The sequence below is a fragment of the Variovorax sp. AC103 genome, from assembly GCF_979254005.1.
In genome coordinates, this window is the sequence record NZ_CEEDFC010000037.1 from 1 (window position 1) to 40569 (window position 40569).

36 protein-coding genes and 4 pseudogenes are annotated in these 40569 nt (G+C 61.5%); 25 read left to right on the plus strand and 15 right to left on the minus strand.

Going from position 1 to position 40569, the window contains the following annotated elements:
* Positions 1-98: 98 nt before the first annotated feature.
* Positions 99-1601, minus strand: coding sequence for an ATP-binding protein (locus AC0IYU_RS33105; RefSeq protein WP_472126138.1), 1503 nt, complete (start codon positions 1599-1601; stop codon positions 99-101).
* A gap of 343 nt (positions 1602-1944) precedes the next feature.
* Here AC0IYU_RS33105 and AC0IYU_RS33110 point away from each other — a divergent pair, with 343 nt between their 5' ends.
* The 3 genes from AC0IYU_RS33110 (at position 1945) to AC0IYU_RS33120 (ending at position 3964) form a co-directional block, all read left to right on the plus strand.
* Positions 1945-2385, plus strand: a complete 441-nt coding sequence (locus tag AC0IYU_RS33110) for a VOC family protein (protein ID WP_472126142.1) — start codon at positions 1945-1947, stop codon at positions 2383-2385.
* A gap of 186 nt (positions 2386-2571) precedes the next feature.
* Positions 2572-3477, plus strand: a complete 906-nt coding sequence (locus tag AC0IYU_RS33115; protein ID WP_472126145.1) for a LysR family transcriptional regulator — start codon at positions 2572-2574, stop codon at positions 3475-3477.
* 157 nt (positions 3478-3634) lie between these two features.
* On the plus strand, positions 3635-3964 hold the full coding sequence (locus AC0IYU_RS33120; RefSeq protein WP_472126148.1) for a YciI family protein: 330 nt from the start codon (positions 3635-3637) through the stop codon (positions 3962-3964).
* Positions 3965-4385: 421 nt separating this feature from the next.
* On the opposite strand, the gene AC0IYU_RS33125 is transcribed toward AC0IYU_RS33120, so the two are convergent.
* Both AC0IYU_RS33125 and AC0IYU_RS33130 read right to left on the minus strand, forming a co-directional pair.
* The gene (locus AC0IYU_RS33125; protein WP_472126151.1) at positions 4386-4907 is read right to left on the minus strand and encodes a DUF1993 domain-containing protein; all 522 of its coding nucleotides are present in this window, start codon (positions 4905-4907) and stop codon (positions 4386-4388) included.
* Positions 4908-4998: 91 nt separating this feature from the next.
* Complete coding sequence (locus AC0IYU_RS33130; RefSeq protein WP_472126154.1) at positions 4999-5748, minus strand: SDR family NAD(P)-dependent oxidoreductase; 750 nt, start codon at positions 5746-5748, stop codon at positions 4999-5001.
* Positions 5749-6039: 291 nt separating this feature from the next.
* Here AC0IYU_RS33130 and AC0IYU_RS33135 point away from each other — a divergent pair.
* The 3 genes and pseudogenes from AC0IYU_RS33135 to AC0IYU_RS33145 all read left to right on the plus strand — a co-directional run.
* Positions 6040-6672: pseudogene (locus tag AC0IYU_RS33135) on the plus strand (transposase); the annotation flags it as partial.
* A gap of 356 nt (positions 6673-7028) precedes the next feature.
* Positions 7029-7262: a hypothetical protein gene (locus AC0IYU_RS33140; RefSeq protein ID WP_472126157.1), complete on the plus strand. Its 234-nt coding sequence runs from the start codon at positions 7029-7031 to the stop codon at positions 7260-7262.
* Entirely contained in the window at positions 7249-9321 is a 2073-nt protein-coding gene (locus AC0IYU_RS33145) for a recombinase family protein (protein ID WP_472126160.1), read from the plus strand. Before AC0IYU_RS33140 ends, AC0IYU_RS33145 begins: the two co-directional genes overlap by 14 nt.
* 24 nt (positions 9322-9345) lie before the next feature.
* Here AC0IYU_RS33145 and tnpC read toward each other — a convergent pair.
* From tnpC to AC0IYU_RS33160, 3 genes and pseudogenes are all read right to left on the minus strand, one after another.
* A pseudogene (gene tnpC / locus AC0IYU_RS33150) lies at positions 9346-10712 on the minus strand (IS66 family transposase); the annotation flags it as partial.
* A gap of 74 nt (positions 10713-10786) precedes the next feature.
* On the minus strand, positions 10787-11122 hold the full coding sequence (gene tnpB / locus AC0IYU_RS33155) for an IS66 family insertion sequence element accessory protein TnpB (RefSeq protein WP_307605230.1): 336 nt from the start codon (positions 11120-11122) through the stop codon (positions 10787-10789).
* Positions 11119-11499: a transposase gene (locus AC0IYU_RS33160; RefSeq protein WP_307605228.1), complete on the minus strand. Its 381-nt coding sequence runs from the start codon at positions 11497-11499 to the stop codon at positions 11119-11121. Before AC0IYU_RS33160 ends, tnpB begins: the two co-directional genes overlap by 4 nt.
* A gap of 59 nt (positions 11500-11558) precedes the next feature.
* Here AC0IYU_RS33160 and AC0IYU_RS33165 point away from each other — a divergent pair.
* Positions 11559-12512: pseudogene (locus tag AC0IYU_RS33165) on the plus strand (IS30 family transposase); the annotation flags it as partial.
* 133 nt (positions 12513-12645) lie between these two features.
* Here AC0IYU_RS33165 and AC0IYU_RS33170 read toward each other — a convergent pair.
* Complete coding sequence (locus AC0IYU_RS33170; protein WP_472126163.1) at positions 12646-13587, minus strand: LysR substrate-binding domain-containing protein; 942 nt, start codon at positions 13585-13587, stop codon at positions 12646-12648.
* Between the two features lie 130 nt (positions 13588-13717).
* On the opposite strand from AC0IYU_RS33170, the gene AC0IYU_RS33175 reads away from it, so the two are divergent.
* Both AC0IYU_RS33175 and AC0IYU_RS33180 read left to right on the plus strand, forming a co-directional pair.
* On the plus strand, positions 13718-14482 hold the full coding sequence (locus AC0IYU_RS33175) for an SDR family oxidoreductase (RefSeq protein ID WP_472126165.1): 765 nt from the start codon (positions 13718-13720) through the stop codon (positions 14480-14482).
* Between the two features lie 39 nt (positions 14483-14521).
* On the plus strand, positions 14522-14902 hold the full coding sequence (locus AC0IYU_RS33180) for a nuclear transport factor 2 family protein (RefSeq protein ID WP_472126168.1): 381 nt from the start codon (positions 14522-14524) through the stop codon (positions 14900-14902).
* Positions 14903-14942: 40 nt separating this feature from the next.
* On the opposite strand, the gene AC0IYU_RS33185 is transcribed toward AC0IYU_RS33180, so the two are convergent.
* On the minus strand, positions 14943-15971 hold the full coding sequence (locus AC0IYU_RS33185; RefSeq protein ID WP_472126171.1) for an SDR family oxidoreductase: 1029 nt from the start codon (positions 15969-15971) through the stop codon (positions 14943-14945).
* A 54-nt stretch (positions 15972-16025) separates the two neighbouring features.
* Between AC0IYU_RS33185 and AC0IYU_RS33190 the strand changes: the two genes are divergently transcribed.
* The gene (locus AC0IYU_RS33190) at positions 16026-16499 is read left to right on the plus strand and encodes a winged helix-turn-helix transcriptional regulator (protein ID WP_472126174.1); all 474 of its coding nucleotides are present in this window, start codon (positions 16026-16028) and stop codon (positions 16497-16499) included.
* A gap of 231 nt (positions 16500-16730) precedes the next feature.
* Here the strand turns inward: AC0IYU_RS33190 and AC0IYU_RS33195 are convergent, their stop codons facing one another.
* The gene (locus AC0IYU_RS33195) at positions 16731-18143 is read right to left on the minus strand and encodes a short-chain fatty acyl-CoA regulator family protein (protein WP_086928896.1); all 1413 of its coding nucleotides are present in this window, start codon (positions 18141-18143) and stop codon (positions 16731-16733) included.
* A gap of 120 nt (positions 18144-18263) precedes the next feature.
* Here AC0IYU_RS33195 and AC0IYU_RS33200 point away from each other — a divergent pair, with 120 nt between their 5' ends.
* The 5 genes from AC0IYU_RS33200 to AC0IYU_RS33220 are packed head-to-tail and all read left to right on the plus strand — an operon-like array spanning position 18264 to position 24559.
* On the plus strand, positions 18264-18659 hold the full coding sequence (locus AC0IYU_RS33200; RefSeq protein ID WP_086914300.1) for an acyl-CoA thioesterase: 396 nt from the start codon (positions 18264-18266) through the stop codon (positions 18657-18659).
* Positions 18656-19819, plus strand: coding sequence for a bifunctional 2-methylcitrate synthase/citrate synthase (gene prpC, locus AC0IYU_RS33205; RefSeq protein ID WP_472126177.1), 1164 nt, complete (start codon positions 18656-18658; stop codon positions 19817-19819). The genes AC0IYU_RS33200 and prpC overlap by 4 nt, the downstream gene beginning before the upstream one ends.
* A gap of 20 nt (positions 19820-19839) precedes the next feature.
* Positions 19840-22467 (plus strand): Fe/S-dependent 2-methylisocitrate dehydratase AcnD, encoded by a 2628-nt coding sequence (gene acnD / locus AC0IYU_RS33210; RefSeq protein WP_086914306.1) that lies wholly within the window; start codon positions 19840-19842, stop codon positions 22465-22467.
* Positions 22468-22490: 23 nt separating this feature from the next.
* Complete coding sequence (gene prpF, locus AC0IYU_RS33215) at positions 22491-23684, plus strand: 2-methylaconitate cis-trans isomerase PrpF (RefSeq protein ID WP_472126180.1); 1194 nt, start codon at positions 22491-22493, stop codon at positions 23682-23684.
* Between the two features lie 14 nt (positions 23685-23698).
* On the plus strand, positions 23699-24559 hold the full coding sequence (locus tag AC0IYU_RS33220; protein ID WP_086914297.1) for an isocitrate lyase/PEP mutase family protein: 861 nt from the start codon (positions 23699-23701) through the stop codon (positions 24557-24559).
* 40 nt (positions 24560-24599) lie between these two features.
* Here AC0IYU_RS33220 and AC0IYU_RS33225 read toward each other — a convergent pair whose 3' ends face one another.
* On the minus strand, positions 24600-25517 hold the full coding sequence (locus AC0IYU_RS33225) for a LysR family transcriptional regulator (RefSeq protein ID WP_086914296.1): 918 nt from the start codon (positions 25515-25517) through the stop codon (positions 24600-24602).
* A gap of 123 nt (positions 25518-25640) precedes the next feature.
* On the opposite strand from AC0IYU_RS33225, the gene msuE reads away from it, so the two are divergent.
* From msuE to AC0IYU_RS33240, 3 genes are read left to right on the plus strand one after another with little or no spacing between them, the layout of a single operon-like run.
* Entirely contained in the window at positions 25641-26222 is a 582-nt protein-coding gene (gene msuE / locus AC0IYU_RS33230; RefSeq protein ID WP_472126218.1) for an FMN reductase, read from the plus strand.
* Between the two features lie 44 nt (positions 26223-26266).
* Positions 26267-27250 (plus strand): DUF1852 domain-containing protein, encoded by a 984-nt coding sequence (locus AC0IYU_RS33235; RefSeq protein WP_472126183.1) that lies wholly within the window; start codon positions 26267-26269, stop codon positions 27248-27250.
* 28 nt (positions 27251-27278) lie between these two features.
* A complete protein-coding gene (locus AC0IYU_RS33240) occupies positions 27279-28391 on the plus strand; it encodes a methionine synthase (protein WP_236749287.1) in 1113 nt (370 codons plus the stop codon).
* A 104-nt stretch (positions 28392-28495) separates the two neighbouring features.
* Here the strand turns inward: AC0IYU_RS33240 and AC0IYU_RS33245 are convergent.
* Positions 28496-29794: pseudogene (locus AC0IYU_RS33245) on the minus strand (Y-family DNA polymerase).
* A gap of 32 nt (positions 29795-29826) precedes the next feature.
* A complete protein-coding gene (locus tag AC0IYU_RS33250; protein WP_472126186.1) occupies positions 29827-30267 on the minus strand; it encodes a LexA family protein in 441 nt (146 codons plus the stop codon).
* A 302-nt stretch (positions 30268-30569) separates the two neighbouring features.
* Here AC0IYU_RS33250 and AC0IYU_RS33255 point away from each other — a divergent pair, with 302 nt between their 5' ends.
* Positions 30570-30794, plus strand: a complete 225-nt coding sequence (locus tag AC0IYU_RS33255) for a hypothetical protein (protein WP_472126189.1) — start codon at positions 30570-30572, stop codon at positions 30792-30794.
* A gap of 77 nt (positions 30795-30871) precedes the next feature.
* Here AC0IYU_RS33255 and AC0IYU_RS33260 read toward each other — a convergent pair whose 3' ends face one another.
* From AC0IYU_RS33260 to AC0IYU_RS33270, 3 genes are all read right to left on the minus strand, one after another.
* Entirely contained in the window at positions 30872-31075 is a 204-nt protein-coding gene (locus AC0IYU_RS33260; protein WP_472126192.1) for an antitoxin VbhA family protein, read from the minus strand.
* 334 nt (positions 31076-31409) lie between these two features.
* A complete protein-coding gene (locus AC0IYU_RS33265) occupies positions 31410-32153 on the minus strand; it encodes an SDR family NAD(P)-dependent oxidoreductase (protein ID WP_472126195.1) in 744 nt (247 codons plus the stop codon).
* 2 nt (positions 32154-32155) lie between these two features.
* Entirely contained in the window at positions 32156-33013 is an 858-nt protein-coding gene (locus tag AC0IYU_RS33270; protein ID WP_472126198.1) for an SDR family NAD(P)-dependent oxidoreductase, read from the minus strand.
* Between the two features lie 218 nt (positions 33014-33231).
* Here AC0IYU_RS33270 and AC0IYU_RS33275 point away from each other — a divergent pair, with 218 nt between their 5' ends.
* The 6 genes from AC0IYU_RS33275 (at position 33232) to AC0IYU_RS33300 (ending at position 40060) form a co-directional block, all read left to right on the plus strand.
* The gene (locus AC0IYU_RS33275) at positions 33232-34149 is read left to right on the plus strand and encodes a LysR substrate-binding domain-containing protein (protein ID WP_472126200.1); all 918 of its coding nucleotides are present in this window, start codon (positions 33232-33234) and stop codon (positions 34147-34149) included.
* 63 nt (positions 34150-34212) lie between these two features.
* On the plus strand, positions 34213-35037 hold the full coding sequence (locus tag AC0IYU_RS33280) for a pirin family protein (protein WP_472126203.1): 825 nt from the start codon (positions 34213-34215) through the stop codon (positions 35035-35037).
* A 183-nt stretch (positions 35038-35220) separates the two neighbouring features.
* Positions 35221-36885 (plus strand): GMC family oxidoreductase, encoded by a 1665-nt coding sequence (locus tag AC0IYU_RS33285; protein WP_472126206.1) that lies wholly within the window; start codon positions 35221-35223, stop codon positions 36883-36885.
* Entirely contained in the window at positions 36882-37343 is a 462-nt protein-coding gene (locus AC0IYU_RS33290) for a (2Fe-2S)-binding protein (protein WP_472126209.1), read from the plus strand. The genes AC0IYU_RS33285 and AC0IYU_RS33290 overlap by 4 nt, the downstream gene beginning before the upstream one ends.
* Positions 37340-39589, plus strand: coding sequence for a xanthine dehydrogenase family protein molybdopterin-binding subunit (locus tag AC0IYU_RS33295; protein ID WP_472126212.1), 2250 nt, complete (start codon positions 37340-37342; stop codon positions 39587-39589). Before AC0IYU_RS33290 ends, AC0IYU_RS33295 begins: the two co-directional genes overlap by 4 nt.
* Positions 39590-39631: 42 nt before the next feature.
* The gene (locus AC0IYU_RS33300) at positions 39632-40060 is read left to right on the plus strand and encodes a DoxX family protein (RefSeq protein ID WP_472126215.1); all 429 of its coding nucleotides are present in this window, start codon (positions 39632-39634) and stop codon (positions 40058-40060) included.
* Positions 40061-40569 lie beyond the last annotated feature (509 nt).

Below are 40569 nucleotides of genomic sequence, written 5' to 3' on the forward strand. Positions count from 1 at the left end.
CACCTCGCTTGAACAGGTGACCTGATTTTATTTTTGAGAAGGCGTGGGGGGAAGTGTTTTCACACAGCCTCGGCCAGTACCAGCCATTCGCCCCTCCCTCAAAAGAGGCTCGCGTAGTCGTTCAGGTCCTTGGCCAAATAGCCCTTGCCCACGAAATGCGCGCGGTCCCCCTGGGTAAAAGTCGGAGAGAACAGAACCATTTCCTTGGTCCAACCCTGCAGATGCCGGTGGTCTTTGGCAGCCAAAAAGCCCTCGACGTGCCTCTTGAACCCAGCAAGAGACTCGTTGGTGTGCGCGTCGGCCGAACGCTTGCACGACCCGAACCGTACGCGTTTGTTTGGTTCATCTAGCGCCACTACATCGATTTCCACGTTGCGAGTTGCATCCTTAGGACGGTTCCAGTAGCCCAGCTGCACACTGGACAGGTCAAAGTCGCCCTTGCCCTTACGCGAGCACTCCTGATGCAGTTTCCGGATGAGCTTCTCGAAGGCGAAGCCTTCCACACTCATCAACCGCGGTCGCGCCAACTCAAGCGTCTTTTCTAGTGGCTTCAAGCGCGCCGCCTCCCGCGCCGGCTTAGCTACCGCCAGCCAGGCCTGCAGAAAATTGTCGGCAATGTAGTAGCGGGCGTTGCGGCTCTTGCCATCCGAGAACACCGGATTGAGCTTGGAAATCATTTCGTAGTTTGAGACGAGCTTGACCAGATACGCGCTGATTTGGGTTTTCTCTTCCGGCGCACCAACCCCTGCCAGCAACTCACCGTTACCGCAGCCGGCGTGCTCGGCCAGAAAGGTAAGCATCGAAAGGTACCGCCCCCGGAGCTCGCGCAGGAACCAGGTGTCGGCTTCCTCAGATAGCGGGCTCGAGCTCCGTAAGAACAATCTTGTCAGCAGTTCGTCGGCGAAATTCTCCGGCCCGACCTGGTAGAGGTCTTGCTCGAAGGCATCGTGATAGAACTTTGGCACTCCCTCGAAGAACGTCCATAGGGTGAGCCACTGCGAGGGCGCCAGCACATTCTGGCTCCGGAAAACGTCCAGCAGGTCCTCGAAGTCCCAGTGGTCCAGCTTGATGCGCTGGGTCAGCCGGCCGTAGAGCGGCGCCCCCTTGTCTTCGAGAAGCTCGTTCATGTCGGCGTGCAGCGAGCCTAGAACGAACAAGCCGCCTTGCTTGATGTTGGAGCCGCGCAGCTTGTCGACCTCGGCTTGCAAGAAGGAGTTGAAGCTCTTCAACACCGCCCGGGTGAAGTACTGGAACTCGTCGATGACAACGACCAGACCCGCGCGGCATAGTTCGCTAATGGCCCGCGCCATGGAAGGAAAGTTCACCACCGTTGCGCTCAAGCTTTGCGCCAGGCTGTGCTCACAGTCCGCGAGCGAGCGCCGGAAAGCAGTCGCCACATCTCGCTCATCCGAGTCAGGGACCTGCATGTAGATGAGGCGCTCGGACAGAGAGGCATCGCCTTTGGCTAGCTGTGACAGCAAGGACGTCTTGCCAATCCGGCGGCGCCCTTCGATGCGGCAAAAGAACCAGCGCCCTGCATGCACAATGCGGTTCAACTCTGATAGCGGCTCGGTCCGGCCGTAAAACTGCCACTCAGCCATGAGATTCCTGTAAGGTAATTTTGATTATCTTACACGATTTTTACCCCTAAGTCATTGATTTAATGCCCGTTTTCCGTTCGCGCCGACATCGAAAAGCACGGGGCGTCAACTTAGCGCGCGAACGTTGGGCTGGTGCCCCGACCTTCCTCGCCCCCCCTGAGGGCCCGGTGCAGCCTGATGGCCCAGTCTGGCCCTCCGGTCAGCTCGGCGGCAGTGGCAGGATGCGGCGGCCACAAGCGGAAGTACATAGCGCCGGCCCAATTCTTCGGCTAAGGGGCCATTCGTAAAGCGGTCGGGGCACCACGGCGCCGCGTACAACTAGTTAGACCTCAAGGAGACATTGATGACCGTCAAGCGCATGGACAACATCGGCATCGTGGTGGACGACATCGATGCAGCCGTCGAGTTCTTCATTGAACTTGGTCTTGAACTCGAGGGACGCGCCCCGGTTGAAGGAGACTGGGCAGATGGTGTCACTGGATTGCGCGGCATGCGCGTCGAGATTGCCATGATGCGTACGCCGGACGGTCATAGCCGGCTTGAGCTGTCACGCTTCAGTGCACCGACTGTGGTGGCAGACCATCGCAGCGCCCCAGTGAATGCTCTCGGCTACCTCCGTGTCATGTTAACCGTGGAGGACATCGACGATACGCTCGCCCGGCTCAGTGGCCGTGGCGCCGAGCTCGTCGGCGAAGTTGCTCAGTATCAGAACATGTATCGGCTCTGCTATATCCGGGGACCCGAAGGCATTCTCATTGGGCTCGCCCAGCAACTCGGGCAGTAGACCTTCCGAAAGAATCCCTTAGGACATGAGCGTTGAGAACTGAGGAACTGACGTGCAGCCCCTTGCTGGAGCGGACCGCGACGGTGAGTTTGTGAGCCGTATGGACCAACCGAGCAGCGGCCAGAATCGCGTAAAACGCACTCACACGCACTGTTAGTAAGCAAACCTCAAGAGGTACCAAGAGCAATGGATCGAATTGACGTCATGCGCCTGTTCATCCGAGTGGCGGAGACCGGCAATTTTTCCAAGGTTGCGCGGTCTACCGGCGTCACACAGCCGACGGTGAGCAAAATCGTCGCTGGACTCGAAGCCAAGCTCGGTGCGCAGTTGCTGCGCCGCACCTCGCGAGGCTTGACCCTAACGGACGCCGGCCAGAGGTTCTATGAGTCAGCACTCGACATCGTTGAACGCGTCGACGAACTTGAAAGCGGCGTCAGCACAGGCGACGCCTCGCCAAGTGGGATCGTCAGGATCGCGATTTCCCCTGCCTTTGGTCGAATGGAGATCGTGCCCCACTTGGGCGCATTCTTCGAGCGTTACCCCGAAGTCCGTCTCGATTTCAACGTTTCGCAGAGATATGTAAATCTGGTGGAAGAGGGTTTGGACTTGGCAATACGAGTCGGTCCGCTGACGGATTCAACGATGATGGCCCGCCGAATCGGCGGCATGGACTACCTGACCGTCGCAGCCCCCGGCTACCTCGCCCAGGCCGGAACTCCGACCCGCGTGGAAGAACTTGAGCAACATAAATGCATCGCGTTCATGGCTCGAGACGCACCCAGACCGTGGGAGTTCAAGGACGCTGGCGGACCGATGAAGTTTTCTCCTCAGGGGGCCATCAGCAGCAATGACGCCGAGTACGTGCGCGCTGCAGTCCTTGCTGGCCTCGGCATCGGGCACAACGCGGGTTGGCTGTACGTGCGCGACGTGGCTGCCGGACGCCTGGTGCCACTGCTGACCGAATACGCCCCGGAACCGTTCCCGATCCATGCTGTTTGGCCTGGCAGCCGTCGCCTTGCTGGCAAAACCCGCGCGGTGGTGGACTACTTGGCCGAACTGTTCGCTGAGAACCCAGTGTTGAAGGTGCGGTAGCACCGTCCCTCATGCTGCCCATCGCGGCACGGCATAGGTTGTATGCCTCTGCCCCATCTTCCCCGACTGCGCTTCAGTCTCTATCTTCCATACCCAGGCAGTGCGAGAACAACGTCCTTCATCTGCCAGGCTTTGACACCAACGCATGGAGTAAAAAATGATTGACGAAAACGGCCCTCACTATTTTGTTGCCTTTCAGTCCCCCGGCCCGAAATGGGTGAAAGGGATGAAGTACAACGAGCAACCCGAGTTCATGGACCACGTGGGCTACATGTTGAAGATGCAGGAGAAGGGCATGACCGTTCTAAGTGGCCCTTTCATGGAAAAGGCCGGAGGCCTCAACGGTGTGCTCGCGGACGGCGGCATGACCATCTTCAAGGCCGCGGATCTTGAAGAGGCCACGACGATCGGTACCGATGATCCAACGGTGAAGTCCGGCATGCTGAATGTGGAAGTGAAGATGATGTGGGTACCTTTCCACACCTGACGCTGCCCTCCGCCGCTCCACCGTAGCGGCATGACATGAAAGTTGCGCCTCGGCCGTGAGACCTAGGTTGCTGCGGAGAGCCGGTTGACGTTGGGACCGTGCAGGCCCACGCTCCGCATCCTTCGGGCGCCCGCACAAACAGCTTGACAAGAAGCTCCAGCCCATCGTCGCCAGCAACTTTTACGCAGACACAGAGCGCGATGCCGGCTTTTGGCGATGACTGGCGATGCTTATCCGAACTTGGCCGAAAACACTCGTCAGCTCAAGGAGCTTGCGAGCTTCGAGAGGCCCGTAAAAAAGTCGCTATCCTCTCGGCGCTTAAGGCAGAGCATTGGCCGCCGTACAACCTTCCCATTGACGTCGCGAGCCATGCTGAACTGAGCGTCTCAGTACAGCATCGCCGATGCGGTGTGGCGATGCCTCAGGTATTCGCCGCCTCGCGCAGCGTTTCACCTAGGTAGTCCCGCTTTCCTACCGGCAGCCCTTGGGACCGCAGGATGGCGTGGGTGGTGGCCTGATGGAAGCGAACGTTGGGCATCAGGATTTCCGAAAAGTACTCGAACCCGTTCATCGAACGGGAAACGCTTCGGAACGACAGCGTGACCGCCCGATCCGCTGATTCTTCAAAGTCCGCGCGATCGATGCCCGCAAGATAGATATCGGTCTTGGCCAAGCGCTGCTTGAGCTCGACAAACGTTTCCTCGCGATCTTCCATGAACGGGGCATGCACGCCAATCAACCGCGCGGCCCCGTATCGTGCGTTGTCGCTGATGCGCTGAACCTGGCCTGCGAGGTTCAACATGTCCGGTGCGAGGCGGGCCTGAATAAGCAGGGCGGGATCGATGCCTCGGCGCGACGCGAATGCTTCTGCCGTCGCCATATAAAAATCCATGACGCGTAGTACCCGCCGCAGCGGCGGAATGGTCAAACCAAACAAGTTCATAGCAGGAGTGTGGTTGGAAGGCAGGACGCACCGAGGCGTCCGGACAAGTGCACCGCACAACTCACGTGAGCTGTGCAGCATGCAACCGCGATTACAGCGAAGTGATGCCGCCATCGGCGACGAGGTCGATCCCAGTGGAATAGCTGCCGTCGTTGGAGGCAAGGAACAGGATTGCCGCGGCCATTTCTTCGGGCTTTCCCATCCGACCCATCGGCGTCATGTTTCGGAACATCGTGCGAGCTCCCTCGGCTTGCTCTTTGTCCGGGAATTGGACTTCAATGATGGGCGTTTCGATGACACCAGGGCTCAGTGTGTTGACGCGGATGCCGCGGTCCTTCAGTTCATGTGCCCAGGTGCGGGAGAACGATCGGATTGCCGCCTTTGTCGCTGCGTAGGCACCATAGGCCGGATAGCCCTTCACGTTCATGCCCGAGCTGACTAGGACGATAGAGCTTCCATCGCGAAGCAGCGGCAGAGCCTTGGCCACGGTGAAGTACGTGCCACGCGCATTCGTGTTGAACGTCTTGTTGAAATGTTCCGGCGTCGCTGCTTCAAGAGGTTGCAGCTCGACGAAGGCGGCGTTCGCCACGATGATGTCGAGCTGGCCCTTCTCTGAACCGATCTTGGCGTAGAGGCGGTCGAGATCGGCGAAATCGGCGATGTCGCCCTGCACCGTTGCAACCTTGTCGCCAAGCTGCTTACGCGCTTTCGCCAACTCCTCTTCGCGACGACCAGTGATGTAGACGAAAGCTCCTTCGTTAACAAATGCCTGCGCCGTTGCGAGGCCGATGCCGCTGCTGCCGCCAGTTACCAGCGCGACTTTCCCATTCAGCTTGCTCATATCAATCCTTTGAAGTTTCACGGTTCTGAACCTGTGTTCAGGCGTAGAAGATAAGGACCGGGTTGCAGCGAGAACAGGGTACGGGTTGGCATAGGTGCTATGCCGGGACCAGGCGGTGCATGCGCCCGATGAGGGGACACAAGCGAAGATTCAGTGGCTTACTACGCACACGCTGATGGCGGCCTCGCTGCACGTCAGGACGCTTACAGTTTTAGACCGAAAGGTGTTAGCGCCAGTGCAATCGTGATCAGCGGGGGTGCGGACAAAAATTGGACTACCAGGAGGTAGTTCATGTATTCATACAACGACAGAATTCGAGCGGTCGAGCTGTACATCAAGCTCGACAAGCGCGTCAGGGCGACCATTCGTCAATTGGGATACCCGACCAAGAATGCGCTGAAGAGCTGGCACCGCGAGTACGAGCGGCGGCTCGACCTACCGAAGGGCTATGCGCGATCGAAGCCCAAGTATTCTCAAGAGCAGAAGGAGACGGCTGTCAGGCATTACCTTGATCATGGACGCTGCATTGCATTCACCATCAAGGCGTTGGGCTATCCGGTACGCGAATCGCTGCGTTCCTGGATTCACGAATTGCACCCCGAGTTGCACGCGCGCGTCGTCGGTCGATCAAACGGGGTGGCGCGGCCGCCAGCGATGAAGCAGGCAGCTGTCATCGCGTTGTGCACGCGGCAGGGGGGTGCACACGCCGTGGCCCAAGAGCTGGGCGTGTGCAGGCCAACGCTGTACAACTGGAAGAACCAACTTTTGGGACGTGAGGCACCCGCATCCATGAAACGCACTAATCAATCTCCGCCGTCGCAAGAGCGCGATGAGCTGGAGCGCCAGGTGGGGTCGCTGCGCCGTGAAGTCAGGCAGCTTCGCCTTGAGCAGGACCTCTTGAACAAGGCTAACGACTGGATCAAGCTCATGACGGCTGCGGCGCGTTGCCCGGCACGCAGGCTCCCAGCGAACAGCCAGTTGCCTCTGCCCACTGCAATCACGAGGTCATTCTGCCCATGTCGGGCAAGAGGTCGAAGTCTTCTACCGCTGGCACGCGCTGTACGGCCGTCGTGTGCGACGGCAGTACAGCGAGCAACGAGCGACGGGCGAGGTTGTTCACGTTGAGGTGAGTCCTGGCGCCGTCATCGTGGTGGCGGCATGGATGCTCGACGCAGCCTCTTGCGCCGGCATGAACCTCAGCGCTCCTCGCGCGTCGATCGCCGCCCTGACCGAACTGCATCAGTTGCTGTCGCAACGCGGGCTTCGGCGAAGCTCCTCCGGTGTCCATCACACCGATCGCGAGGAGCAAGATGACGAGTTCACCCAGACCACACCTGCGCAGCCTGGTGCCGGCTGCGACGGTGCCGCAGCGGCAGTTGAGCATGGCATTCGAGTCCCCAGTCCTTCAGGGAATGTGCCCAAGCGAACGCGCCAACGCGATCGCGCAACTGGCGATCCTGCTGCTTCAGGCGGCGGGTGTTCAGCGGACGGGAGCTGACGATGGCGAACACTGATCTATTGCCCGCCACTGTGCTGCGTCGCAAGGCCGTCGTCTACGTGCGGCAGTCCACCCAGACGCAGGTGCAGAACAACCTGGAGAGCCAGCGCCGCCAGTACGACCTGGTCGAGGAAGCACGCCGCCGTGGATTCACGCAGGTCGAAGTCATCGACGATGACCTCGGTCGGTCCGCGAGTGGCATGGTGGCCAGACCCGGCTTCGATCGACTCGTCGCGTGGCTCTGCGCCGGCGAGGTCGGCGCCGTGCTTTGTTTCGACGCCTCGCGGCTCGCGCGCAATGGTCGCGACTGGCATCACCTGCTGGAGCTTTGCGGCTTGGTCGAGGCCCGTGTCATCGACCTGGATGGCGTCTACGATCCGTGTCGTCCCAACGATCGGTTGCTGCTGGGCATGAAGGGAAGCATCAGCGAGTTCGAGCTCGGCGTGCTCAGGGCGCGCATGTTCGAGGCCGCCCGCGCCAAGGCCCAGCGCGGCGAACTGCGCATCAGCGTGCCCATCGGCTACGTCTGGCATCGCGAAGTCGGTCTAGGGTTTGATCCCGACCTGCGCCTGCAGGAGGCGATTCGGTTGATCTTCGCTCGCTTTCGCAAGCTGGGCAGCGCGCGCCAGGTCTTTCTGTCGCTCGCCGCCGAACAGGTTCACTTCCCGCGCCCCTCTGATGGCAAGAAGATGGTGACGTTCGACTGGACACCGATCCGCTATCGCAACGTGATCTCGGTGCTCAAGAACCCCTTCTATGCAGGCACGTACGCCTACGGCAAGAGCGAGAAGCGAACCACCCTCGTGGAGGGGCGGCTGCGCAAGAGCTACGGACACGGCAAGCCCGTCGAGCAGTGGGAAGTGATGCTGAAGGACCACCATGAAGCCTACATCGATGGGGCCGAGTTCGAGCGCAATCAGAAGCAGCTTGCCATCAATGCCTACGGTAGAGTCGATGGCGTGAAGTCGGGACGCGGCGGCCGAGCGCTGCTTGCGGGGATGCTCTGCTGCGCACGCTGTGGCCGCCGTCTGACGGTGGCGTATACGGGACGAGGGGCTGGTCAACCCGTGTATCGATGCGACCGCCGCAGTGTGCAGTTGGCGCTGCCGCAGTGCTTCGCCTTCGGAGGCCGCCGACCCGACGAGGCTATCGCACGAGAGCTCCTGAGAGCGGTCGAGCCCTTGGCCATCGAAGCGGCATTGCAAGCTGAACGGAGGCACATGGAAGTCCAAGCGGACCAGCGGCGAATCGTGGAACTGGAACTGCAGCAAGCACGCTATGAAGCAACGCTGGCAGAGCGTCGCTACGCGGCATGCGACCCCGACAACCGTTTGATCGCCGCCCAGCTCGAGAAGAGCTGGGAGTCGGCGTTGCAGCGTGTGCAGGCGTGCCAGCGTCGCGTCGACGCTGTGGACCAAACGCTGTCGGCCATCGCGGTGCCCGACCTCGGTGGACTCGCCCAAGATCTCGCTGCCGCATGGGATGCGCCCGGCGTGACGATGCGCACGCGCCAGCAATTGCTCCACACCTTGGTCCACGAGATCATTGCCGATCTCGATGAGAAGACGCGAGAGATCGTGCTGACGATTCATTGGCGTGGAGGTCCGCATTCGCAAGTCAGGCTTGCGAAGCCGAAGTCCGGCGAACACGGCTGTCGAACTCCCGATGAAGCCCTGGCTGTGATGCGCAGCATGGCGGGCAAGTGGTCCGACGAGCACATCGCCGCAACCCTCAATCGCATGGGCCTTCCCACGGGGCAGGCGAAGACGTGGACCGCGCATCGCGTGAGCTCCGTGCGCAGAGTGAACGACATCCGCGCGTACCGTTCAGCGCACAAGGATGGGCAGTGGTTGACCATGTCGGAGGCCGCAGCCGAACTCGGCGTCAACAACCACCGCATTCGGCGCCTGATCAAGGACGGCATACTGCCCGCCGAGCAGGTGGTGCCGCGGGCGCCGTATCAGATTCGAGCCAGCGACCTGCTGGATCCGAAGGTCATCGACGCGGTAGCCCGAACAGATCGCCCGTGTCGCGCCCTCGGCGAGAACCAGATCTCAATGTTTTCAACTACTTAACGAAGTGGGGCACTATGAACAGGTCATTGCAATCGGCCGGATCTGGTTCTCCACCCAGTTGTTGTCCGCAGGCAAGTTGCCATCGTCTAGATAACGCATCAGCGCAGGCCAGCGCTTCAGGCTGTAATTCAGTGCTTTGGCTGTCCCTGAACCTTCCGGGACCTTGAGCTGCTGCGCGATCATCCAGGCATGCAGTGCCTCGGCGATCGGCCGACCCCGCGCTTGGCGGATGCGATGCCGCTCATCTACGTCCAGGTCCTTCACCTCGCGCTCGATCTCGTAGAGCCGGGCGAAGTGTTGGATGCCTGCCTCTGCGATGTGACTCTTGTTGGCTGTGTGCAGCTCGACGAACTTTCGCCGGGCGTGGGCCAGGCATCCAGCCTCGACGACGCCCTTGGCCAGCAGGGCCTTGTAGCCCGAGTAGTCGTCGCAGACCAGCGCGCCGCGCCATTCGCCCAGGAAGTCCTGCGCATGCTGGCCAGCACGGCTGTCGGCGAAGTCGTAGACCACGGCCTTCATGCCTCGAAGGCGCCTGGGGTGTAGGCCCACAAGTAAGCGCGGTGCGTCTTGCCGGTGCCAGGCTTGAGCATTGCCACGGGCGTTTCGTCGGCATGCAGAACGTGGTGATCGAGGATCGCTTCCTTGAGCGCGTCGACCAGTGGCTGCAGGCGTACACCACAGGCGCCGACCCACGCACCAAGCGTCGAGCGCGAGATGGCCAGGCCGGCACGCCCGAAGATGGTTTCCTGTCGGTACAGCGGAAGGTGATCGGCGTACTTGGCCACCATCACCTGCGCCAGGAGTCCAGCCGTAGGGATGCCCTTGTCGATTACCTGGGCCGGCACCGGCGCCTGGATCAGCGTCTGGCACTTCGCGCACGCCCACTTGCCTCGCACATGCCGCTCGACGGTGAACACGCCGGGAACGTAGTCAAGCTTCTCGGCCACATCCTCGCCGATGCGCTTGAGCGCGCAGCCGCACGTGCAGGTTGTCGAATCGGGTTCGTGATGCACATTGACGCGCGGCAGGTCTGTCGGCAGCGGCACGCGGCGCGGCTGCTGCTTGTCCTCGGTCTTGGGCGTTGGACGAAGCTGCTTCAACTCTTCTTCGATGGCTGCCAAGTCGGCGTCAAGCGTCTCTTCCAGAAGGCTGGCCTGCGCTGCGTCGAGCTTCTCGCTGCTCTTGCCGAAGCGCAGGCGCTTGTACTGTGCGAGCTCGTGGGTAAGTTGATCGACCTTGGTGGATTTGAAGGTGACCTCGCGCGTGAGCGCCTCGATCGAGCGTTCCTTGGCCTCGAGCAGGCGCTGCTGCTCGGCGAAGCCATCAATGAGCCGGAGGGTCACCTCGTGCAGTTGCTCTGCACTCAGGCCCTTCAGTTGTTCGGCGTCCACCATGAGCACGTAGAGTGCCGGGCGATTGCGCGACTGTCATCGGCGTTTGCCGCAATTGCAGGGGGCATGCGCGATCACACGACGGTGATGACGCCCGCTGCTCCGACGCGCTGCCATGGCAATCCGAGCACAAGCGCGTCGAGCTGCTCACGCGTCACCGCCATCTGCGTGCCCAGGCTCGCGTTGGCCCAGAGGAATCGGCCCTGGTTCAGCCGACGCGCGCACAGCCAGATGCCGATGCCATCGTGCACAAGGACCTTCATGCGGTTGGCGCGTCGATTGGCAAATAAGTAAGCGTGGTACGGCTGGGCTGCGCCGAACACCTTCACGACGCGCGCGAGCGCCGTCTCGGTGCCAGCGCGCATGTCGATCGGCTCGGTAGCCAGCCACACGGCGTCGACGCGGATCAACGCAGCCACTCGCGCAGCCAGGCTGCGCACGACGACGCTGACTCCACCGGCCAGTGCACCACTGCGGTGGCGCTGCCTCGCTTCAGTTCGATGCGAATGTCACGGGCTGGCATCTCGGCTTCGGCCTGTACATCGAGCGCGATGAAGTCGGGCATCGGCAAGGTTGGAACGTCAGTCGCTTTCGGCGACGCAGCCCTGCGATCATCGGCACGCCACCGGTGCACCACATTCGCATTCAGGTTGTACAGCCTCGCGATCGCCGCGGCAGAAGCATCCGGCTGCCGGCACGCCTCAAGGACCTCAGCCTTGAACCGCGCGCTGTGCTTGCGACGCGTCGCCCGCTTAACCACACCATCTATTGCGTCCACATCATTCATCGCGGACACGATGCCTGCCGACTCTCAGGCAATCAAGATGACTTCACCGCGCGCTTACAGAGATCTCCCGCGCTCTGATGGTTGGTGAATCGATGCGTTCAGTGGCCGCCCGACTTGGCAGGGCACCGTCGACCATCAGCCGAGAGATCGGGCGCAACGCAGGGCAAGGCGGGTATCGGGCGAGCGTCGCCGACGAAGCTGCCTGGAACCGTGCCCTGCGGCCGAAGCGATGCAAGCTGGTCAAGAACCGGGCGCTGGCTGGCGTCGTGGCGGACCTGCTTCGAATGCTGTGGTCGCCGGAGCAGATCGCCGGCTGGCTCAAGCATACTTATCCGAACGACCCGAGCCTTCATGTGTCACACGAGACCATCTACCGCAGTCTTTTCATTCAAGCGCGTGGTGCATTGAAGAAGGAGCTGCTGGAGCACCTCAGACGCACGCGCGGCATGCGACGCTCTCGTTCCTATACGCAGAAGACTGCGATCCATGGGCAGATTGCCGATGCCGTGTCGATCAGCGAGCGCCCCGCATCTGTCGAGGATCGGGCGGTGCCTGGTCATTGGGAAGGTGACTTGGTGTTCGGCAGCGGGAACAGCCAGATCGCCACGTTGGTGGAGCGGCAAACGCGATATGTGATGTTGGTGAAGCTCGAAGGCAAGGACTCGCAATCGGTGGTCAACGCGCTGATAAAGAACGCGCGCAAGTTGCCGCAGGAGCTCTACAAGTCATTGACCTGGGATCGAGGCACGGAGATGCATGGTCACAAGCGATTCACGATGGCCACCGACATCCAGGTCTACTTCTGTGATCCCCAGAGCCCCTGGCAGCGCGGCAGCAACGAGAACACCAATGGGTTGCTCAGGCAGTACATGCCGAAGGGCATGGACATCTCAGGGTTCTCACAGCTTCAACTCAACGCGATCGCGAGACAATTGAACGAGAGGCCGCGCAAGACGCTCGGCTTCCATACACCTGCTGAAATGTTCAGCGAATGTGTTGCATCGACCGGTTGAATCCGCCACCGATGCACGCAATACAGCGCCGAAAAAACCCACCAGGGCTTGCAAGAAATGCATCCCCTGCATCTTTTGCCCCTTTGGGAACATGACCAGTGTGGAAATCGCGCGACCGGGGAAGTCGTTAGTGTCAGCGGTCGTCAAAGGGTGCAAATACTTCTGCGACCCAATCGACGAGCAGACGGATCTTGGCGCTCAGGTGGCGATTGCTCGCGTAGACCACGTGAAAGGGTTGTCGCGGTCGCGTCCAGTCTTCGAGCACCGTGCGCAACCGGCCGCTTGCGAGATGGGGTGTGGCCATGAACTTGAAAGCCTGCCCAATACCGACGCCTGCCAGCAGTGCACTGAGGTGGGCGGTACTCTCGTTGACAGCGACTTCAACCTGGCCGTGAACCGATAGCTGCTCGTCGCCCTTATGGAACTCGAGCGGAAATGCTCTTCCGGTGAGCGACGAGAAGTAGCCGGCGATGGCGTGGCCTGGAACGCTGCCCTTCGCCGTCGTCGGCATCGCCGCGGGCATCAATTCCGATGGATGCTTCGGAATGCCGCGCGCCTTCAAATACACCGGACTTGCACACGTGACCCAGTCCATGTCGGCGATGCGTCGCGCCACGAGCGACGTATCCGGCAGCAGGCCGCCGCGAATCGCGCAGTCGACGCCTTCCCCGACGAGGTCGATCGGCCGGTCGCTGACCCCCAAATCGACGTGCAGTTCCGGGTAGCGCGCCCGAAAGGTCGGCAACGCGGGGATCAGGATCATGTTGGCTACCACTGATCCGACGTCGATGCGGATTCGCCCGTGCGGACGAGAGCGTGCGCGAGAGGCGCTCTCGTCCATCTCTTCGAGTTCTCCGATCAGGCGCGTCGCCCGTTCGTAGTACGCCGCGCCCTCCGGCGTCACGTTGACGCGGCGGGTCGTGCGATGCAGCAGCTTGATCCCAAGATGCTGCTCCAGATCCTGCACGAGCTTGGTCACGGTGGGGCGCGGAATGTTCATCGAGTCGGCGGCGCGTGAGAACGCGCCCGACTCGGCGATCCGCACGAAAACGCGCAAGGCGAGAAGTTGGTCCATGTGCAATGCGGAAGAGGATGGGTCGCCTCGATTATTCAACGACGTGAAATAAGAAATCCATTTTGATGTCTTTATTCATGGCTGTGTACTTTCTAAACTTTGCTCACCCTATCAATCGAAGGAGCACGACATGGAAAACAAACTCGCCGGCAAGGTCGCCGTCATCACCGGCGGCACCACCGGGATCGGCCTGGCCACCGCCAAGGCCTTCGCGTCGGAAGGCGCTCACGTCATCATCACCGGCCGACGTCAGGCTGAACTGGACGCGGCCGTCGCCGCGATCGGGCAGAACGCAACGGGCGTGCAGGCCGATTCAACCCGGCTTGGCGACCTGGACCGGCTGTACGACTTGGTGCAGAGGCAGCACGGTCGTATCGACGTGCTTTATGCCAACGCGGGTGGCGGAGAGATGTTGCCGCTGGGTGCCATCACCGAGGCGCACTTCGACCAGACCTTCGACCGCAATGTGAAGGCCGTGGTGTTCACCGTGCAGAAGGCATTGCCGCTGCTGGAGAAGGCCATGAACGGTGCCTCCGTCATCCTGGCCGGCTCGACGGCCGGCGTGATGGGCACGCCGAACTTCAGCATCTACAGCGCGACCAAGGCGGCAGTTCGCAATCTCGCGCGCAGTTGGGTGCTGGATCTCAAAGGACGGGCGATCCGCATCAATACGCTGTCGCCTGGACCGATCCACACCCCCGGGCTGGTGGAACTCGCAGGCCCCGACCTCGCCCAGCAGCGGGGCCTGGTCGACTATCTGACCATGCAGATCCCCATCGGTCGCATCGGCGAACCCGACGACGTCGCCAAGGCGGCGGTCTTCCTCGCTTCCGACGACGCCGCGTTCATCACCGGCATCGAATTGTTCACCGACGGCGGACTCGCTCAGGTCTGAACGCACTTCAACGACGCATTCGACTTCAAGGAAACCACCATGAACACCGCTCTGCAATTGCTCCAGTCCTATCAGGACAACGTTCGGACGCCCGCGGCTGCCGCCGCACTCTTCGCCGAAGACGGCGTGCTCGAACTGCCGACCGTCCAGGCCCATGCCCGCGGCCCAGCCGCCGTCGAGGCGCTCCTCTCCGGTCTGCTCGCCAAGGTCCCCGACTTTCGGTTCAAGGACTTCAAGGTCTGGATCGACACCCCCGACCGGGTGTTCGGCGAATACTCCGTCGAGGCGCTGGTGGTCGACACCGGCAAGATGTATCGACAGACCTATGCTGGCGTGCTGATCGCGGAAGGCGGCAAGATCAAGCTGCTGCGCGAGGCCCTGGACACCGCTGCCGCGGCCCGGGCGTTCAGCAAGGATTGACGCACGTCGTCTTGCAGGCGTCTCTGAACGGCCTGAACTCTCAACGAGATGCCAAGCCAAGGCGCAGCAGGCTCTCCGCGGTCGACACGATGGTTTCCTCGTTCGACCGCGGGCTCCACGCAAGCAGATGGCGTGCCTTCTGGTTCGAGGATTCGCGTCTCTTGCCAAGGTTCGGAGCAAGCTGGCGCGCTGCCGGACTGAACAGGGAGGACAGCCGAATCTGCCAGCTGGGCAACCGTTTCGTGGGAACCCTGGCCGCGGCGGTGCCCAGATGGCGCCGCAGGATGGCTGCCATGTCTTCGAGGGACACCAGACCACCCGCAACGCCGATGAAGCGCTCCCCTTTCGCATGAGGGCTCAGCATCGCCTTGATCTGCAGGTCCGCCACGTCGCGGACATCCACGACGCCGAACGAGATGTCCGGCAAACCTGGCATCGCGCCTTCCAGCAAACGCTTGACGATGGCGGTGGAGGACGACACTTCAGTGCTCAGCACCGGACCGAAGATGCCGACCGGATTGACGACAGCCATTTCAAGACCGCGTCCCTCGGCCTTCACGAAATCCCATGCGGCTCGTTCTGCAATGGCCTTGGAACGGATGTAAGGCGCGTTGGGCATCGATGGATCGGTCCAGTCAGCCTCCGTATAGACAGCCCCAGCCTCCGGCTTGACGCCATACCCTACGGCGGCGAACGACGACGTGACGACCACGCGTCGCACCTGCGCATCCCGTGCCGCGCGAAGGATACGCAGGGTGCCGTCGCGGGCCGGGCGGATGAGCTCGTCAGCGTCCTTCGGGGCGGCCGTTGGAAATGGCGAAGCCACATGCAGCACATGCTCGCATCCCGACATGGCGTCTTGCCAACCGTCGTCGCTCATGAGATCGGCCTTCACGAACTCGACACGTCCCGCTGAGCTTGCGTTCGTGGATGCGAGCATCTGTCGGGTTCGCTCGGCGCTTTGCAGCGATCGAACAGTGGTGCGAACGCTGTAGCCATGGTTCAGCAAACTGAGAATGCAATGGCCTGCCAGAAAGCCCGACCCACCTGTCACCAGAACTGTGCTCATCATTGATTCTCCTGGGCAGGATGTTGCTGACAAGCGATGCGTCCAACAAGTAGGATGATTTTTCAGACCAGTCTCAAATTCCAGACTCGAGCAACGATGAACATTCAGCCGATCCCGCCCAGAACCTACGCAGAGGAATGTGAGAACTGCACGGGCCCCACCAGCATCGACATCCTGCGGTTTCAGCGGACCATCCGTGCGATCACCGGGCGTTGGAAGATCGAGATCGTTTGCATGCTTGTCGAGGGACCGATGCGGTTCGGTGCGTTGAAACGGGGGCTACCCGGCATCACGCAGCACATGCTGACCACACAACTCAAGGAGCTGGCGGCCAACGGCATCGTGATAAGGCATGACTTCGCCGAGAGTCCTCCGCGCGTCGATTACGCGCTGTCCCAGGCGGGGGTCGACCTGATCCCAACGCTGCGCGCCATGCTTGCGTGGTCGGTCAAGTACGACACATTCCTGGAATCTGATGCTGTCTCAGAGTTGGCGACTCCGGCCTCGGCCATCGGAATGGCCAAATAGCCGTCGTGCAGGATGCCGCAGGCAAGGGCCACGATGAGCACATACGGGCCGGCAGAACAACGCGCTGGCTTTGCGCCAGCACTCAGGAGCGGGCCTTCAAGGACTGATAGCGAACAGCCGCTTCAGACTGGTTGCGGCCTGCCGCGCTAGTCCAAAGATCGGCCGCTTTTAGCCACCAAGCGGTCGCTTTCCAACGCACTACTACGGGCGTCAGTGCTTGCCAGATCAAATTTATCGCGTCATGCCGTATGGCGTTAGGTGACTCTGATTTTCGTCCACGTCCAACGAACGTCCGACGAACGGGAACGCGCGCTGCCGGCATTCGATGCGTTCGCAGACCTTGCAACCCATGCCGATCGAGGTAGCCGCCGTCGGGTCTCGCAGATCCAGTCCGCGAGCGTAGACCAGCCGGGAAGCATTGCGAACGTCACACCCCAGACCGATGGAAAAGATGCGCTGTGGCGAGCCGTACGCGCCTTCATTGCTCGTCACGGTTCGTGCAATCCAAAGGTAGCAGCGGCCATCGGGCATGGAGGCCAACTGGGGCAGGATGCGGCCCGGCTGCGCAAAGGCTTCATAGACATTCCAAAGCGGGCAGGTGCCGCCTGTGCGGCTGAAGTGGAAGTGCGTTGCAGACTGCCGTTTGGAGATGTTGCCGGCTCGGTCGACCCGAACGAAAAAGAACGGGACGCCCGGGGCGCCCGGACGCTGCAAGGTGCTGAGCCGGTGGCAGACCGTCTCGAAGCCGACGGCGAACTGTTTTCCCAGCAGATCGATGTCGTAGCGAAGCCGCTCGGCTTCGCCGAGAAACTGTCCGTACGGCAGCAGCACCGCGCCAGCGAAGTAGTTGGCCAGACCAACGCGTGCCAACTTTTTGGAAGGCGCATCGTGCAGCAACGCGTGGCCAGAGACGAGAGAGTCGATCGCGCCTGCCTGCTCAATGAGTGCCAGTTGCGTCGCGAGCTGAAAAACCTGTTGGGCCGGGTCAAGTGCCGCCGACACGCGCAACGTACGGTGCGCGGGGTCGTACTGCCGCTTGCCACCAAATTCGTCGGACAGCTGAATCACGCGCACCTTATGACGCTGAAGCAGGCGCTGCACCAGCCAGTCGGCCAAGAGTGCGCCGCGCACACCGGCTTCAGCGGCCAATGCCTCGGCGTTCCGGTCGATTTCTTCGAAGTGGTTCTGATGCGCAAAGAAGAAGTCGCGCACCGCCTCGAAAGGCATAGCCCGTGCTGAAGTGATGTCCGAACGGTCGTCGCCCATGCGCACCGCGATCGTCTCGAGATGCTCCTGCACCTCGAGGCTGCGCCGATGCAGGGCAATCAGCGCGCGTCCCAACGCGGGCATCTGCGACGCCACCTCCTTGAGTTCTGGAAGCGATACCGGTTCAGTCGCATCGGCCAGGGCTTCACGCATGCCGGCGATCAGACGCGCTTCCTCGTCCTCCGAAAACTCCTGGATGTTGATCCCAAGCGCTCGGTCGATCTTCAACAAGACGGCCACGGTGAGTGGCCGCTGGTTCTGCTCCAACTGGTTCAGGTAGCTGGGGGAAAGCCCGAGCGCATTGGCCATAGCGGTTTGGGACATCCCGCGCTCGGCGCGCAGCTTGCGCAGTCGTACCCCCATGAACGTTTTTTTCATCGTGTTGACAGGCCAAGCTCACTCATCTTCGCAAGATTTGCAATTTTGCTGAATTTGATTCGCAAGTCTTCGCCCTTTCAGTCCTTTTGTGAAGCGCATTTTCTGCGTAAATTGCGAAGCATGACAACACCCACTGGAACAGCCGAGTTGCGCGAACTGGTGCTGCCGGTGCATGCCAATCACCACGACACGCTGTTCGCCGGGCAAGGGCTGCAGTTGATGGCCAAGGCGGCTTTTCTGGCAGCACGAGGACTGGCGCAGCAAGAGGTCGTGATGGCAAGCGTGACCAGCGTGGACTTTCTATCGCCGGTGGCGGTGGGCTACCAGCTCACCCTTCGCGGATGGGTCAGCCGTATCGGCCGCAGCTCGATGACCGTTTGTGTGAGCGGCATCGCCGACAAGCCGGGCATCCCGGCGGAAGAAGTCCTCAAGGGCGTGTTCGAGATGGTGGCAGTCGATGCCACCGGTCGCCCTGCCCCCATCAATCGCTCTTATCTGGACAAGGAAACAGCATGACCACCACGACCGAAACCACTGCACCTGCCTTCAAACCCAAGAAGTCCGTCGCTCTCTCCGGCGTCACCGCCGGCAATACCGCGCTGTGCACCGTGGGCCGCACTGGCAACGACCTGCACTACCGTGGGTACGACATTCTGGACGTCGCCGAGGTCTGCGAGTTCGAGGAAATCGCCCACTTGCTGGTGCACGGCAAGCTGCCGACGCGCGCCGAACTCGCCGCCTACAAGGCCAAGCTGAAGGCCATGCGCGGTGTGCCGGCCAGCGTGAGGCGGGCGCTGGAGCAGATTCCCGCCAACGCCCACCCCATGGACGTGATGCGCACCGGCGTCTCTGCTCTGGGCTGCACCTTGCCCGAGAAGGACGACCACGGCACGCCCGGCGCGCGCGACATTGCCGATCGGTTGATGGCATCACTGGGCTCCATGCTTCTGTATTGGTATCACTGGTCTTCGCAGGGCAAGCGCATCGAGCTGGAGACCGACGATGACTCCATCGGCGCGCATTTCCTGCATCTGCTGCACGGCAAGAAGCCCAGTGCCGAGTGGGAGCGCGCCATGCACACCTCGCTGAACCTCTATGCCGAACACGAATTCAACGCATCGACCTTCGCCGCGCGTGTGATCGCCGGCACCGGCAGCGACATGCACTCGGCGATCGCCGGCGCCATCGGTGCACTGCGCGGCCCCAAGCATGGCGGTGCGAACGAGGTGGCCTTCGAGATCCAGAAACGCTATGACAACCCGGCCGAGGCCGAGGTCGACATCCGCCGCCGCGTCGAGGCGAAGGAGGTCGTGATCGGCTTCGGCCACCCGGTTTATACGGTGAGCGATCCACGCAACGTGGTGATCAAGGGCGTGGCAAAGCGCCTGTCCGACGGTGCGGGCACCACCAAGATGTACGACATCGCCGAGCGGCTGGAATCGGTCATGTGGGAAGTCAAGAAGATGTTCCCGAACCTGGACTGGTTCAGCGCGGTGAGCTATCACATGATGGGCGTGCCGACGGCCATGTTCACACCGCTGTTCGTGATCGCGCGCACCAGCGGTTGGGCCGCGCATGTGATCGAACAGCGCGTGGACAACAAGATCATTCGCCCCAGTGCCAACTACACCGGCCCCGAGGATTTGAAGTTCCTGCCGATCGAAGAACGCCACTGAGCAATCCAATGCACATGCTCATGCCCCACGAAGAATTTCGCAAACCGCTGTCCGGCACCGCACTGGACTACATCGACGCCCGCGCCGCCGTCGACGCGCTGCAGGCCGGTGCCTGGGCGCGACTGCCGTATACCGCACGCGTGCATGCCGAGAACCTGGTCCGGCGCTGCGAGCCGGCCATCCTGAACGACTGCCTGCTGCAACTCATCGAACGCCGGCGTGATCGCGACTTTCCCTGGTTTCCCGTGCGCGTGGTGTGCCACGACATCCTGGGCCAGACGGCGCTGGTGGACCTGGCCGGCCTGCGCGACGCCATCGCGGCCGAAGGCGGCGACCCGGCGCAGGTGAACCCGGTGGTGCCGGTGCAACTCATCGTCGACCATTCTCTGGCCGTGGAGTGCGGCGGGTTCGATCCGCAGGCCTTCGAGAAGAACCGGGCCATCGAAGACCGGCGCAACGAGGACCGCTTTCACTTCATCGAGTGGACGAAACGCGCCTTCGCCAACATGGAGGTGATCCCGGCGGGGAACGGGATCATGCATCAGATCAATCTGGAGAAGATGTCGCCGGTGGTCTACGTGCAGGACGGCCTGGCCTTCCCCGACACCTGCGTGGGCACCGACAGTCATACGCCCCACGTCGATGCGCTGGGGGTGATCGCGGTGGGCGTCGGCGGCCTGGAGGCCGAGAACGTGATGCTGGGCCGCGCCTCGTGGATGCGGCTACCCGACATCATCGGCGTGGAGCTCACTGGCCGGCGCCAGCCGGGCATCACCGCCACCGACATCGTGCTGTCGCTCACCGAGTTCCTGCGCAAGGAAAAAGTGGTCGGTGCGTACCTGGAGTTCTTCGGCGAAGGCGCGCCGGGCCTGACGGTCGGGGACCGTGCCACCATCTCCAACATGTGTCCAGAGTACGGCGCCACCGCCGCGCTCTTCTACATCGACGAGCAGACGCTCACCTACCTGCGGCTCACAGGCCGTGAAGACACGCAGGTCGCGTTGGTCGAGACCTATGCGAAAACGGCCGGCTTCTGGGGCGATGCGCTGAAGACGGCGGTCTACGAGCGCGTGCTGAGCTTCGACCTGTCGAGCGTGGTGCGCAGCATGGCCGGCCCTTCCAATCCGCACCGCCGGCTGCCGACATCGCAACTGGCGGAGCGCAACATCGCGGTGGGCCTGGCCGATGTCCGGCAGCAGGAGGCCGCAGGCCTGATGCCCGATGGCGCGGTGATCATCGCGGCCATCACCTCCTGCACCAACACCTCGAACCCCCGCAACGTGATTGCCGCGGCGCTGCTCGCGCGCAACGCGAACCGACTGGGGCTCAAGCGCAAGCCGTGGGTCAAGTCGTCGCTGGCACCGGGATCCAAGGCGGTGGAGCTGTACCTGCGCGACGCCGACCTGCTGCACGACCTGGAGCAGCTCGGCTTTGGCATCGTAGGCTTCGCGTGCACCACCTGCAACGGGATGTCCGGCGCGCTGGATCCGAAGATCCAGAACGAGATCATCGAGCGCGACCTCTACGCCACGGCGGTGCTCTCCGGCAACCGCAACTTCGACGGCCGCATCCACCCCTATGCGAAGCAGGCCTTCCTGGCCTCGCCGCCGCTGGTGGTGGCCTACGCCATCGCGGGCACCATGCGCTTCGACATCGAGCGCGACGTGCTGGACGTCGTTGACGGCAAGGAAATCCGCTTGCGCGACCTGTGGCCGAGCGACTCGGAGATCGACGCCATCGTCGCGGCGTCGGTGCGGCCCGAGATGTTCCGCAAGGTCTACGAACCCATGTTCGCGATTCATGCCGACAGCGGAGAAAAAGTGAGTCCGCAGTACGACTGGCGGCCGCAGTCGACCTACATTCGCCGCCCGCCTTACTGGGACAGCGAAGGCGTGGGAGCACTGGCGGCCGTGCCGCGCACGCTGCGCGCCATGCGGCCGCTAGCCATCCTGCCCGACAACATCACGACGGACCATCTCTCACCGTCCAACGCCATCCTCATGGACAGCGCCGCCGGCGAGTACCTTCACAAGATGGGCCTGCCGGAAGAGGACTTCAACTCCTACGCCACGCATCGAGGCGATCACCTGACGGCCATGCGCGCCACCTTCGCCAACCCGCAACTCGTCAACGAAATGGCGGTGGTCGACGGCGTGCAGAAGAAGGGTTCCTTCGCGCGCATCGAACCCGAGGGGCAAATCGTGCGCATGTGGGAAGCCATCGAAACCTACTTGAACCGCAGGCAGCCGTTGATCATCGTGGCCGGCGCCGACTACGGCCAGGGCTCGTCTCGCGACTGGGCTGCCAAAGGCGTGCGCCTGGCGGGTGTGGAAACCGTGGTGGCCGAAGGCTTCGAACGCATCCACCGAACCAACCTTCTGGGCATGGGCGTGCTGCCGCTGGAGTTCAAGCCCGGTACCACGCGCCTCACCCTGGTCCTGGACGGCACCGAGACCTTCGACGTCGCCGGCAAACCCGCGCCGGGCGCCGACCTGACGTTGGTCGTTCACCGCCGCAGTGGCGAGACCTTGCAGGTGCCGGTGACCTGCCGCCTGGACACTGCGGAAGAAGTGTCGATCTACGAAGCCGGCGGCGTGCTGCAGCGTTTTGCGCAAGACTTCCTGGCCGCCAACAAGTCGACCGCTTGAAGACAACCACCCTCCTCATCGCAATGGCATCCGCTCCCCAGATCAAGATTCCCGCCGTCTACATGCGTGGCGGCACCAGCAAGGGCGTGTTCTTTCGCCTGCAGGACCTGCCCGCGGCGGCGCGCCAGCCCGGTCCCGCGCGCGACACGCTGCTGCTGCGCGTCATCGGCAGCCCCGATCCCTACGCCAAGCAGATCGATGGCATGGGCGCGGCCACCTCGTCCACCTCCAAGGCTGTCATCCTGTCGCGCTCCACGCGGCCGGACCACGATGTCGACTACCTCTTCGGCCAGGTCTCTATCGACAGCGCGTTCGTCGACTGGTCGGGCAACTGCGGCAACCTGTCGGCGGCGGTCGGGCCGTTCGCGATTGCGCAGGGCCTCGTCGATCCGGCGCGCATTCCGGAAAACGGCACGTGCACCGTGCGCATCTGGCAGGCCAACATCAGCAAGACCATCGTCGCGCACGTGCCCATCACCGCTGGCCAAGTGCAGGAAACCGGCACCTTCGAACTCGACGGCGTGACATTCCCAGCGGCCGAAGTGCCACTGGAGTTCATCGAGCCGGCCGACGAAGGCGACGGTGAAGGCGGTGGCGCGATGTTCCCGACGGGCAAGGTGGTCGAAGACCTCGACGTGCCGGGCGTGGGCACGTTGCGCGCCACGCTGATCAACGCGGGCATTCCGACCATCTTCGTCAACGCCGCCGACATCGCTTACACCGGCACCGAACTGCAGGACGCCATCAACAGCGACACCAAGGCCATGGCCATGTTCGAGACCATCCGCGCGCACGGCGCGGTGAAGATGGGCTTGATCAATCACGTCGATGAAGCTGGCAGGCGCCAGCACACGCCCAAGGTGGCCTTCGTTTCGCCGCCCAAGGACTACACGGCGTCCAGCGGCAAGGCAGTGGCCGCCGCGGAAATCGACCTACTGGTGCGCGCGCTGTCGATGGGCAAGCTGCACCACGCCATGATGGGCACAGCGGCCGTGGCCATCGGCACAGCTGCCGCCATACCCGGCACGCTGGTAAACCTCGCGGCCGGCGGCGGCGAGCGCCAGGCCGTGCGCTTCGGCCATCCCTCGGGAACGCTTCGCGTGGGCGCCGAGGCGAGCAAGGTCGACGGCGAATGGGTGGTCACCAAGGCCTTGATGAGCCGCAGCGCCCGCGTATTGATGGAAGGCTGGGTACGTGTTCCCGGCGACAGTTTCTGATCGGAATTACTCGAATGTCCACCCGCAAGCAGCTCAAGTCACTCGTCGAGGCCCGCCGCGGCCTGATCGTTCCCGGCGCATTCAACGCGCTGTCTGCAAAGGTCGTCGAAGACCTGGGATTCAAGGCGATCTACATCACCGGCGCCGGTGTCACCAACATGTGGTTCGGCATGCCTGATCAGGGCTTCATGGGCCTATCGGACATCGCCGATCACACAGCGCGCATCCGCGACGCGGTCAGCGTGCCGCTGATCGTCGATGCCGACACCGGCTTCGGCAATGCACTGAACGTGCGGCACACCGTCCGCACGCTCGAACGTGCCGGCGCCGACTGCATCCAGTTCGAGGACCAAGTGGCGCCGAAGCGCTGCGGCCATTTCTCGGGCAAGGAAGTGATCTCCACAGAAGAGGCCGTCAGCAAGATCAAGGCAGCCGTCGATGCGCGCCAAGATCCTGATCTCCTGATCATGGCTCGCACCGACGCGGCCGCCACGCACGGGTTCGAAGCCGCTGTCGAACGGGCGCAGAAATTCGCCGAGGCCGGTGCGGACATCCTCTTCGTTGAGGCCGTGACCACGCCCGATGAGATTCGCGCGCTGCCCCGGCGTCTGGTCAAGCCGCAACTAATGAACATGGTGATCGGCGGCAAGACGCCTATCTTCAATGCCACGGACCTGGGTGAACTGGGCTATGGCATCGTGCTGTATGCCAATGCCGCGCTACAGGGTGCGGTGGCCGGCATGCAGAAGGCACTGACCGTGCTGCGCGACGTGAAGGAAGTGCAGGAATCCAGCGGACTGGTTGCGACCTTTGCCGAGCGCCAACGCCTGGTCAACAAGCCCGAGTGGGACGCGCTGGAGAAGCGCTACACGTGATGCGGCCTCCTGTGGAAGGTCACGGGGCGGCACGGCCGTGTCACAGGGCCGGGGCCTGCCCCTTGTCGACAAGGCCGCCTGATTGCCGTGCGAGTTCGACAAAGGACTTCAGGTAGTCGATGTCGGTGTCCGCTTCCCGCGCGCCCAGGAAGATCTGCTTGGCGATGCCGCGCGGACCCAGCCGCACAGGAACGATGTCCATCTTCTGCGCGTACTCCTCGACCAGCCAGCGTGGCAGTGCAGCCACCGCGCGGTCGCTCGCGACCATCTGCAACATGATGTCCGTGGTTTCGATCGACTTGTGGCGCCTGGGCGTCACGCCGGCGGGCATCAGAAACATGTTGTAGATGTCCAGCCGGTCGGTGGCAACCGGGTACGTCACCAGCACCTCCTGCGTCAGCTGTGCGGGCTTCACGTAAGGCACGTTGGCCAGGCGATGGCCGCGCGGCACCACGAGCACCTGCTCGTAGTCGAACACGGGTTCGTAGCGCAGACCGGGCTTGTAGAGCGGGTCGGGGGTGACCAGCAGGTCTATCTCGTAGCCGAAGAGCGCGCCAATGCCGCCGAACTGGAATTTCTGCTTCACGTCGACGTCCACGTCGGGCCAGCTCGCCAGGTAGGGCGACACCACCTTCAGCAGCCATTGGTAGCAGGGGTGGCATTCCATGCCGATACGCAGCGACCCGCGCTCGCCCTGCGCAAACTGGCGCAAGCGTTCTTCGGCCAGATCCAGCTGCGGGAGCACCCGGTTGGCCACCGCCAGCAGGTACTGCCCCGCCTGCGTCAGCCGCAGGCTGCGCCCTTCGCGTTGCCAGATTTCGGTGCCCATCTGGGCTTCCAGCTTGCGGATCGAGTGGCTCAGCGCCGACTGCGTCAGGTGCAGCACCTCTGCGGCAGCGGTAAGTGAGCCTTGCTTGTCTACTTCTTGGACGATGGAAAGATGAGCGCGCTCCAGCATGGCAAATGAGTGAGATTCATGGATGCGTGAATTAACACCATTTTACTTCACGGTTCGTCAACTCTACGATTCAACCTTTCCGTGATTGCCGGACGTTTGAGAAACCTTGATCGCCACACCAAAATGACACGTCCACTTCGCGCAGTAGCAGTTTCCGGCGGACTTCAACGCCCCTCCAAAGCCGTGGCCCTTTCGGAGCATCTGCTGGATCTGATCGCCGACGCAATTCCGTGCGAGCAACGCTTGGTCGAGCTGGGCCAGCTCGCACCGCACTTTGCGGGCGCGGTCTGGCGCTCCCAGTTGCCCGAAGTGGTGGAGCGCGAACTTGCCGCGGTCGAGCAAGCTGACGTCCTGGTGGTGGCCACACCGGTCTACCGTGGCTCCTACACGGGACTGTTCAAGCACTTCTTCGACTTCATTCACCAGGACGCCCTGATCGACAAGCCGGTCTTGCTGGCTGCCACCGGCGGCAGCGAGCGCCATGCCTTGGTGATCGACCACCAGTTGCGGCCGCTGTTCAGCTTTTTTCAAGCGCGCACGTTGCCGTTGGGTGTTTACGCGACCGACCAAGATTTCTCGGACTACCGGCTGCAGAACGTGGCTTTGATCCAGAGAGCCCAGCTCGCAGTCCAACGGGCTTTGCCCCTTCTCGGGTTGGCAAAACTTGCACGATCGGTCCACGCTCAGGATGTGGTTGCGACCTGACACAAGCATCGGACTTCGAATCAAAACCAGCGCACCTGACCATCATGAGCAAACACTTCACCTTCAGCATCAAGAGCATCCGGTTCGATGAAAACTACCAGCCGTCGGACAGCACGCGCATCACAACCAACTTCGCCAACCTGGCCCGCGGGAACAGCCGCCAGGAGAACTTGCGCAACACCCTGAAGATGATCGACAACCGTTTCAACAGCTTGGCGCATTGGGACAACCCTACGGGAGATCGCTATGCCGTCGAGCTTGAAATCATCTCCGTTGAGATGAACATGGACGCCGGGAGCGGCAGTGACGTGTTCCCGCTGATTGAAATACTGAAACCGAACATCGTTGACAAGCAAACCGGCAGACGCATTGACGGAATTGCCGGGAACAATTTTTCGTCCTACCTCCGCGACTACGACTTCAGCGTCGTGCTTCCGGCGCACAACATCGACAGCTCCGAGTTCGGTACTCCCACTGATTTCGGCGACCTGCATGGGAAGCTTTTCAAGCACTTCCTGGGCTCGGATACCTACAAAAAATGGTTCGCCAAACCGCCGGTGATCTGCATCAGCGCCTCAAGCAGCAAGACCTACCACCAGTCTGGCAATCGGCATCCTGTCCTGGGCGCCGAATACCGGCAGAACGAGCTTTCCCCGACCGACCGGTACTTCGAGAAGATGGGTATGCGGGTTCGCTTCTTTATGCCGCCAGACAGCGTCGCGCCGTTGGCTTTCTACTTTGTCGGCGATCTGCTGGGGGACTACACCGACCTCGAGCTCATCGGCACCATCAGCACCATGGAGACGTTTCAGAAAATCTATCGGCCCGAGATCTACAACGCCAATTCCGCAGCAGGAAGTTTCTTTCAACCCAGCCTTAGAAACTTGGACTACTCATTGACCCGCATCGTCTACGACCGAGAGGAACGGGGCCAGCTGGCAGTGAAACAAGGCAAGTTCACGGAGGAAAATTTCATCAAGCCGTACAAGAACGTTCTCGAGGAATGGGCTGCTGATTTCGCGCACTGACCAATCCAACAACATCCAAATCGCATTCATGAAGAATTCTTTGCCTGCCACGCAGCTCCCCTCCAGCTCGGTCTTCCCTGCGTCGAGCCATCCGCGTTCAAACGGTGTCGCGCAGCTTTTTGAATCCTCTGTTGCCGGGAGCCTGCCGAAGCCGGCTTGGCTGGCGGAAACCAACAAACTCTGGCCGCAATGGATGGCCGAAGGCGATGCACTGCGCCAAGCGAAGGCCGACGCCACCTTGCTGTGGATCAAGGCGCAGGAAGACGCGGGTCTGGACATCGTGGGCGACGGCGAGCAATCGCGGCAGCACTTCGTGCACGGCTTCCTCGAACAGGTCGATGGCATCGATTTCGAGCACAAGGTGAAGATGGGCATCCGCGACAACCGCTACGACGCGATGGTGCCGCAGGTCGTCTCCGCGTTGCGCCTCAAAGGCCGCGTGCATGCCTTCGAAGCACAGCTGGCGCGCGCGCATACGAGGAAGAAGCTGAAGTTCACCCTGCCCGGACCGATGACCATCGTCGACACCGTGGCGGACCGTTTCTACGGCGACAAGGTCAAGATGGCTTTCGCGTTTGCCGAACTGCTCAACCAGGAGGCCCTCGCGCTGCAGGCCGACGGTGTTGACATCATTCAATTTGACGAACCCGCCTTCAACGTCTACATGAAGGATGCCGCCGACTGGGGTGTGAAGGCGCTCGAGCGTGCAGCACAAGGCCTCACCTGCACGACGGCAGTGCACATCTGCTACGGCTACGGCATCAAGGCCAACACCGACTGGAAAAGCACGCTGGGCGAGGAATGGCGCCAGTACGAGACAGTGTTCCCTGCGCTGGCTAAAAGCAGCATCGACCAAGTGAGCCTGGAATGCATCCACTCCCACGTGCCCCCCGATCTCATGAAGCTGCTGGCCGGCAAGGACGTGATGGTGGGCGTGATCGATGTGGCCAGCGACGTGGTGGAAACCCCAGAGGAGGTGGCCGACACCATCGGTCGGGCGCTGGAATTCGTGCCCAAGGAGCGCCTATTCCCATGCACGAATTGCGGGCTGGCGCCGATGGGACGGGATGTAGCGTGGCGCAAGCTGCAGGCGCTCGCAGAGGGAACAAGGTTGGCCCGGGAACGGCTGACAATAGCCTGATTGATGCAACTTGTTCACTGACCGTAGTGGGGCCGGAAGCGGGCGTCCGCCGATTTTCGTTAGACGACTGCAGACGCTGCAAAGCAGTCTTCAGCGGTGACCTGCTAAGCCAACACCCGTGGCACATCCGCCCAGCGCGTCGTGTACTCCGGCGTCTTGAGTGACTGCTTCATCCGCCAAACCCGCTGGCCATCGGATTGCCCGGTACTCGCCAGCGAGACGGCACCGCGTCCATACCGGTCATTGAGCCGATCCATCGTGGCCATCAGCGCACTACGGTCCGGTGCTTCCTCATCCAGCGCCAGTTCCCCCTGATGCACGGAGGCATCCTGCAGGTCGAGCAGCATCACGCCCGCCTTCGCGTAGTTGAAGCCAGGCCGGAAGGCAGTCTTGACGGCCTGCGCCGCGGCCTGCACCAGCAAGGCCGTGTCCGCAGTAGGTCGTCGCAACGGCACCGTGATCGAACGCGAGTACTGCCTGTCCTGACGCCGGAACGGACTCGTGTGAATGAAGGCCAGCACCTGCACCGCATGGCTGCCCTGCTTTCTCAGCTTCTCGGCCGCACGGCTGGCGAACTGGCTCACCGCTTCGATCAGGTCTTTGAGTTCCGTCACCGGCTGGCCGAAGCTGCGCGTGCAGGCGATCTCCTTCTTGGAAGGCGGCGCATCCTCGAAGCCTACGCAAGCCTGCCCCTGCAGCTCCCGCACCGTGCGCTCCAGCACCACCGACCAACGTCCTCACACCATCGCCGGATCGAGCCGGACCACATCGAGGACGGAGTTCAGACCTGCCTCCTTCAACTGCGCGCCAACTCGCCGACCGATGCCCTAGACCTCGCCGAGGTCGGTGGCGGAGAAGACCGCTTCGAGATCGCTTGCCGGCAAGGCGCTGAAGTTGCAGACGCGCGCCAGTTCCATCGGGTAGCTTCCCGGCTTTCGATCCGCCGTCTTGGCGATGTGGTTCGCGAGCTTGGCAAGGGTCTTGGTGGCGCCGATGCCGATGCCCACCGGAATGCCGATCCACTGCAGGATGCGCTCGCGCACCTTGTGGCTGCGCGCAACCAGGTCGCCGCCCATCGCGCTCAAGTCGATGAACGACTCGTCAATGCTGTAGATCTCCTGCTCGGGGCCGAGGCCCGCGGCAATCGCCATCATCCGGTTGCTCATGTCACCGTAGAGCGTGAAGTTGGCGCTGAGCGCCACCACCCCCGAATCCGGCAGCGACTGCTGGATCAGGTGCCAAGGCGCGCCCATGGCGATGCCCAGCGCCTTGGCCTCGTTGCTGCGCGCGATCGCGCAGCCGTCGTTGTTGCTCAGGACGATGACGGGCCGGCCCAGAAGGCTCGGGCGGAACACGCGCTCGCACGACACGTAGAAGTTGTTGCCGTCGACCAGCGCGTACATGACGGATTTCCCGAGTTCCGAAATCCGAACAGCTACTTCACGAAGCGCTTGATGGCGGCAGTCACGACGCCGCAAATGATGAGCTGCTGCCCTTCCTTGAAGGTGATCTCCGGGAAGGTCGGGTTGGCCGTCGTGAGCTTGATGCGGCCGCTGCGCTTGTAGAGGTACTTCACCGTGAAATCGCCATCGACCTGGGCAACCACGATGTGCCGGTGCACCGGCGTGATGGCCCGGTTCACCACGAGCAGGTCGCCGTCGCCGATGCCGGCCTCGATCATCGACTGACCGCTCACCTTCCAGTAGAAGGTGGCCAGCGGGTGCGTGATGAGCAGATCGTTCAGGTCCTGGCGCTTGACCGCGAAGTCATCGGCCGGGGACGGGAAACCGGCGCGCAGATTGCCTTCGACCACGGGCAGAGGCAGCGCGATGGGCTCGACGCTGGCCCATGAAGCCAATGGCGGAATACTGTACATCCATCCAGTATATGGCTAGCATTCCATCATGAACTCCCCGACCGTCGAAATGAGCGCCGAAACTTGGATCGTCGCCTGCGCCGATCGCCTGCAGCAGCGCTGGCGAATGGTGGAAAAGTCCGAACTCCAGGCCGTGGCCAGCGAGCTGTGGCATGACGATCACCTCCGCGTCCTTGCCCCTGAGGAGGCGGCCAGAGAATGGCTCAAGCAGGTAGCATGCGAGCCATGTGCACCCGGTACATCAGCTCCACCGACCGCGAGACTGAAGGCGTCTGGAAGATCGACCGGCGCAACACCGAGTCGTGGCCGCGCCAGCTTTTTGGACCTGTGTCATTCCCCTGCATCTGCACGGCAGTTCCACTTGGGGACAGGTTCTGAACTGGCGCCAGGAAGTCAAGCCGGACATGCGTGATGCCCTCCTCGTTCGTCTGGCCACGATGAAGGTCAAAGAACCTTGGAAAACTTTCCCGCTTCAGGCGCTGACTGCCACGAGTGATGTGGCAGAGTTCTATGATCTGTTCAGCTAAATTGAGCCAGATGACAGCATTTAGCCCGTCCACCATCCGTCGTCAGGTACCGACTGGTGACTTGAAGTCTGATTCGATTACTTGCGCGACTTGTCGGGTGTACCCACGAACTCTTCCAAGCTTATCTCGCCATCGACAAAGCGTTGCGCATGAGCTTCGTGTTCTGCAGTTATCTTGAAACCTGATAGACCGAGAGAAGCGCGCGCAAAGTCCACTGCATCCTTTCGCTTGAGGCACGCCTCGGCAAAATTGTCAACTTTGGAAGTTGGGCTGTTCGTCATGGGAAACCTTCACATCGAATGTTGCCAAGTTTCATACGATACGCGTTCGTGAGGCAGCTTTGCAGCGGTTGCGGTCGTCCGGGCCGGAGCGCCGAACTTCCGCAATCCGCAGAAGCGGACCTTGCCAGCGCGCGGACTATTTACCCAGCCACCCGATGGCGGTCCCGCTCATAGATGCGCGCAGCCCGCTATTCGAATTTCGTCAAAGTCTTGTCGATGCCTCATACACCCTGACCGCCCTTCGCTTCGCGCGAAGGTTGATTTGGAAGCAATGCCAAGGCGTGCCGATGACGGACGGTACTGATTTCGGAAGTCCGTCATCACTTGATCGAAATCAGACCTTTGCCGCGCCGTTCACCACCAGGTGATGCCCGGAAATCCACTGCGCATCGTCGCTGGCGAGGAACAGCACGGCCCCCTCCACGTCGGCAATCGATCCGATGCGCCCGAACGGAGACAGACTTGCCAATGCCTGGTAGTCGCTTTCCTGAAGCTTGGCGATGACGCCGGCGTCACGCAGTGGTCCGGGAACCACGCCGTTGACCGTGATGTTGCGGTTGCCCAGCTCTTGCGCCAGACATTCGACGTAGAGCCGGCCAGCGGCTTTGCTGCCCGCATAGGCGGTGAAGCCGGCGTTGGGCACGATGGTCGTAGTCGATGAGATCACGATGATCCGTCCACCATCTTGCACGTGACGCGCACTCTCTCTCAGAGTAAAGAACGTGCCGTAGACGTTGGTCTTGGTCACCGATTCGAACATCGCGTTGTCGATCTCCGTGATCGGCGTGTCGATCAACTCTCGCCCCGCGTTCGCGATCACTACATCGATACGGCCGAACCGTGCCAACACCTCGGCAAACATCGCGTTGACTGCTTCAGGGTCGCCGACATCGCCACCAACGGCCATTGCCTGTGCGCCTTCGGCGACGAGTGCTTCCACATTCCGGGCTGCAGATTCCGCGTCGCTGTTGTAGGTCAGCGCCACCGCCGCGCCTTCCCTCGCAAAGCGGCGCGCGAGGCTGAGTCCAAGTCCGCGCGAAGCGCCCGTGACCAGTACCACCTTGTTGGTCATGCGCATGATCAGGCTCCTTCGGCGTTGCGGGCGGTGGAGGACGCATTCGCTTCCCACAACGCCAGTTCCTGCTCGACGCTTGCCATCTTCCGGCGCATCCCGCCCATGGCGTCGGCGCCGAGGGCTGCATGCACGGGAGGATGATCGGCCTCCATCAATTTGATGATGGCCGCTGCACCCTTCTCAGGAACATTGGGCTGCTTGCCCTGCAGGTTGCCGATCGCCCCGCGGAATTTGCCCGCAGGCGTGTTCTCGTAAGCCTCGATCTTGTTCGCAGCGAAAGCCAGCGAGCGCCCCGCGAACTGGGTTTCGAAAATCCCGATGGTCAAGACGGTCACTGCAACGCCAAACGGCGCGAGCTCGGCTGCCAGTGCCTCGCCAAGAATGTCGGTTGCGCCTTTGGCTGCGGAATACACGCCCATGCCCGGGAAACCGATAAATCCACCGATGGCAGAGAACTGGATGACATGCCCAGAGCCCTGCTGGCGCATCGCTGGTGTGACAGCCCGGATCACGTTGAGGCCACCGAAGAAGTTGAGGTCGAAAACCCGGCGAGCCTCAGCGTCCGAGAATTCCTCCACTGCGCCAATGATGCCGGCGCCAGCGCAGTTCGCGACGATGTCGATGCGACCGAACCGGGCCAACACCTGGGCGACACCCGCCTTCACTGCCGCATCATCGGTAACGTCTGCGAGGACACCGAGACCCTGTTTCTCATGCTTGGCGTTGTAGGCGTCGACTTCCGCTTGCTTACGGAAAGTGGCGGCGACCAGGGCCCCTTTTTCCAGAAGTTGATGCGCCAGTTCATGCCCCAAACCCGACGAAGCACCGGTGACCAGAACCACTTTTCCGCTGACTGATTTCATTCTCTTTTCCTTGATTCGAGTCCCGCAAGATGGCGGGAGCCAGCGAGAATCCTAGGATTTCGAACTTCGGCCAACAAGCCGTAATTGTGAGACGCATCGTCCACACAGTTGGATCATGATCGGCCAATTCCATCGATAGGCTTGGCGAGGCTGCGCCAACCCGCTCTGGCTGCAGCGTCAGCTCAATAGCGCCTTCCACCTGAGGCAACTGGATTTACGTGCGCCGTTTAGATCTCAACGATTTCTTCATCTTCGTCAACGTTGTTGATAGAGGAGGATTCACTGCTGCCGGCAATAGTTTGGGAATGCCGAAATCAACCCTAAGCCATCGAATGCAGCAATTGGAGAGTGACCTAGGAGTGCGCCTGCTAAGCCGAACGTCGCGACGGTTTGGCATGACCGAGGCTGGCAGCGAGTTTTACCGCCATGCAGTATCGACATTGCGAGAGGCAGAGTTAGCCGAAATGTCCGTACGAGTTCGGCTGGCCGAGCCTGTGGGAACCATACGCTGCACGGCGGGTTTGGCCACAATGCATTTCGCCATGTCGGGAATGATCGCCGAGTTTCTAACCCGTTATTCGAAGGTGAGCATCGTCGCCCACGCTGCGGACCGCACCGTAGACATCGTCGGGGAAAACTACGATGTGGCAATACGTGCTCATTCCGATCCTTTGCCGGACGCAGACCTGATCCAGAGGACTTTGTCACCAGCACCCTGGTTTCTATTTGCAGGGTCGAATTACGTTGCCGAAAATGGAATCCCGGAGACGCCACTGCAGCTGGGCATGCATTCGTCGGTTTTCTTCGCCCGGGCAAATGCTTCGCACCTTTGGAGATTGCGTCATGCAACGCTTCAATTGGAAGAGGTCGTGATACCCATTGCACCCAGACTGCAAAGCGATGACATGTTGAGCTTGCAGCAGGCAGCCATTCAGGGCCTGGGCATCGTTGCGTTGCCGGGATACATTGCCAGAGCAGCGGTGCTGAGAGGCGAACTGATACGAGTACTGCCCGAGTGGATTGCACGAGATGCGACGATCACTGCCTTGGTTCCGTCTCGCAAGGGATTGTTGCCTTCGGTGCGGGTCTTTTTGGATCATCTCGCTGCAGAATTTCCAAAGATCGTTCTAGCCTAACAAGTCCGTCGTCCCATCCGTTGGACGCATGGTTGCCCACTGGATGGCTTCCCAAACGGCGAGTTGCGCACTAAGTTCTGCTCAGAAAATCAGGGTTTGGGGGCAGAGATGGGTAAGAGTGCTAAGGGCAAAGCGACTGATGCAAATGTAAGCAGACTGGGGCCAGTCGTTGTTGGAGCCATCCGGAACGTCGGGACTGGCTTCACGTCTCTACACTTTGTCGAAGATTCGTTTGACAAAAAAGACGGCGTCATTTCGATGTTGAGTCATTTCGTCATGACGAAATCGACGTTCGCCCCGCATCTTCATAAAGATCTTCGAATCCTCACAATGTTATTTGAGGACTCGCGCGGCAATCTCGTCAATCGGGATACCACCAGAGGCGCCGTTGCTCTTGAGGCAGGGGACGTCTACAGCCTCGCTTCAGGTGCCAGTGTGGTGCACGAACAAACGCCAAGCGATGGAGCATCGATCCATGGATTGCAGATTTTTATTAAATCTTCTTCCAAATCGGTCGGCACACTCGCACATGCGTGCTGCACGCGGAATTCGGAGGTGCCTGTAATAGCAAACACTAGCCACCGAATACGGATTGTGCCATGCACAGATGAACTCGGAAACAACGTCAATTCGAAGAATGATGATGTTGAACTTCTCGATGTCGTCATCTGTGCTGCCGCAACCTATGAGTTCGGGCTAAGGCGTGATCGCAAAGCATGGATCTATGTCGTCTCCGGCCATCTTCAGGTGGTGAGCGCAGAAGACAACCGTGCCCTGGAAGCAGGGCAACTCATAACACTCAGCGCTGGCGCGCAAATGAACGTGGTTTTAGTTCCCGACGTTCTAGCTCACTGCGTAATTCTTTCTGTGAGTCACCCGCCTGGATAAAAAGAACCCGCGCATTGCGTCAGACAACGCTGGGGTCTTGGATCGCAGAAAGTCCAAATCATTGGACACAGGTTCCGGAAAGGCCATCTTGCTGGCCGGTATTGCGCTCCCTAACATGAACCAAGGCCGCTTGTTCTAACGGCTGTTCTTGAGCGCAGACAGGCGCCTGTTTCCGGAGTACCCATGACTTTTGCGATGACGCGCCGCCATTTAATGGCTCAGAGCGCGCTGGCAGCTTTGGCAGGAGGCGGATCGGCTCTTGCCGCCAAATCCGAATCACCCCAAATCACCACCACCACGACTGCGCTCCAAGCCACTCAGCGCTACGACGTCGTGATCGTTGGAGGCGGCTCTGCCGGCGCCGTCCTCGCTGCGCGTCTGAGTGCCGAGGCCCACCGACGCGTTCTACTGCTGGACGCCGGCCCCGATTACGCTCCCGGCCGCTATCCAGATCTACTCAAGAACGCCAACCTCGTCGCTGGCTCTCCGGAGCACGACTGGCACTATCACAGCAGCGATGCGGCCCGGCTGGGGCACGACATCGACATCCCCAGAGGGCGGGTGATTGGCGGCAGCTCGGCAGTGAACGCTGCGGTCGCGATGCGAGCCAGGCCGGCAGACTTTGCGCGCTGGGCCAAGCGAGGCATTGAAGGATGGGCATGGCCAGAAGTGCTGAGTGCCTACCGGGCGATGGAAAACACGGCATGGGGCGACGAGCCTTGGCATGGACGAAGCGGTCCGTTCCCTGTCCGTCAGCGTACCGCCGAGGAGAACACGCCGGCGATGCGCGCGTTCGTGTCGGCTGCTGAAAAGGTCGGGTTGCCACATGTCGCCGACTTCAACGGCGGCCAGCAGCATGGAGTGGGTCCATACCCGCTGAACGTGATCGATGGGGTTCGCATCAACACGGGCATGGCCTACCTGACCGCAGACGTGCGTGCCCGCTCGAATCTGACGATCCGGGGCGGCGCTGAAGTCGATTGCGTGCTGATCGAGAACGGTCGCGCCAACGGCGTGCGGCTGGTTGGGAGAGAAACCATCCTCTCAGGCGAAGTGATTCTGTCTGCCGGCACGCTCGGCAGCCCCGCCATCCTGATGAGATCTGGTGTTGGGCCGACGGATCATTTGAACGAGTTGGGGATCGCGACCCTGGCTGACTTGCCCGTTGGCAAGCGTCTGCAGGAACATCCGTTCTTCTTCAACGTGTACGCGCTCAAGGCGCCGGCTCTTGCGATGACGCCAGCCGCTGGCGCGATTGTCTGGACACGCTCGCAGCAGGCCGCAACGGACGATTTGGATCTGCACATCTCCGGCACGCATCTGATCGATCCGAAGGCAAGTCCGACAGGCGCCGCCATCGTGCTTGCCTGCGCTGTGACCTTGCCGCAATCCAACGGTAGCTTGCGCCTCACCAGTCGCGACCCGCGCGCCGCGCCGCTGATCCGCTACAACTTTTTCGAGCAGGAGACCGACCTGGACCGCATGGTAGAGGCCGTTCAACTGTCACGCGAAATTGGCCGGAGTGCGCCATTCACAGGCTTGGTCGATCACGAAATGACACCGGATGGCACCGTACGCGATGGCAAGACTTTGCGGCAGAACATCGTCGCCAACGTCGCCGGCTACCAACACCCCACGTCGAGCGTCCCGATGGGATTGGAAAGCGACAAAGGCGCGGTGGTCAACGCATCGGGCGCGGTGTTCGGCATCGCAGCGCTGCGCGTCGTCGACGCGTCCATCTTTCCTGACATCCCTTCGGTGGCGACCAACCTCACCACCATCATGCTGGCCGAGCGCATCAGCGCTCATTTGGTCAAGTCGCCTTCTCTGATCTTTAGGAATTCATGACATCTCTCGATGTGAACGGTCGGCTCTATCAAGTCGCAGCCGAGGGGAGCACGCCCTTGCTCTACATCTTGCGCAACGATCTGGGACTGAATGGCCCGAAGTTCGGTTGTGGACTGGGCCAATGCGGCTCCTGTTCCGTTTTCGTCGGCGACAGCGTCGTGCGATCGTGCGTGTACCCGTTGGATACGGTCGGCAAGCAGAAGATCTCGACGGTCGAATCGCTCGCCGATGGCGATCGCCTGCACCCGCTTCAAGCAGCGTTTCGTGACGAACAGGCAGCACAGTGCGGATACTGCACCAGCGGCATGTTGATGGCGGCCAAGGCGTTGCTCGACAGGAAGCCACACCCCACCGAGGCTGACATCAGGGAGTCCCTGGCGTCGACGCTGTGCCGATGTGGCGCACACAACCGTATCGTCCGGGCAGTCCAGCGGGCGGCCAAGGAAATGTCGTCATGAGCACCGCTGTTTCCAGGCGCGGATTTCTTGGCGGCGTCGGTGCCATCGTGGCGACGATCTCGCTCGGTCCGGTGTCCGCTTTCGCGCAGGGCGTCCCCGAGCCCACCGGCAGTCTGAAGTTCAATCGTGCGCTCGACGGATGGATTCGTGTTGACGCGGCTGGCACCATCACGCTGTTCACCGGCAAGGTCGAGTTGGGTCAGGGCATCCTCACAGCGCTCGCTCAGATCGCTGCTGAGGAACTTGATGTGAGCTTTGACGTCATGCGCGTCGTTTCAGCTGACACCACCCGCAGCCCGGACGAGGGGTACACCTACGGCAGCCAGTCCGTCGAACAGAGCGGAGCGGCCATCCGAGTGGCCGCTGCACAAGCGCGACACAGGTTGATGATGGCGGCTGCTTCGCGGCTGGATGCCAGGCTCGAGGATTTGACGGTCGCTGCAGGCGTGGTGACCGGGCTCAATGGCAGGCAACTGACCTACTGGGAGCTGGCCGCCGGAAAGGCCGATCTCCTGGCCATCCAGGTCTCCGCGGACGTTGCCCTCAAGCCTGCGGAGCTCTACAAAATCGTTGGTCAATCGGTGCAGCGGATCGACCTGTTGCCCAAGCTGACAGGCGGGCAAGCATTCATCCAAGACCTTCGCTTGCCGGGCATGCTCTTTGGGCGCGTTGTCCGGCCCCGACGCTATCGGGCGAAGCTTCTGCGGATCGACGAGTCGGCTGTTCGCAAAATGCCCGGGGTCGTGGCGGTCGTTCGCGAAGGCTCCTTTCTTGGGGTGGTGGCTCGAAGAGAGGAGCAAGCCATCGCCGCTCGGGATGCCCTGGCAAAAGCGGCAATCTGGGATCAGAGCGGCCCCGCGCTTCCGAACGATCAGCAGCTTGTCCCGGCTCTGAAATCCTGGCCAGAAGAGGTGAGTGTTGTCGGTGAAAAGGGGCAAGCGACGGCTGCTCCAACCGGACGACGTATTAAGTCGACGTTCAGCCGTCCCTACCTGTCGCAGGGCTCACTTGCACCTTCATGTGGGGTTGCATGGCTGCGGGAGGGGCACCTGACGGTGTGGTCGCACACACAAGGGGCGTTTCCGCTGCGAGGCGACATCGCCAAGGCGCTCGGCATGCCGGTCACCTCGGTCGACACCATTCACACACCGAGTGCGGGCTGCTACGGCCAGAACGGCGCCGACGACGCGGCCTTCGACGCCGCGCTGCTCGCGCGCGCAGTCGACGGCCATCCGGTCAAAGTTCAATGGATGCGCGAGGACGAGTTCTCATGCCCGCCCTTCGGGCCTGCCATGGCAACGGAACTGCAGGCGACGCTGTCCGACGATGGGCGAATCGTGGATTGGGTCCATGAGGTCTGGAGCAACTCGCATGCGATGCGTCCTGGCCAGCCGGGGGGGATCAATCTGCTCGCTGCGTGGCAGATGGAAAAGGGGGCGATGCCGTCGCCGCCTCTTCGCATCGCGCAACCCTATGGCGATGGGGATCGAAACGCTGTCCCTCTCTACGCGTTCGAGCGCTTCAAATCGGTCAACCATCTTCTGATGGCAACACCGATCCGCAACGGTTCGCTCCGGACCTTGGGCACCCACCTGAACGTGTTCTCCATCGAGAGCTTTGTCGACGAGCTGGCGCTTGCGGCGGGGGCCGATGCCGCTGAATTTCGGCTGCGGCACCTCGGAGACTCGCGGGCGCGAGCGGTGATTCAGGCCGCGATCGAGAAGGCGGGCTGGTCAAAGGAATCAAAGCTGTCCAAGAAGAACGGCGTAGGACGCGGCGTGGCATTCGCCCGGTACAAGAACATCGGCGCGTACGCCGCCGTGGTCGCCGATGTGGTTGTCGACGCTGTCAGCGGAGACATTCGTGTTGACCGGCTGTTCATCGCTGCGGATGTGGGACTGATCATCAACCCGGATGGGCTGACCAGCCAGATCGAGGGCGGCGCCATTCAGGCAATGGGATGGACCTTGAAGGAGGCCGTCCGTTTCGACGATCACGAAATACTGACGCGCGACTGGTCCACTTACCAGGTCATGCGCTTCCCTGACATTCCGAAGATCGAGGTTGTACTGCTCGACCGTCCCGAACTGCCCAGCGTGGGTGGTGGCGAAGCGTCCTCCGGACCAACCGCTGCGGCCATCGCCAATGCGTTCACCAACGCAACCGGTCTGCGGATCCGAGACCTGCCAATGAACCCCGACATGGTCAAAGCGGCCTTCGCGAAAGCTCGCCTGCCCGCAGGCTGAGCTGTTTCGAACCCACCTCCACATTTGTAGAACCTGTACCTAATGCTTCATCTTCGCTTAAACCTTCTCGCCCGATCGCTCGTGGCCCTGCTCTTCATCGTGGCCGGAGTTCGAAAAGTCCTGCACTACGACTTCGTTCTTGGTTACTTCGGAAGTCTTGGACTTCCGATGCCACAGATTGTCTTGCCTGCAACGATTACCCTTGAACTTGTCTGCGGGGTTTCCTTGATCATGGGCTGGAAGCTGCGTTGGGTCATACCAGTCCTTGGCCTCTTCTGTTTGGGAACCGCGGTCATTGCGCATGACTTCTGGAACGCCGGAGCTGCACAGTACGACGCGCAGCTGAACAACTTTCTGAAGAACTTGGCGATTGCAGGCGGCTTTCTAACGCTTGCGGTATGGACGAATGAGAAGGAACCTAATTCCGTGTGGTGGCCTGAGGAGGCCTTAATCCGCGCTTCCAGTTGCTGAAGTTTCGGCCGCCGAAATCTGCGGGCTGCGCAGGGTGTTCACGCCTACCAGCTATGCGTAGCTTCGTCCTCATGCTCTGCAAGAGCTTTGTTGAACGTCGTCCTTGTTCATGGCGGCAAAGTTCCCTTTAGCCGACGTTCGCCGGCCGCAGACAAGCGGCAGCAATCAGTCTAAAGCGGGTGACCAAACGCCGCGCCAAACCGTAATGCGGCATCTTCGTAAAACGAAGAAAACGTTAGTTGCAGATGAAGTTGGGGCGTCAGCAGAAGCAGCTGAAGCTCAGTCCGAAACGTTGATCTAGAGCAAATTTACGAGTTCTTGTCCGAAAATTATTGGTAGCAATTCGGTCGAAATCTACGTAAGTCGTTGTTGCACATAGAATTTACGAGATTCTGACCGCTCACTATGTCGCCAGCAGCAACCAGCGAACTGGTCGGCGTTGCCTCCCGCCCCCCGGTGAATTGGCTGAGGGGCTGAGCGTCCATCGTTGCACCGACTATGCCGGCGCC

What these genes read in the sequence shown, in the direction of transcription:
- AC0IYU_RS33170 (WP_472126163.1), bottom strand. Translation starts at nt 13,587, where the DNA reads ATGGACCAACTTCTCGCCTTGCGCGTTTTCGTGCGGATCGCCGAGTCG.
- AC0IYU_RS33145 (WP_472126160.1), top strand. Translation starts at nt 7,249, where the DNA reads ATGGCGAACACTGATCTATTGCCCGCCACTGTGCTGCGTCGCAAGGCC.
- prpC (WP_472126177.1), top strand. Translation starts at nt 18,656, where the DNA reads ATGACCACCACGACCGAAACCACTGCACCTGCCTTCAAACCCAAGAAG.
- AC0IYU_RS33175 (WP_472126165.1), top strand. Translation starts at nt 13,718, where the DNA reads ATGGAAAACAAACTCGCCGGCAAGGTCGCCGTCATCACCGGCGGCACC.
- prpF (WP_472126180.1), top strand. Translation starts at nt 22,491, where the DNA reads ATGGCATCCGCTCCCCAGATCAAGATTCCCGCCGTCTACATGCGTGGC.
- acnD (WP_086914306.1), top strand. Translation starts at nt 19,840, where the DNA reads ATGCCCCACGAAGAATTTCGCAAACCGCTGTCCGGCACCGCACTGGAC.
- AC0IYU_RS33285 (WP_472126206.1), top strand. Translation starts at nt 35,221, where the DNA reads ATGACTTTTGCGATGACGCGCCGCCATTTAATGGCTCAGAGCGCGCTG.
- AC0IYU_RS33180 (WP_472126168.1), top strand. Translation starts at nt 14,522, where the DNA reads ATGAACACCGCTCTGCAATTGCTCCAGTCCTATCAGGACAACGTTCGG.
- msuE (WP_472126218.1), top strand. Translation starts at nt 25,641, where the DNA reads ATGACACGTCCACTTCGCGCAGTAGCAGTTTCCGGCGGACTTCAACGC.
- AC0IYU_RS33110 (WP_472126142.1), top strand. Translation starts at nt 1,945, where the DNA reads ATGACCGTCAAGCGCATGGACAACATCGGCATCGTGGTGGACGACATC.
- AC0IYU_RS33300 (WP_472126215.1), top strand. Translation starts at nt 39,632, where the DNA reads ATGCTTCATCTTCGCTTAAACCTTCTCGCCCGATCGCTCGTGGCCCTG.
- AC0IYU_RS33120 (WP_472126148.1), top strand. Translation starts at nt 3,635, where the DNA reads ATGATTGACGAAAACGGCCCTCACTATTTTGTTGCCTTTCAGTCCCCC.
- AC0IYU_RS33160 (WP_307605228.1), bottom strand. Translation starts at nt 11,499, where the DNA reads ATGAATGATGTGGACGCAATAGATGGTGTGGTTAAGCGGGCGACGCGT.
- AC0IYU_RS33115 (WP_472126145.1), top strand. Translation starts at nt 2,572, where the DNA reads ATGGATCGAATTGACGTCATGCGCCTGTTCATCCGAGTGGCGGAGACC.
- AC0IYU_RS33195 (WP_086928896.1), bottom strand. Translation starts at nt 18,143, where the DNA reads ATGAAAAAAACGTTCATGGGGGTACGACTGCGCAAGCTGCGCGCCGAG.
- AC0IYU_RS33260 (WP_472126192.1), bottom strand. Translation starts at nt 31,075, where the DNA reads ATGACGAACAGCCCAACTTCCAAAGTTGACAATTTTGCCGAGGCGTGC.
- AC0IYU_RS33290 (WP_472126209.1), top strand. Translation starts at nt 36,882, where the DNA reads ATGACATCTCTCGATGTGAACGGTCGGCTCTATCAAGTCGCAGCCGAG.
- AC0IYU_RS33295 (WP_472126212.1), top strand. Translation starts at nt 37,340, where the DNA reads ATGAGCACCGCTGTTTCCAGGCGCGGATTTCTTGGCGGCGTCGGTGCC.
- AC0IYU_RS33125 (WP_472126151.1), bottom strand. Translation starts at nt 4,907, where the DNA reads ATGAACTTGTTTGGTTTGACCATTCCGCCGCTGCGGCGGGTACTACGC.
- AC0IYU_RS33185 (WP_472126171.1), bottom strand. Translation starts at nt 15,971, where the DNA reads ATGAGCACAGTTCTGGTGACAGGTGGGTCGGGCTTTCTGGCAGGCCAT.
- AC0IYU_RS33225 (WP_086914296.1), bottom strand. Translation starts at nt 25,517, where the DNA reads ATGCTGGAGCGCGCTCATCTTTCCATCGTCCAAGAAGTAGACAAGCAA.
- AC0IYU_RS33105 (WP_472126138.1), bottom strand. Translation starts at nt 1,601, where the DNA reads ATGGCTGAGTGGCAGTTTTACGGCCGGACCGAGCCGCTATCAGAGTTG.
- AC0IYU_RS33250 (WP_472126186.1), bottom strand. Translation starts at nt 30,267, where the DNA reads ATGTACAGTATTCCGCCATTGGCTTCATGGGCCAGCGTCGAGCCCATC.
- AC0IYU_RS33130 (WP_472126154.1), bottom strand. Translation starts at nt 5,748, where the DNA reads ATGAGCAAGCTGAATGGGAAAGTCGCGCTGGTAACTGGCGGCAGCAGC.
- AC0IYU_RS33200 (WP_086914300.1), top strand. Translation starts at nt 18,264, where the DNA reads ATGACAACACCCACTGGAACAGCCGAGTTGCGCGAACTGGTGCTGCCG.
- AC0IYU_RS33240 (WP_236749287.1), top strand. Translation starts at nt 27,279, where the DNA reads ATGAAGAATTCTTTGCCTGCCACGCAGCTCCCCTCCAGCTCGGTCTTC.
- AC0IYU_RS33265 (WP_472126195.1), bottom strand. Translation starts at nt 32,153, where the DNA reads ATGCGCATGACCAACAAGGTGGTACTGGTCACGGGCGCTTCGCGCGGA.
- AC0IYU_RS33235 (WP_472126183.1), top strand. Translation starts at nt 26,267, where the DNA reads ATGAGCAAACACTTCACCTTCAGCATCAAGAGCATCCGGTTCGATGAA.
- AC0IYU_RS33270 (WP_472126198.1), bottom strand. Translation starts at nt 33,013, where the DNA reads ATGAAATCAGTCAGCGGAAAAGTGGTTCTGGTCACCGGTGCTTCGTCG.
- AC0IYU_RS33220 (WP_086914297.1), top strand. Translation starts at nt 23,699, where the DNA reads ATGTCCACCCGCAAGCAGCTCAAGTCACTCGTCGAGGCCCGCCGCGGC.
- AC0IYU_RS33190 (WP_472126174.1), top strand. Translation starts at nt 16,026, where the DNA reads ATGATTTTTCAGACCAGTCTCAAATTCCAGACTCGAGCAACGATGAAC.